General features: G+C 67.5%; 51 protein-coding genes, 1 tRNA gene and 2 pseudogenes (2 of these 54 only partly in view). 22 read left to right on the top strand and 32 right to left on the bottom strand.

Annotated elements, in window-relative coordinates:
• Positions 1–912, bottom strand: the 5' portion of a protein-coding gene (locus tag AB0J91_RS05130; protein WP_363864299.1) for an NAD-dependent epimerase/dehydratase family protein. 129 nt of this gene lie to the left of the window's left edge; the window shows 912 of its 1,041 coding nt (coding positions 1–912); its start codon is at positions 910–912; the stop codon falls past the left edge of the window.
• A gap of 136 nt (positions 913–1,048) precedes the next feature.
• Between AB0J91_RS05130 and AB0J91_RS05135 the strand changes: the two genes are divergently transcribed.
• The 3 genes from AB0J91_RS05135 to AB0J91_RS05145 all read left to right on the top strand — a co-directional run bounded on the left by AB0J91_RS05135 (position 1,049) and on the right by AB0J91_RS05145 (position 4,844).
• Positions 1,049–2,551: a molybdopterin-dependent oxidoreductase gene (locus tag AB0J91_RS05135; protein WP_363864301.1), complete on the top strand. Its 1,503-nt coding sequence runs from the start codon at positions 1,049–1,051 to the stop codon at positions 2,549–2,551.
• A 77-nt stretch (positions 2,552–2,628) separates the two neighbouring features.
• Positions 2,629–3,501: a MoxR family ATPase gene (locus AB0J91_RS05140; RefSeq protein WP_363793873.1), complete on the top strand. Its 873-nt coding sequence runs from the start codon at positions 2,629–2,631 to the stop codon at positions 3,499–3,501.
• Positions 3,498–4,844: a VWA domain-containing protein gene (locus AB0J91_RS05145; protein WP_363864303.1), complete on the top strand. Its 1,347-nt coding sequence runs from the start codon at positions 3,498–3,500 to the stop codon at positions 4,842–4,844. Before AB0J91_RS05140 ends, AB0J91_RS05145 begins: the two co-directional genes overlap by 4 nt.
• 22 nt (positions 4,845–4,866) lie before the next feature.
• Here the strand turns inward: AB0J91_RS05145 and AB0J91_RS05150 are convergent, their stop codons facing one another.
• Positions 4,867–5,631 carry an alpha/beta hydrolase gene (locus AB0J91_RS05150; protein WP_363864305.1) on the bottom strand — a complete coding sequence of 255 codons (765 nt, stop codon included), beginning with the start codon at positions 5,629–5,631 and terminating at the stop codon, positions 4,867–4,869.
• 251 nt (positions 5,632–5,882) lie between these two features.
• Between AB0J91_RS05150 and lnt the strand changes: the two genes are divergently transcribed.
• A complete protein-coding gene (gene lnt, locus AB0J91_RS05155) occupies positions 5,883–7,439 on the top strand; it encodes an apolipoprotein N-acyltransferase (RefSeq protein WP_363864307.1) in 1,557 nt (518 codons plus the stop codon).
• 50 nt (positions 7,440–7,489) lie between these two features.
• Positions 7,490–8,263 carry a polyprenol monophosphomannose synthase gene (locus AB0J91_RS05160; protein ID WP_363795553.1) on the top strand — a complete coding sequence of 258 codons (774 nt, stop codon included), beginning with the start codon at positions 7,490–7,492 and terminating at the stop codon, positions 8,261–8,263.
• Between the two features lie 300 nt (positions 8,264–8,563).
• Here the strand turns inward: AB0J91_RS05160 and AB0J91_RS05165 are convergent, their stop codons facing one another.
• From AB0J91_RS05165 to AB0J91_RS05175, 3 genes are all read right to left on the bottom strand, one after another.
• Positions 8,564–8,902 (bottom strand): RNA polymerase-binding protein RbpA, encoded by a 339-nt coding sequence (locus AB0J91_RS05165; RefSeq protein WP_132619748.1) that lies wholly within the window; start codon positions 8,900–8,902, stop codon positions 8,564–8,566.
• Positions 8,903–9,381: 479 nt separating this feature from the next.
• The gene (locus tag AB0J91_RS05170; RefSeq protein ID WP_363864309.1) at positions 9,382–10,788 is read right to left on the bottom strand and encodes an MFS transporter; all 1,407 of its coding nucleotides are present in this window, start codon (positions 10,786–10,788) and stop codon (positions 9,382–9,384) included.
• 106 nt (positions 10,789–10,894) lie between these two features.
• Positions 10,895–11,779: a glycerophosphodiester phosphodiesterase family protein gene (locus AB0J91_RS05175; RefSeq protein WP_363864311.1), complete on the bottom strand. Its 885-nt coding sequence runs from the start codon at positions 11,777–11,779 to the stop codon at positions 10,895–10,897.
• Positions 11,780–11,877: 98 nt separating this feature from the next.
• On the opposite strand from AB0J91_RS05175, the gene AB0J91_RS05180 reads away from it, so the two are divergent.
• Positions 11,878–12,240: a hypothetical protein gene (locus AB0J91_RS05180; protein ID WP_363795654.1), complete on the top strand. Its 363-nt coding sequence runs from the start codon at positions 11,878–11,880 to the stop codon at positions 12,238–12,240.
• Between the two features lie 131 nt (positions 12,241–12,371).
• The gene (locus tag AB0J91_RS05185; protein ID WP_363864312.1) at positions 12,372–13,004 is read left to right on the top strand and encodes a hypothetical protein; all 633 of its coding nucleotides are present in this window, start codon (positions 12,372–12,374) and stop codon (positions 13,002–13,004) included.
• Here AB0J91_RS05185 and AB0J91_RS05190 read toward each other — a convergent pair.
• Together AB0J91_RS05190 and AB0J91_RS05195 are read right to left on the bottom strand one after the other, a co-directional pair.
• A complete protein-coding gene (locus AB0J91_RS05190) occupies positions 13,001–13,960 on the bottom strand; it encodes a tyrosine-type recombinase/integrase (RefSeq protein ID WP_363864314.1) in 960 nt (319 codons plus the stop codon). The two genes, AB0J91_RS05185 and AB0J91_RS05190, sit on opposite strands and share 4 nt — an antisense overlap.
• Before the next feature lie 58 nt (positions 13,961–14,018).
• Positions 14,019–15,371 carry a M20/M25/M40 family metallo-hydrolase gene (locus AB0J91_RS05195; protein WP_132684213.1) on the bottom strand — a complete coding sequence of 451 codons (1,353 nt, stop codon included), beginning with the start codon at positions 15,369–15,371 and terminating at the stop codon, positions 14,019–14,021.
• A 120-nt stretch (positions 15,372–15,491) separates the two neighbouring features.
• On the opposite strand from AB0J91_RS05195, the gene AB0J91_RS05200 reads away from it, so the two are divergent.
• Positions 15,492–15,577 (top strand) — tRNA-Leu (locus AB0J91_RS05200).
• Here the strand turns inward: AB0J91_RS05200 and AB0J91_RS05205 are convergent.
• The 6 genes from AB0J91_RS05205 to AB0J91_RS05230 all read right to left on the bottom strand — a co-directional run bounded on the left by AB0J91_RS05205 (position 15,559) and on the right by AB0J91_RS05230 (position 21,195).
• Positions 15,559–17,325 (bottom strand): recombinase family protein, encoded by a 1,767-nt coding sequence (locus tag AB0J91_RS05205; protein ID WP_363864316.1) that lies wholly within the window; start codon positions 17,323–17,325, stop codon positions 15,559–15,561. The genes AB0J91_RS05200 and AB0J91_RS05205 overlap by 19 nt on opposite strands.
• Before the next feature lie 151 nt (positions 17,326–17,476).
• Positions 17,477–19,627: a cell division protein FtsK gene (locus tag AB0J91_RS05210; protein WP_363864318.1), complete on the bottom strand. Its 2,151-nt coding sequence runs from the start codon at positions 19,625–19,627 to the stop codon at positions 17,477–17,479.
• Positions 19,624–20,253, bottom strand: a complete 630-nt coding sequence (locus tag AB0J91_RS05215) for a hypothetical protein (protein ID WP_363864530.1) — start codon at positions 20,251–20,253, stop codon at positions 19,624–19,626. The genes AB0J91_RS05210 and AB0J91_RS05215 overlap by 4 nt, the downstream gene beginning before the upstream one ends.
• Before the next feature lie 59 nt (positions 20,254–20,312).
• A complete protein-coding gene (locus AB0J91_RS05220) occupies positions 20,313–20,645 on the bottom strand; it encodes a hypothetical protein (RefSeq protein WP_363864320.1) in 333 nt (110 codons plus the stop codon).
• A complete protein-coding gene (locus AB0J91_RS05225) occupies positions 20,645–20,992 on the bottom strand; it encodes a WhiB family transcriptional regulator (RefSeq protein WP_363864322.1) in 348 nt (115 codons plus the stop codon). The genes AB0J91_RS05220 and AB0J91_RS05225 overlap by 1 nt, the downstream gene beginning before the upstream one ends.
• Positions 20,992–21,195, bottom strand: coding sequence for a helix-turn-helix domain-containing protein (locus AB0J91_RS05230; protein ID WP_363864324.1), 204 nt, complete (start codon positions 21,193–21,195; stop codon positions 20,992–20,994). The genes AB0J91_RS05225 and AB0J91_RS05230 overlap by 1 nt, the downstream gene beginning before the upstream one ends.
• Before the next feature lie 181 nt (positions 21,196–21,376).
• On the opposite strand from AB0J91_RS05230, the gene AB0J91_RS05235 reads away from it, so the two are divergent.
• From AB0J91_RS05235 to AB0J91_RS05255, 5 genes are all read left to right on the top strand, one after another.
• Entirely contained in the window at positions 21,377–21,760 is a 384-nt protein-coding gene (locus tag AB0J91_RS05235) for a helix-turn-helix transcriptional regulator (protein ID WP_363864326.1), read from the top strand.
• Between the two features lie 204 nt (positions 21,761–21,964).
• Positions 21,965–23,494: a transcriptional regulator gene (locus AB0J91_RS05240; RefSeq protein ID WP_363864532.1), complete on the top strand. Its 1,530-nt coding sequence runs from the start codon at positions 21,965–21,967 to the stop codon at positions 23,492–23,494.
• Positions 23,494–23,850 carry a signal peptidase I gene (locus AB0J91_RS05245; RefSeq protein ID WP_363864328.1) on the top strand — a complete coding sequence of 119 codons (357 nt, stop codon included), beginning with the start codon at positions 23,494–23,496 and terminating at the stop codon, positions 23,848–23,850. The genes AB0J91_RS05240 and AB0J91_RS05245 overlap by 1 nt, the downstream gene beginning before the upstream one ends.
• A gap of 812 nt (positions 23,851–24,662) precedes the next feature.
• Positions 24,663–24,959, top strand: coding sequence for a hypothetical protein (locus AB0J91_RS05250; RefSeq protein ID WP_363864330.1), 297 nt, complete (start codon positions 24,663–24,665; stop codon positions 24,957–24,959).
• Positions 24,960–25,491: 532 nt separating this feature from the next.
• Positions 25,492–26,112, top strand: coding sequence for a TMEM175 family protein (locus tag AB0J91_RS05255; protein WP_363864332.1), 621 nt, complete (start codon positions 25,492–25,494; stop codon positions 26,110–26,112).
• A gap of 34 nt (positions 26,113–26,146) precedes the next feature.
• On the opposite strand, the gene AB0J91_RS05260 is transcribed toward AB0J91_RS05255, so the two are convergent.
• The gene (locus AB0J91_RS05260; RefSeq protein WP_363864334.1) at positions 26,147–27,781 is read right to left on the bottom strand and encodes a transcriptional regulator; all 1,635 of its coding nucleotides are present in this window, start codon (positions 27,779–27,781) and stop codon (positions 26,147–26,149) included.
• A 233-nt stretch (positions 27,782–28,014) separates the two neighbouring features.
• Between AB0J91_RS05260 and AB0J91_RS05265 the strand changes: the two genes are divergently transcribed.
• Positions 28,015–28,506, top strand: coding sequence for a hypothetical protein (locus tag AB0J91_RS05265; protein ID WP_363864336.1), 492 nt, complete (start codon positions 28,015–28,017; stop codon positions 28,504–28,506).
• Between the two features lie 953 nt (positions 28,507–29,459).
• Here AB0J91_RS05265 and AB0J91_RS05270 read toward each other — a convergent pair.
• From AB0J91_RS05270 to AB0J91_RS05280, 3 genes and pseudogenes are all read right to left on the bottom strand, one after another.
• A pseudogene (locus AB0J91_RS05270) lies at positions 29,460–29,666 on the bottom strand (helix-turn-helix domain-containing protein); the annotation flags it as partial.
• Positions 29,667–29,744: 78 nt separating this feature from the next.
• Complete coding sequence (locus AB0J91_RS05275; RefSeq protein WP_363864338.1) at positions 29,745–29,981, bottom strand: hypothetical protein; 237 nt, start codon at positions 29,979–29,981, stop codon at positions 29,745–29,747.
• A 490-nt stretch (positions 29,982–30,471) separates the two neighbouring features.
• Positions 30,472–31,374, bottom strand: a complete 903-nt coding sequence (locus AB0J91_RS05280) for a LysR family transcriptional regulator (RefSeq protein ID WP_363864340.1) — start codon at positions 31,372–31,374, stop codon at positions 30,472–30,474.
• Positions 31,375–31,502: 128 nt separating this feature from the next.
• Here AB0J91_RS05280 and AB0J91_RS05285 point away from each other — a divergent pair, with 128 nt between their 5' ends.
• Entirely contained in the window at positions 31,503–32,846 is a 1,344-nt protein-coding gene (locus AB0J91_RS05285; RefSeq protein WP_363864342.1) for an MFS transporter, read from the top strand.
• Here AB0J91_RS05285 and AB0J91_RS05290 read toward each other — a convergent pair.
• From AB0J91_RS05290 to AB0J91_RS05320, 7 genes and pseudogenes are all read right to left on the bottom strand, one after another.
• A pseudogene (locus AB0J91_RS05290) lies at positions 32,819–33,626 on the bottom strand (IS5 family transposase). The gene AB0J91_RS05285 and the pseudogene AB0J91_RS05290 overlap by 28 nt on opposite strands.
• 961 nt (positions 33,627–34,587) lie before the next feature.
• Positions 34,588–37,485 carry an FAD-binding and (Fe-S)-binding domain-containing protein gene (locus tag AB0J91_RS05295; RefSeq protein WP_363864344.1) on the bottom strand — a complete coding sequence of 966 codons (2,898 nt, stop codon included), beginning with the start codon at positions 37,483–37,485 and terminating at the stop codon, positions 34,588–34,590.
• Positions 37,486–38,898, bottom strand: coding sequence for an amino acid permease (locus AB0J91_RS05300; RefSeq protein ID WP_363864534.1), 1,413 nt, complete (start codon positions 38,896–38,898; stop codon positions 37,486–37,488). It abuts the gene before it with no gap.
• Between the two features lie 139 nt (positions 38,899–39,037).
• Positions 39,038–40,207: a Glu/Leu/Phe/Val dehydrogenase dimerization domain-containing protein gene (locus AB0J91_RS05305; protein ID WP_363864346.1), complete on the bottom strand. Its 1,170-nt coding sequence runs from the start codon at positions 40,205–40,207 to the stop codon at positions 39,038–39,040.
• Positions 40,204–41,751, bottom strand: coding sequence for an aldehyde dehydrogenase family protein (locus AB0J91_RS05310; RefSeq protein ID WP_363864348.1), 1,548 nt, complete (start codon positions 41,749–41,751; stop codon positions 40,204–40,206). Before AB0J91_RS05310 ends, AB0J91_RS05305 begins: the two co-directional genes overlap by 4 nt.
• 33 nt (positions 41,752–41,784) lie before the next feature.
• Entirely contained in the window at positions 41,785–43,173 is a 1,389-nt protein-coding gene (locus tag AB0J91_RS05315) for a VOC family protein (RefSeq protein WP_363864350.1), read from the bottom strand.
• A gap of 29 nt (positions 43,174–43,202) precedes the next feature.
• On the bottom strand, positions 43,203–44,327 hold the full coding sequence (locus AB0J91_RS05320) for an FAD-binding oxidoreductase (RefSeq protein ID WP_363864352.1): 1,125 nt from the start codon (positions 44,325–44,327) through the stop codon (positions 43,203–43,205).
• A 219-nt stretch (positions 44,328–44,546) separates the two neighbouring features.
• On the opposite strand from AB0J91_RS05320, the gene AB0J91_RS05325 reads away from it, so the two are divergent.
• A complete protein-coding gene (locus AB0J91_RS05325; protein WP_363864354.1) occupies positions 44,547–45,482 on the top strand; it encodes a LysR substrate-binding domain-containing protein in 936 nt (311 codons plus the stop codon).
• Between the two features lie 6 nt (positions 45,483–45,488).
• On the opposite strand, the gene AB0J91_RS05330 is transcribed toward AB0J91_RS05325, so the two are convergent.
• The 8 genes from AB0J91_RS05330 to AB0J91_RS05365 are packed head-to-tail and all read right to left on the bottom strand — an operon-like array spanning position 45,489 to position 52,512.
• Complete coding sequence (locus tag AB0J91_RS05330; protein ID WP_363864356.1) at positions 45,489–45,752, bottom strand: hypothetical protein; 264 nt, start codon at positions 45,750–45,752, stop codon at positions 45,489–45,491.
• Positions 45,753–45,804: 52 nt separating this feature from the next.
• Positions 45,805–46,515 carry a TetR/AcrR family transcriptional regulator gene (locus AB0J91_RS05335; RefSeq protein WP_363864358.1) on the bottom strand — a complete coding sequence of 237 codons (711 nt, stop codon included), beginning with the start codon at positions 46,513–46,515 and terminating at the stop codon, positions 45,805–45,807.
• Between the two features lie 21 nt (positions 46,516–46,536).
• Positions 46,537–47,718, bottom strand: a complete 1,182-nt coding sequence (locus AB0J91_RS05340; RefSeq protein ID WP_363864360.1) for an aminotransferase class I/II-fold pyridoxal phosphate-dependent enzyme — start codon at positions 47,716–47,718, stop codon at positions 46,537–46,539.
• A gap of 26 nt (positions 47,719–47,744) precedes the next feature.
• Positions 47,745–48,542 (bottom strand): SDR family oxidoreductase, encoded by a 798-nt coding sequence (locus AB0J91_RS05345; protein ID WP_363864362.1) that lies wholly within the window; start codon positions 48,540–48,542, stop codon positions 47,745–47,747.
• 57 nt (positions 48,543–48,599) lie between these two features.
• Entirely contained in the window at positions 48,600–49,601 is a 1,002-nt protein-coding gene (locus AB0J91_RS05350) for an allophanate hydrolase (RefSeq protein WP_363864364.1), read from the bottom strand.
• Entirely contained in the window at positions 49,598–50,329 is a 732-nt protein-coding gene (locus tag AB0J91_RS05355) for a carboxyltransferase domain-containing protein (RefSeq protein WP_363864366.1), read from the bottom strand. Before AB0J91_RS05355 ends, AB0J91_RS05350 begins: the two co-directional genes overlap by 4 nt.
• Positions 50,330–50,345: 16 nt before the next feature.
• A complete protein-coding gene (locus AB0J91_RS05360; protein WP_363864368.1) occupies positions 50,346–51,152 on the bottom strand; it encodes a 5-oxoprolinase subunit PxpA in 807 nt (268 codons plus the stop codon).
• Between the two features lie 25 nt (positions 51,153–51,177).
• Positions 51,178–52,512 carry an MFS transporter gene (locus AB0J91_RS05365; RefSeq protein WP_363864370.1) on the bottom strand — a complete coding sequence of 445 codons (1,335 nt, stop codon included), beginning with the start codon at positions 52,510–52,512 and terminating at the stop codon, positions 51,178–51,180.
• A gap of 384 nt (positions 52,513–52,896) precedes the next feature.
• Here AB0J91_RS05365 and AB0J91_RS05370 point away from each other — a divergent pair, with 384 nt between their 5' ends.
• The 6 genes in view from AB0J91_RS05370 to gndA are tightly spaced (at most 47 nt apart) and all read left to right on the top strand, a layout consistent with a single transcriptional unit that may run on beyond the window.
• Positions 52,897–53,532 (top strand): RraA family protein, encoded by a 636-nt coding sequence (locus AB0J91_RS05370; protein ID WP_363864372.1) that lies wholly within the window; start codon positions 52,897–52,899, stop codon positions 53,530–53,532.
• 47 nt (positions 53,533–53,579) lie between these two features.
• Positions 53,580–54,593, top strand: a complete 1,014-nt coding sequence (locus AB0J91_RS05375; RefSeq protein ID WP_363864374.1) for a D-2-hydroxyacid dehydrogenase — start codon at positions 53,580–53,582, stop codon at positions 54,591–54,593.
• Between the two features lie 14 nt (positions 54,594–54,607).
• Positions 54,608–55,378 (top strand): SDR family oxidoreductase, encoded by a 771-nt coding sequence (locus AB0J91_RS05380; protein ID WP_363864376.1) that lies wholly within the window; start codon positions 54,608–54,610, stop codon positions 55,376–55,378.
• Between the two features lie 15 nt (positions 55,379–55,393).
• Positions 55,394–56,443 carry an L-idonate 5-dehydrogenase gene (locus AB0J91_RS05385; protein ID WP_363864378.1) on the top strand — a complete coding sequence of 350 codons (1,050 nt, stop codon included), beginning with the start codon at positions 55,394–55,396 and terminating at the stop codon, positions 56,441–56,443.
• A 35-nt stretch (positions 56,444–56,478) separates the two neighbouring features.
• Positions 56,479–56,985, top strand: coding sequence for a gluconokinase (locus AB0J91_RS05390; RefSeq protein ID WP_363864536.1), 507 nt, complete (start codon positions 56,479–56,481; stop codon positions 56,983–56,985).
• Positions 56,964–57,263, top strand: the 5' end (the start) of a protein-coding gene (gndA, locus tag AB0J91_RS05395; protein ID WP_363864380.1) for an NADP-dependent phosphogluconate dehydrogenase. It continues 1,140 nt past the right edge of the window; 300 of the gene's 1,440 nt are visible here — the first part of the coding sequence; it begins with the start codon at positions 56,964–56,966; its stop codon lies off the right edge, out of view. Before AB0J91_RS05390 ends, gndA begins: the two co-directional genes overlap by 22 nt.

The following is a 57,263-nucleotide window of genomic DNA, read 5'->3' on the forward strand; positions in this document are numbered from 1 at the left end:
GGCCCCGCCCACCACCTCCGGAGCCGGACCGCCGCAGGCCAGCGACAACGACTCGGCGAGCTCTCCGATGGTGTGCGGCTGCCCGGAGCAGATGTTGACCGCGTCCAGCTCCCCCGGCGGGCCGGAGCTCTCCAGCGCGGCGAGGTTGGCGGCGGCGACGTCGCGGACGTGCACGAAGTCCCGACGCTGCCGACCGTCCTCCAGCACCGTCGGCGCCAGTCCGCGGTGCAGCGCGGAGCGGAACAACGAGGCGACCCCTGCGTACGGGGTGCCGTTGGGCATCAAGGGGCCGTAGACGTTGTGGTAGCGCAGCGCCCGCACCTCGCCGCCGGTCTGGCGGGCCCAGGCCGCCGCCAGGTGCTCCTGCGCGAGCTTGGTCGCCGCGTAGGTGCTGCGCGGGTCGAGCACGGCGTCCTCGGGCACCTCCTCGGGTTCCAGGGGTTCGGCGCAGTGCGGGCACGGCGGTTCGAACCGCCCGGCCTCGACGTCCTCGGCACGTCGCTGACCGGGACGGACCAGACCGTGTTCGGCGCAGCGGTAACGGCCTTCCCCGTAGACCACCATCGAGGAGGCCAGCACCAGCCGCCGCACCCCGGTCTCGTGCATCGCGGCCAGGAGCACCGCGGTGCCGAGGTCGTTGTGCGCGGCGTAGTCGGGCATGTCGGAGGGGTCGACGCCGTGACCGACCATCGCGGCCTGGTGGCAGACCGCGTCCACCCCGCGCAGCAGTTCGCGCACCAGCTCGCCGTCGCGCACGTCTCCGCGCACCAGCGGGTGCCCGGTCTCGGGAGGGACGCCGTGGGCCTGGGGCAGCAGCGCGTCGAGCGCGACGATCTCGTGGCCGCGGGCGCTGAGGGTGTCGGCGATGGCCGAGCCGATGAACCCGGCGGCGCCGGTCAGCAGAATTCGCACGCCCAGACGCTAGGACGGCAGCGGCCGCGACGCCTCCGATCGAGCCGCGATGTCATCTTTCCACAAGAACTTTCGGCTCTCTTACGCACGAGCCCGAACTCTGGCGACGACCGGTGAACCGGGCTCGAATGGAGGCATGACTTCGCTCTCCCGTGGCCGTGCGGCCACGATCGGACTGCTCGCGGCCGGCTCCGCGCTGGCCGCCGGGCACCTGGTCGCCGGTCTCGGCGATCCGCGCACCTCTCCCCCGGTGGTCGTCGGTGGCGCCTTCATCGACCTGGTGCCCCCGGGCGTGAAGGAGTTCGCGGTGGCGGTGTTCGGCACCGCCGACAAGCTCGCGCTGATCATCGGCATGGCGCTGGTCATCGCCGCGCTCGCGGTGGTCGCGGGACTGTCCTCGCGACGCGCGGTGCTGCCCGGCGCACTGGTGATCGGCGCGTTCGGGCTGGTCGGCGTGGTGGCGGCGCTGGCTCGCCCCGAGGGCGGGGTGCTGCCCTCGCTGGTCGCGGTGGCCGTCGGAGTGGGCGTGTTCGCCTTGCTGCACCGCGCCGGGCGGGCGCCGGTGGCCACCGAGATCGACCGGCGACGGTTCCTGGCGACCTCCGGTCTGGTCGTGGTCGGCGCCGGGCTGGCCGGCATCGGAGGGAGTTCGCTGTCGAAGGGTTCCGGGGTGACGGCCTCGCGAGAGGCCGTGGCGGGCCGGTTGCCGAAGGTGGCGCCGCCCCCGATCCCGGCGGGTGCGGACTTCGTCGCCGAGGGCACGCCGACGTTCCTGACCACCAACCGCGACTTCTACCGGATCGACACCGCCCTGGTCGTGCCGCAGCTGCGCGCCGAGAACTGGCGGCTGCGGCTGCACGGCATGGTCGAACGCGAGCTGGACCTGTCGTTCACCGACCTGATCAACCGGCGGCTGGAATCGCGCACCATCACCCTCGCGTGCGTGTCCAACGAGGTCGGCGGCAACCTGATCTCCACGGCCAACTTCGTCGGCGTCCCGGTGCGAGACCTGCTGCTGGAGGCCGGGGTCCGGCCGGGTGCGCAGCAGCTGCTGACCACCAGCACCGACGGCTACAGCGCGGGCACCCCCGTCGACGTCCTGCTGGAGCCCGACCGGGGCGCGCTGCTGGCCTTCGAGATGAACGGCGAGCCGCTGCCGGCCAAGCACGGGTTCCCGGTGCGCATGGTCGTGCCCGGTCTCTACGGCTACGTCTCGGCCACCAAGTGGCTGGTCGACGCCGAGGTCACCACATTCGACCGGCGTGCCTACTGGCAGCAGCGCGGCTGGGCCCAGCTGGGGCCGATCAAGACCCAGTCGCGCATCGACCGCCCGCGGCGGGCAACGCAGGTCCCGGCCGGTCGGGTGACGGTCGCGGGGATCGCGTGGGCGCAGCACACCGGCATCGACGCCGTGCAGGTCCGAGTCGACGGCGGCCCCTGGCAGTTCGCCGAGCTGGCCACCGAGGTCGGCCGCGACACCTGGCGCATGTGGCGGGCCGCGCTCGACCTCTCGCCGGGAGAGCACGTCGTGCAGTGCCGCGCCATCGACCGCACCGGCACCCCGCAGACCGAAGCGCGTCAGGGCGTCGTCCCGGACGGCGCGACGGGCTTGCACGAAACCACTTTCCGCTGCGCGTGACCGGCATCACTTCCGTTGGACACGGGCGCGCGCGCTGAGCAACCGTTCGGTATGGAACTCGGCGAGGGGAGCGTGCGGTGACCGACGGGCGAACGGGCATCTTCGAGTCGGTCGACGACGTCGTCGAGAAGCTGGCCGAGACCGGCTACCTGGCCTCCACCGCCGTGGCCACGACGGTGTTCCTCGCCGACAAGCTCGGCAAGCCGCTGCTCGTCGAAGGTCCGGCAGGCGTCGGCAAGACCGAGCTGGCCAAGGCCGTCGCCGCCGTCGCCGAAGCGCGGCTGGTGCGGCTGCAGTGCTACGAGGGCATCGACGAGGCGCGGGCGCTCTACGAGTGGAACCACGCCAAGCAGCTGCTGCGCATCACCGCGGGCCGCGACGAGACCTGGGACGAGGCTCGCACCGACATCTTCAGCGAGGAGTTCCTGCTGTCCAGGCCGCTGCTGACGGCGATCAGCGGGGACGAGCCGACGGTGCTGCTCATCGACGAGACCGACAAGGCCGACGTCGAGGTCGAAGGGCTGCTGCTGGAGGTGCTCAGCGACTTCCAGGTCACCGTTCCCGAGCTCGGCACGATCAGCGGGTCGCAGCGGCCGTTCGTGGTGCTGACCTCCAACGCCACCCGCGAGCTGTCCGAAGCGCTGCGCCGCCGCTGCCTGTTCCTGCACATCGACTTCCCCGACGCCGAGCTGGAGCAGCGCATCGTGCGGCTCAAGGTGCCGGGTCTCGACGAGGCGCTGGCCGGATCGCTCGTGGAGGTGGTGGGGGCGCTGCGCGGGATGCAGTTGCGCAAGTCGCCGTCGGTGGCCGAGACGATCGACTGGGCCCGCACCCTGCTCGCGCTCGGCGCGGACACCCTCGACGAGGACGTGGTGCGCGACAGCCTCGGGGTGATCCTCAAGCATCAGGACGACGTCCGCCGCGCCACCGAGAAGCTGGTCGTGCCATGACGTTGCAGGCCCGCCTGGTCGGCTTCGCCGGGGCGTTGCGCGAGCAGGGCGTGCGCATCGGTCCGGGTGAAACCGTCGACGCCGCAGCGGCTTTGGAAGTCCTCGGGATGGCGGATCGGGAACGACTGCGGGAGGGACTGGCCGCGGCCCTGCTGCGCGCCGACGGGCAGCGCAAGGTCTTCGACGCCGCGTTCGACCTCTACTTCCCCGCCGGGGTGGGAGCGCCCGAAAGCGCCCGCAACGGCGACGAGTCCGATCTCGAACAGCGGTTGGTGCACGCCCTGGCAGGCGACGACTCGGGCGCGCTGGGGCAGCTGGCCGGGGAGGCCGTGGACGCGCTCGGGCAGTTCGGCGGCGGCGACGGCCCGCAGGGCTGGTCGGCACACCAGACGCTGGAACGACTGCAGCCGCAGACGCTGCTGGCCCGAGTGCTCGCGGCGATGCGCGGTGAGGCCGAGGAGGACTTCACCGATCGGCTCGACCGCGACGAGATCCGCCGCCGCATCGACACCTTCCGCGAGCGCGTCCGCACCGAGGCGCGCCGCCGCTCCGCGGAAATGCGCGGTGCCGACCACGTCGCCAAGCACGCCATCGCACCGAGCGCCGACCAGGTCGACTTCCTCAACGCCGGACGCGACCAGCTCGCCGACCTCCGCCGTGCCGTGCAGCCGCTGGCGCGCAAGCTCGCCACCCGCATGGCCGCCCGGCGCCGCCGCGCCGCCAGGGGAACCATCGACCTGCGCCGCACGCTGCGCCGATCGCTGTCCACCGGCGGCGTCCCGCTGCGCCCGGCCTACGCCCACCACCGTCCGGCCCGACCCGAGATCGTGCTGCTGTGCGACGTCTCGGGCTCGGTCGCCGGGTTCGCCAACTTCACGATGCTGCTGGTCCAGGCCCTGCACGACCAGTTCAGCAAGGTCCGGGTCTTCGCCTTCGTCAACCGCACCGACGAGGTCACCCGCATGATCGAACCGGGCGCGGCCGATCCCGTCGAGCTGGGACGCAGCATCCTCTCCGAAGCCGCGGTCACCGGCTGGCACGACAGCAGCGACTACGGCAACGCGCTGGCCGAGTTCACCGACAAGTACCTGGACGCGGTGGGGCCGCGCACGTCGGTCCTGGTCCTCGGCGACGCCAGGACGAACGGCTGGAACCCCAACCTCGAAGCCCTGCACACCATCAAGCAGCGAGCACGCCACGTGTTCTGGCTCAACCCCGAACCGGAGCTGCGCTGGGCGACGGGCGATTCAGCGGCTCGCGACTACGCCCGGATCGCCGAGATGCACGAGTGCCGCAACACCAGGCGCCTGACCCACCTGGTCTCCACCCTCCTCCCCGTCTGACCCCCGAGGGCGCGCGACATCACTACAGGGCGCTGGTGGACAGGAAGCGTTCGAGGGTGGTGGCCAGGGCGATCGGGGTCTCGTCGATCGCGTAGTGGCCGGCGTTGGGGAAGACCTCGAGATCGCAGCTGGGGTACCACTGGCCGAAGGTGGCCTTCATGGTCTCTTCGCCGAGGGCTGGGTCGTGCTCTCCGGCGATCACCTTGACCGGCACCGGGTTCCCCTCGATCTCGGTGTGGAAGTCGGTCTGGGCCCAGGCCCGGAGGTAGTCGGCGACGGCGGCCGGGTCGGAGTGCTGCCGGGAGTGCTCGACCATCGCGTCCAGCCACACCGCGGTGAGCCGGTTCCCTGTGGTCAGGTCGATGATGGCGCGGCGGTTGGCGAGGTCGGCGGCGGCACCGGAGAACAGCGCCCAGCCCTGTTCGTCGAAGGGCACTCCCGCTGCCGGGACCGGGGAGATCCCGACCAGAGCCCGGACCCGGTGCGGCGCGTCGGCCAGGACCCGTTGCGCCACCGCTCCGCCCATCGAGTGGCCGACCAGCGAGAACGTGTCCAGCCCGAGCCGGTCGGCCAGGGCGAGGACGTCGGCGGCGGCCTCGGCGAGGGTGTGCTCGCCCGCCTCGTCGATCCGCGCGCCGTAACCGCGGTAGTCGGGGAAGACGTAGCGGAACCGGCTCGCGTCCAGGTGCGGGTGCAGCACCCGCCAGGCAGCTGCCGAGCCGAACCAGCCGTGCAGCGCGATGACCGGGTGCGCTCCGCCGCCGATCTCCTCGTGTCCGGTGCTCATCGGTCCTCTTCCCGTTCGATCGGTCGGTCGTGACGCGACCATCGCTGAGGTGCGCATTCCGCGGGCGCATCGATGATCACCGGGCCGATCGAGAGTAAGCGGCGTCACACGCGGTGGTCAATCGCCTGCTCAGGGCCTGTGTGCGGAGCGCATCCAGCTCGGCGCGTACATTTGGGCGAAGGCGTGCCTGGGCACGCGGCAACGTTGGCGGTCCCGGGCGGGGCCGAGAAAGCACCGAGAAGGTTGGTCGGGTGGTAGTCCCCACGGCTCCTGCGCAGGACGTCGCGCAGCCGGATCGCCGCACTCCCGGACGACGGACCGCCTGGGCGCTGCGCCTGGTCGCGGTGATCGCCGCCGGATTCGCCCTCTACGCCGGTTCACCGCCGCGCGAGGCGTGGTGGGTCGCTCCTCTCGCGGTGGCCGTGCTCGTCGCCGTCGTGCGCCACCGCGGGGCCCGCTCCGGTTTCGGCTACGGCGTGGTGTTCGGGTTCGCGTTCCTGCTGCCGCTGCTGGGCTGGTTGCAGGACTTCCTCGGCGCCGACTTCGGTCCCTGGCCCTGGCTGGGCGTGGCGGCGGTGGAGGCGCTGTTCATCGGACTCGCAGGAGCCGGGATGGCGCTGGTCAGCCGCCTGCCCGCGGCTCCGGTGTGGATGGCGGCCGTGTTCGTCACGGCCGAGTCGGTGCGTTCCGCGTTCCCCTTCGGCGGGTTCCCGTGGGGTCGGCTGGCCTTCACCCAGGACACCGGACCGCTGCTGTCGCTGGCGGCGATCGGCGGCGCGACCCTCATCTCCTTCGCCGTGGCCCTCGTCGGCGGCGGGCTGGCCGAGCTCGTGCGCGCCCCGCGCCGCTGGGCGGTGCCGGTGGCCGCGATCGCCGTGCCGCTGCTGGGCGGGCTGGCGTGCTGGCCGCTGGTGGGCACCGACGCCAACGCCGGGACCGCGCGGGTCGCCATCGTGCAGGGAAACGCCCCCAACCTCGGTCTGGGCCTGCTCTACGAGGACGACGTCCTGCACGACAACCACGTGCGCGCTGCGCAGACGCTCGTCGACGACGTGCGCGCCGGGCGAGTCGCACGACCCGATTTCGTGCTGTTGCCCGAGCAGGTCGGCAGCTGGGGCCCCTCGCGCACCGACCCGGAGCTGTCGGCGATCGCCTCCCAGCTGGGCGCGCCGCTGGTCGTCGGCGGGCTCGGCCAGGACAGCGACGGGAAGTTGCACAACCAGGTCGTGCGCTGGGATCCCGGAACCGGCTTCGGCGACCGCTACGTCAAGAAGCACCTGGTCCCCTTCGCCGAAACGATCCCGATGCGGGAGGTCGCGCGGCTGGTCAGCCCGTTCGTGGACCGCTTCCAGTCGGACATGACGCCGGGCGAGGAACCGGGCGTGATCGACGTCGCGGGTCTGAAGCTGGGCGTGGGCATCTGCTACGACGTCGCCTACAACGACGTCTTCGGGCCGGCCGCTGCCGAGGGCGCCACGCTGCTGGCGGTGCCCACCAACAACGCCTGGTACGGGCATTCGGAGATGAGCTACCAGCAGCTGGCGATGTCCCGGCTGCGCGCGGTGGAGACCGGCCGGGCGGTGCTGGTCGGGGCCACCAGCGGGGTGAGCGCGGTGGTGGCGCCGGACGGTTCGGTGATCGCGCAGACCGAGCTGTTCACCGAGGAGAACTTGACCGCCGAGGTTCCGCTGCGAGCGAACCGGACACCGGCCACCGAGCTCGGCTCGGTTCCGATGTGGACACTGGCGGTGCTGGGGGTGGGCGCGATCGCGGCCGCCGGGTGGCGGTCGAGGAAGTCCGGCGCCTGATCGACGAACGAGTGCACGGCCGGTCCAGGTGACCGGCTAGGAGGATGTGGATGGCGAGGCAAGCCCCGGCCGAGAAGGTGCTGGTGGTGATCCCCACCTACGACGAGCGGGAGAACCTGGAACCGATCGTGCGGCGGCTGTTCGACGCGCTGCCCGCGGCGAACGTGCTGGTGGTCGACGACGGCAGCCCGGACGGCACCGGCGAGGTGGCCGACCGGCTGGCGGCTTCCGACGACCGGTTGCACGTCATGCACCGCACCGAGAAGGCCGGCTTGGGGGCCGCCTACGTGGCCGGGTTCGAGTGGGCGCTGGCCCGCGACTACACGGCGATCATGGAGATGGACGCCGACGGCTCGCACGCCCCGGAGGACCTGCCGCGCCTGGTCGGCATGCTCGGAGACAGCGGGACCGGTGCGGACGTGGTGCTGGGGTCGCGGTACGTGACCGGCGGCCGCACGGTGAACTGGCCCTGGTACCGGGAGTTCCTGTCCCGCGGCGCCAACGTGTACTCGAAGCTGGCGCTGGGCGTGCCGATCAACGACATCACCTCCGGCTACCGCGTGTACCGGCGGGAGGTCCTGGAGACGGTCCAGCTGCACAACATCGCTTCGCAGGGCTACTGCTTCCAGGTCGACCTGGCCTGGCGCTCGGTGGAGGCGGGGTTCACGGTGGTCGAGGTCCCGATCACCTTCGTGGAACGAGAGCTCGGCGCCTCCAAGATGGACGCGGAGGTCGTCCGAGAGGCCCTGCTCCGCGTCACCAAGTGGGGCCTGCGCCGCAGAGGCGGCCAAGCAGCAGGAGCAATCCGCTCCCTGCTCCCCTGACCCCAGGCGCAGCCACCGCACCCACTCCCCAACGTCAGGCAACCGGCGAAGCCGGTTTCTCAGTGCCCCACCTGATCAACCGGCACCGCCGCGGGTTCTGACACGTCTTCTGGGGAGGACAGCCGCAGCGCCGCGGATCGACATACTCAAGTCGCGGATCCCGGAGCCAGAAGGCGTGTCAGGTTCCGCCACCCGCACCGCTGAGCAACAAGACCACTGAGTAGTTGATCAGGAGAAAACCAGAAAAACACGTAAGCGCCCGAGCTGAGCTCGGGCGCTTGCCATGCCTGTATGCGAGTTCTACCGGCCGCGACGGGCGCGCAGAAGCTCCAGTCGCTCGTTGAGCAGCTCTTCCAGCTCCGGGATCGTGCGTCGTTCGAGCAGCATGTCCCAGTGGGTGCGCGGCGGCTTGACCTTCTTCTGCTCCGGCTCGTTGCCGTCGATGATCTTGGACTCGGTGCCGTGCAAGCGGCATTCCCAAGTCGGCGGGACCTCGGCGTCGTCGGAGAAGGGCACCTCGAACTCGTGGCTCTTGGGGCAGGCGTAGCGCACCGTCCGGCGCGGTGCGAGGTCGTGGTTACGGTCGGTCTCGTAGCTGACAGCTCCGAGCCGGCTGCCACGCAGAACGCGGTCGGCCATGACGGTTCCTTTCCCTTCGGCCCGGGCTGAGAGCCCGAGCGGTTGTGCTCACCGTGTGCAACGACGGAGTACCCGTCATCTGTTCCCGGCGTCGTGTTGCTGGTCGCCGTCGGTGACATTGTTCACCCGTCAACAACGGCTGTCCTCCTAGAGACGCGGTCGAGCGGCGTTCGTGACGCGTTCTCCCGACAGCAATCTACAAGTGGGTTCGAACGGGTGATAGTGCCAGATGTCCGGTCACCATCGCCAAGCAGGACCCTGGATTGTTAGTCATTGTGGGATGCAGATCACGACCCGTATGGCCGATCCCTTCATCCACTACGTGACCGTTCGTAGTGCCATGATCCTCCCCGTGATCACAACGCAGCGTACTGGCATATTCCGTTTTTGCGGATTCCCCAGCACTCCTAGATCACCAGCATGGAGCAATGCCCGCTCGATCGCGAGACGAACACGCCTGATCACTCTGCGCACACGCGCTAGAGCAGTTCCGGTGCCCGGTTGCCCACCGCCTCGATGGCCCTGCGGACCGGCACCAGCGCGACCAGCACCAGGCCGACCGCGAAGAACACCACGAGCGAGATGATGGCCAGCCGGAACGAACCGGTCGCCTGACCGACGCCGGCGAACACCAGCGGCCCCAGCCACGACGTCGAGCGCTCCCCCACCTCATAGAGGGAGAAGTACTCGGCTTCGCGGCCCGGTGGGATCATCTGGCTGAACAACGAACGGGACAGCGCATTGGTGCCCCCGAGGACCATGCCGATTCCCACGGCCAGTCCGTAGAACTGCATCTCCTGCCCGGCCTGCACGAAGTAGGCGGCCACCAGCACGAGCAGCCAGGTCGCCAAGCTGACCAGGATGGTCTTCTTCGCGCCGATGCGGCGGGCCAGCACGCCGTGCAGCACGCCGCCGACGAAGGCGATGAACTGCACGATCAGCAGCGTCACGATCAGCGAGTCCTGCGGCAGCTTGAGCTCCAGGCTGCCGTACTGCGCCGAGACCTGCGACACCGTCGAGATGCCGTCGGTGTAGATCCAGTAGGAGCCCAGGAACGCCAGCGTGAGCGGGAAGTGCTTGGCCTCGCGCAGGGTGCCGATCAGCTGCTTGAAGCCCGCGGTGACCGCCGCGGCCCCCTTGTCACCGCCCTCGGCGGCCTTGTGCCGGCGCAGCGCGGTCAGCGGCAGCAGCGTGAACACCGCCCACCAGATGCCCGAGGAGAAGAAGATCAGGCGCACCGCCGCGGATTCGGACAGGCCGACGGCGTCGTGCCCGAGGTAGATGACCAGGTGCAGCGCCAGCGCCGTGCCGCCGCCGAGGTAGCCGATCGCCCAGCCGCGGGTGGAGACGTTGTCGCGCTCGTCGGCGTCGGCGATCTCCGGCAGGAACGAGTAGTAGACGACGATCGAGGCGCCGAAGCAGATGTTGCCGATGATGAACAGCACCACGCCCAGCTGCCAGTTCTGCCCGGCGACCAGGGCCAGCAGCCCCGTGGTGATCGCGCCGCCGAAGGCGAACAGCGCCAGCATCAGTCGCTTGTTCCGGGTGCGGTCGGCGATCGCGCCGGTGATCGGCAGCACCACCACCTGCACCACCGTGGCCACGGAAAGCAGGTAGCCCCACAGCGAACCGGCGGGGAAGGTCAGCCCCACGATCGAGATGTCGCAGTTGACCAGCGAGTTGTCGCCCGCGCAGGCGTTGAGCCCGTTGCGCGCGACGTCGGCCTTGGCCGCGGCGGTGGCCACCGAGGTCAGGTAGAGCGAGAGGAAGACCGTCGTCACCGACGTCGGGAAGACCGAGTTGGCCCAGTCGTACCAGCACCACCCGCGTTGTTCCCGGCGGCGCTGCGCGGCCCCGGGTGCCGCTTCGCTGTCCATCACGCTCATTCCGTTCGGTCCTCCGCGGAGTGGATCACTCGATTGGAGGCACCATACTGGCTACCGGTTCCCGCGTGAGACGCACTTCGCACAGGTTCGGAGAAACGTCGTCCGCTCAACTCCGGGCGCCGTCGCCGACCCGCTCCCGCAGGAGCCGGTTCAGCAGGTCCGGGCGGTCGGTGACCAGCCCGTCCACGCCCAGGTCCAGCAACCGCAGCATCTCCGACGGCTCGTCGACCGTCCACACGTGCACCTCGACACCCCACCGATGAGCCAGCCCGACGAACCGCTCATCGACGACCTCGAGCCCCTTGTGCCGCGCGGGAACCTGCACAGCGGCACCCCGGATCAACCCCCGCTCACCCCCCTGACCGGATTTCCACTGAAGTCCGGGACCGGATTTCAGTGGAAGTCGGAGTCCGGATTTCCACTGAAATCCGGTCAGGGAGGTGCGCATCGACCGTGGTGGTGCCCACGGGAGCCGGGACCACGCCCACAGCGCCGCCACGCCGCGCTGGCCGGTGGAGGTCAGCAGCCTCGGGCCGCCCACCTTGCGCAGCAGGGTCAGACGCCGGTCGACGAAGGAAGCCAGGCACACCCGGTCCCAGGCGTTGTGCCTGCGCACGGTCCGCAGCACCGGCCCGGTGGCGCTGTCGGCCTTGACGTCGATGTTCAACAGCAGGTCGGGGAACTCCTCCAGCGCCGCGTCGAGGCTCGCGACCGGTTCCCGTCCGGCGATCCTGGCGCGCGACACCTCCGAGAACGGCAGGCTCGCGATGTCGCCGTCGCGATCGGTGGTGCGGTCCAGCGACGCGTCGTGGTGGATGACCGCGACACCGTCGCTGGTGGCGTGCACATCGGTCTCGATGTAGCGGTAGCCCTCGTTCGCGGCGGCGCGGAAAGCGCTCAGCGAGTTCTCCATCTCGGCCAGATCGCCGAGGTGCCAGCCGCGGTGGGCGAACGCGCGCGGCCACGGCCCGTCCAGGAAGGGATGCGTCACGGTCGCCACTCTGCCGCACGCAGGTGACCAGCCGGTGTCGGGCCGGTGGCGTCGCAGTCGGCGTGGCGACGCCGACAAGATCACCGGGGTTGACTAACGTGATCACCGTGGACAACTCCGTCGAGCCCACCCGACGAGCTCGCCAGGTGCGTCACTGCGCCTGGTGCGGCAGGCGCGTACCCGACTCCGGACGGCAGGGCAGGCCGCGCCTGTACTGCGCGCAAGCCTGCCGGCAGCGCGCCTACGAGCGCAGGACGGCGGTGCAGCGCGGCGGGCTCCCCGAGGACTCGGTGGTGCTGTCGGCCGCCGAGCTCGCTGATCTGCAGGATCGCCTGTTCCAGCTGCGCTGCGCGGCCGAGGACGTGGTGACCGCCGTCGACGACGACGCCGACCAGTCGGACCTGCGCAAACTCGCGGCCCAGGTCGTGGACGTCGCCGCTGAGCTAGAGCGCCTGCGCTGAACTCCCGAACGCCACCACGCGCACCCGGCACGCCCCACGAGGGGTCCGTTCCATCCCTGGGACGAACGGAGCATTGTGCCGGCATGCGCAGGTGGCAAGATGAACAAATCCCCGGTGGCGAGGAAACGACGGTGCCCGCACGTCCTGCGGTCCGCGGCTTGCGTCGCGTCGACCTGCTCAGTCGCGATCCGATGGCTGCTGCCCTGTTCTACCGAGTCGTGCTCGACTGGTCGCCGGTGCCCGTGGAGACCGGACTGGACTGCTGGGTGGGCAACCGCCGCTGCGCCTTCATCCGCAAACCTCGCGCCGACGAGACCCCCGGCTTCCGCCTGGTGTTCGCCGGCGCCCCGACGGACTGCTCGCTGACCGGCCCGGACAACGCGCTCGCCCAGGTCACCAAGGGACGCGCCCAGCACGGCCCGCAGGCACCCGAGCCGCGCCCGGGAGAACCGTGCTGGGCCGAGCTGTCCACGACCGACCCGGCCCGCGCCGACGCGTTCTGGGCCGAGACCCTCGGCTGGACCGTCGAAGAGGGCACCTACGTCTCGGGAGGGCGGGCGATCGCCGGGCGCAGCGAGGCCACCGGTGACGCGGGCTGGCTGTGCTACTTCGCGGTCACCGACCTCGACGAGGTCGCCGAGCACGCGGCCGAACGCGGCGGCGAGGTCGAACGCCTCGACCACCCCGCGCTGGGCAAGGCGATGCTGCTGACCGACGACTCCGGCGCCCGCATCGGCCTCGCCGAAACCTCCACCTGGGGCTAACCGAGCTCGCCGAGAACCCGCAGGGTGCGGTTGGCCTTCACCGAGAGCCGCTGCTCGCGGGCGGTGACGTCGATGTAGGTCTGGCTGGAGTTCATCGACGAGTGGCCGAGCAGCTTGGCGATCTCGGCGGCGCTGGCACCGTCCTCGGCGAGCCGGGTGGCGAAGGTGTGCCGCAGGGCGTGCACCATCGCCCCGGGCTGCACCCGGTCGGACACCCCGGCGGCCTGCAACGACCGCCGCACCAGGTATTGCAGGCCACCGCGCTGGAGCTTCTCGCCCCGGTGGTCGACGAACAGCGGTTCGGCGCCGGGGAGCCGGTTGCCGAAGCGCTGCTTGCGGGTGCGCAGGTAGGTCTGGACGAGCCCGTCGAGGCTGTCCTCGATGGGGATCGAGCGGCTCTTGCCGCCCTTGCCCTGCACGTGCAGCCGCCGGTCACCGGCCCGGCCCGCCAGCGACGCCACGGTCAGCTCCAGCAGTTCCGCCGAGCGCACACCCGTGCACAGCAGGGTCGCCAGGATCGCCAGATCGCGTTCAGGCCACGGGTTCCGGGCCTTGCGGACCCCGGCGGCGACCTGGCGCAGCAGGCGCTCCGGGGTCTCCTCCCCCTGCAGCGGTTTCGGCGCGGCGGGCGCGCTGCGCGGCTTGGGCACCACCTGCATCGGGTTGCCCGACACCGCACCTTCGACGACGCCGAAGCCGAAGAAGCCGTTCCACGTCGACCAGGCCCGCGTCACCGTGGCCGCCGAGCGCCGCGCGGCGAACCGCGCGAACGCCGAGCGCAGCATCGACGGGTCCAGGTCGTCGGCCGCGATCCTCTCGGCGGGTGTGCCGGTGAGCTCGACGAGCTCACCGGCCACCGACTCCAGGTCGCGTCGGTAGGCGCGCAGCGAGTTGGCCGCGAGCTTGCGAGCCTGCAAGTGCTCCAGGTAGCTCTCCACCAAGCGCGCCAAGTCCACGCCACACCTCCCGACACGATGATCAACTGCGGGAGATGTAACCAGACGGCACCGACAGTCAGCTGTTGCGGATGAACCGGTCCAGCACCCGCACGCCGAACTTCAGCGCGTCGACCGGGACCCGCTCGTCCACGCCGTGGAACAGCGCGGAGAAGTCCAGGTCGGCGGGCAGCTGCAGCGGGGCGAAGCCGTAGCAGTTCATGCCCAGCCGGGCGAAGGACTTCGCGTCGGTGCCGCCGGACATCATGTAGGGCAGCGCCTTCGCGCCGGGGTCTTCGGCTAGCAGCGAGGCCTGCATCTGCTCGACCAGCCGGCCCTCGAACTTCGTCTCGACCGGCGGCAGCCCGACCCACTCGCGCTCGACGTCCGGCCCCAGCAGGTCGGCCAGCTCCCGATCGAACGCCTCTTCCCGGCCGGGAAGGATCCGGCAGTCCACGGCCGCCTCGGCGACCGAGGGGATGACGTTGTGCTTGTACCCGGCGGTGAGCATCGTCGGGTTGGCGGTGTCGCGCAGCGTCGCCCCGATGATGCGGGAGATGTTGCCGAGCTTGGCCACCGAACCTTCCAGGTCCTCCTCCGGGAAGTCCCAGCCGGTGATCTCGCTGACCCCGTCCAGGAACTCCTGCACGCTGTCGGTCATGACCAGCGGGAACCGGTGGTTGCCGAGCTTCGCCACGGCCTCGGACAGCTGCGTGACCGCGTTGTCCCGGTGCACCATCGACCCGTGGCCCGCACGCGCCCGCACGCGCAGCTTCAGCCAGCGGATGCCCTTCTCGGCGGTCTGCACCAGGTAGGCCCGCACACCGTCCTTGAGCGTCAGCGAGTAGCCGCCGACCTCGCTGATCGCCTCGGTGCAGCCCTCGAACAGCTCCGGCCGGTGATCCACCAGCCACTGCGCCCCCTGGAAACCGCCCGCTTCCTCGTCGGAGACGAACGCGAAGACGATGTCGCGCGGCGGCACGATGCCGTCCCGCTTGTAGCGGCGGGCGATGGCCAGGCTCATCGCCAGCATGTCCTTCATGTCCACGGCCCCGCGCCCCCACACGTAGCCGTCCTGCACCGCCCCGGAGAAGGGGTGCACCGACCACTCGGCCGGATCCGCGGGCACCGCGTCGAGGTGCCCGTGCACCAGCAGACCGCCCCGGGAGGGGTCGGCACCGGGCAGCCGCGCCACCACGTTCGCCCGCCCCACCTGGTCGCCGGCCTCGACGTAGGTGACCTCGTAGCCGACCTCGCCCAGCTTCTCGGCCACGTACTCGGCCGCGGCCCGCTCAGGCACGAGAGTGTCGGCGTCCCCCGTGTTCGTGCTGTCGATGCGGATCAGGTCACTGGCCAGCTGAACGACCTCGTCCTGCGCCAGCGCCAACCCCGCGTCCTGATCAGTACCGGAGATCCCGTTGTGCTCGCTCACCAGGCATTTCTATCACCCGCTGCGCCAACAGGGGGGTCCCTGCGAGGCGCAGATGACCATGAGCTAATCTATTAACACAACACAGCGGGAACGCCCCGGAAACGGCGGCAGACCCGAGATGTCCGAGTGGCGGAATGGCAGACGCGCTAGCTTGAGGTGCTAGTGCCCTACTAATGGGCGTGGGGGTTCAAGTCCCCCCTCGGACACGCACACTATTCACCCGGTTCGCCGGGTGAATTTTTATTTCGGCAGCTCTCTCACCCGGCTCGTACCGAACCTGCAGGTCAACGGACTCGTAGAGGCTGGCCAGCCGCTCGGGTTTGGGGCTCGACAGTGCCGCGCCGACGTCGCCGAGAGAATCGATCCTCGCGTAGACCTCGGTCTCGGAGATCGCTCCGCTCGTCGTCGGTGTGTTCTCCAGTTCGGCACGAGCGGCCGCGCGTTCCGCCTGGGCTGTGTTGATCACATCGGTCAACGCCGCGGGGTCCACCCCGGCACCGATCGCGTCCTGGAACCGGCGCAGCCGGGCCTCGGCGTCAGCCAGTCGCGTCTTGGCCGCCTCAAGGGACGCAGAGGAGGCCCCGTCCGATTCTTGGGACTCAACCAGTGCCGCCACGGTCTGATCGATCTGATCCGGAGCGAACAGGCCACCGAGCCACCCGTTGACGGACTCTCTGAGTAGGTCCTCGCGCAGGTACACCGCCGGCGGGTGCTCGGCCAAGACCGGCGATCCAGGGGCGAGGGTCCGGGCCGGGCACCGGTAGTACATGCCGTGCGCCCGCGGGCTGCCTTCCATCTTCCGACCGCACACCGCGCATCGGACCCGACCTCGGAACAAGTACGTCCGCTTCGTCGGGCGCCCGCTGCGTTCGAGCTTGCGGGCGGTCCGCAACTTGCCTGCGCCTTTCGAACGGCGCAGCAGCTGGGCTTGGGTGAAGTCCTCGACGCTGATGATCTGCGGGTGCGCGGGCTTGCGGGAGCGCACGACGGACTCGCTGCCTGCTCGGCGGAAGCGGATCACGTACCCGGCGGCCACGTCGTCGGAGTCGATGAGCTGTTCCTGCCTGGTCCAGCGCCCGAAGAAGGCGTAGCCGGTGTAGCGAGGGTTCTCGAGGATCGCCCTGACTGTGCTGCCCTGCCACCCATCGGCCAGCCGGTGCCGGTTCTGCTCCGGCCGCCGAGCCGAGGGACACGGGATGCCGTCGCGGTTCAGCCCGTTGGCGATCGCGCGGTCTCCCCTGCCGCTGAGGTACTCAGCAAAGATCCGTCGCACGACGTCGACGACCTCGTCATCGATGGCGAGCACCTTCAGCCTGTACCCGTCCGCAGCCCGGGAGGGGTTCGGGTGCGGGCCGGCGTCCACGACCTTGTAGCCGTACGGCGCCCGACCGCCCTGGTGGCGACCTTCGTTGAGCACCTGAGCATCCATCGCCGCCCGCACGCGGGCCTGCACGTGCTGGCGCTCCGACTCGCTCATGCCGCCGAGCACGTTCATCAACATCTTGTGCGACGGGTTGCGCTCGTCGAACTTCCCCCCGAGCTCCGGTACCCACAGCTCGACTCCGTGGGCGGCGAACTTCGGGGCGATCAGTGAGAACTGGTTGCCGAACCAGCACCGAGTCCCTTCGCCCACCACGACCGCGTTCCACCCGCGGTTTGGATCCTTCAACGCCGCCAGCAGCCGCTGCGCCTCGCGGCGCCGCTCCCACGGCACCGACCGCGACTGCCCCACGTCGAAGTACTCGGCCGCGATCGTGCCGCCCAGCGGTTCGACGAACTTGTTCGCGTTGCCCAGTTGCCATCCCAGGGATGTCTCGGGGTCTTGGTTGTCCTCGGTCGAGCAGCGTCCGTAGAACGCCACGGGCCCGATCCCTTCCTCGACAGGCTCGACCGCGTCGACACCGAGCAGCTCATCTAGCGTCGACCAGGGGTCTCCGCTGATTTCAACAGTCATGTGATCCCTTCATTCGGAGGCCCATCCGGAGCCTCAACCTCGGTCAGCTCGATCAGTATTGCTAGCAGTATGCGGCTCGTTTCCGGCGTTAGTACAGGCAACTCGTCTGGAACCCGCACCGTGACGGCCTCCTCGTCTCGATCGTCGGCCGTCATTGCTGATCAGCCTCCGACTCGCGAGCCGAGCTGATTTCATCAGAGATGCGGTCCACAGCGGCTCTGATGTCGGCGGTGAAGTAGCCGCGCACTCGTCGGAGCTCACCGGTTTCGTCTGGGATCCGGTGTCTGGTCGGTCGGCACTCGAGCTGGCCCATCTGCTTGGCGAAGGTGCCGGGTTCGACTTCCAGCGCTTCGGTCAGTTCGGCGCTCGGCACGAACTCGCGCTGGTCGAGCTCGTCTCCGAGGTGGTCGACGACGGAGGCGAGCGGCTCAGGTAGCTCGACGAGCGTGCGGTCGGATCCGCCTGGTCCGCTGCCCAGCGCCTTGACGACGGCCGCCCGGTCGATCGCGCGCGGCCTGTCATCGCCGGCCGCGTGGCCGCTCAGGGTGCCCGCAGCCTCTCGCAGTGCCCGGCCGCGATCGCAGATCGATCGCCACTCCGCGTTGTCCATGTAGAAGGTCCGAACCGTCACGGCGACCGTGTCGCCGCCGGACTCGGCTTCACCGTCGGGTCGGAGGATGCCGACTCCCTTGTGGCTGGGTAGCAGTGTCGAGGCGTCGAAGCCTCGGGTGTTCATCTGCTCGCCGAGGACGATGTTGGAGTCCCGCCAGTCCATGACCCGCAGCGCGAAGCGGGAGCCCAGCACAGCACGCAGCCGAGAGGGGATGGTGTTGGAGTCCGGTCGCTGCGTGGCCAGGATGACCACGATGCCGACTGCCGGTCCCTTTCGAGCGAGGTAGGTCAGCAGGTCGGCGATGTAGGCGCCGAGCGTGGTCTTCTTGCCTCCGATCTCCTCCTTGGTCGGGTTCTCCAGGTAGACCTGGACCTCGTCGATGATCACCGCGGTGATGGGCATGCCCAGTTCGCGGTCCCGCGAGATGGCCGGGGTGATCTTCGACTCCGGGCAGATCTCGTCGTCCAGCGCGGACATCCGCGAGAACCGCGCCTGCACCTCAGCAACCAGCTCGACCAGGTGATCGCGGACGGCTTCAGCTTGTTCTTGCTCGTCACCGCAGACGTAGCGGTGAGCGACGGCTTCGGCTGCCTGCCAGTCCTTTCCACCTTTGCCGTCGAAGATGTACAGCTGCGTGAACGGATCGAGGATCAGGCCAGCGGCAGGCAGCCTGCTGGCGCAGGTCTTGCCCTGCCGAGGGATCGATCCGACGATCAGCGACGTCCACACCAGCTGCAGATCGATCCGCCGACTGCGCGCATCCCTCCCGAACGGGATCGCCCGCCAGGCATCCCAGTACTCCATGTCCAGCAGCGGGAACCGCAGCGCAGGCCCGGAGTACGGGTCCTCGTCAGCCACCCACAGGAACACCCGACCGGCATGACCACCTCTCCCCCGGACTCGCTCGACGATCAGCTGCAGCTCGTCCACCGCCAGAGCCGACGCCAGTGCTTCGCGGTGCTTGATGACGTCGGCAGCTTTGCGCGTTGCAGGGAGGTCGACGGTGACGGCCCACCCGGAGCCGTCGTGCGCGGCGCGCTCGACGAGGCGAAGCGACTCGTCCTTCCCGATGAGCTTCGCGTCCCGGAACGCGTCGACCAAGATCTGCGGATCCATGGTCCAGGTCAGCGTCCGCGGTCCGGCGAGCACCGGCTTGCGTCCGGGTGCTCCATCTTTTCGTCGTCCGTACACGGCCAACGCGACCGCGCAGACTCCGGCCGCAGCCCACATCGCGTGTCCCCCGTACACGGCGTACCCGACCGCGAGCACCGCTCCGGCGGCCAACGCGACCGCACCGGTCACCTTCCAGCGGAACAGGGTGAGTTCACGAATCTCCACGAACTTGTCCGCGAGCTTCTCGGACTGCTCCGCGGCCTCGCGGTAGTCGTGAACGCGGACCCACTGCCGCCAGCCGCGGACCGCAGCCACCAGCCCACGGACGACTGACCGGACGAACCACCAAGGCGAGCGAATCAGGAACGACAGCCCGTCCATGAGCGTGTGCTTGGCGGCTTGGCGTGACTTCAGCGCTGCAGGCACGCGCGGTGAACGCAGCCACCAGTTCATGAACCGCTGCTTGCGGGTGAGCTGCGGCTCCGGATCCGGAACGTCATCGATCAATTCGGCGTCGAAGACGTGGCGCTCCACCTCTCGAGGCGCCGCCGGAGCAGGCGCCGTCTTGTCGTTCATCGCTGCTCCACCTCCTCGATCAGCGCAGCGGCGAGCCGGGACGACAGACCTCGCGAGCAGCCTGTGACCTCGCGGATCCAGGCAGGCGTGACCGTGATGTCCGGACGCCATGCCTCTCGAGCACGGCCGAGGTACTCGTCGAAGGAGATGCGCCGCTTGGGGTCCGGTGAACGAGGGACAACCGGTTCCGCCACCGGCTCGCCATCGGCATTCACGGATGCTGCGCGGACAGCCGCGGTGAGCTTGTCCCGGAGATCCGTGACCGCTTCGGCAGCGACGAAGACGACCAGTGGCGGCACGGAATGCAGGACCACCATGTCGGCGGCTCTGGCCGCGTAGGCGCCCCACGTGTTCATGACATACGTGGCCGCGAGCGTGAACCACTTCGCGCCACGAACCCAGCCACCGGTGCGGATCCCGTACCGGGCGGTGACCTGCTCGGCCCGCAGAATCGCCAGCAGCACCAGCGACACCATAGGATCGAGCAGCCACGCGGCCAACCACGGCAGCGACCAAGCCTCAGCACCGTTGGCAGCGAAGCTCTGGACGTTGGTCATGGTGAACGCCAGACCGAGCAAGATCCCACTCCAGCACAACCGGTCGACCTGCCTACGCACCTGTTCCACCGCTTCGGCGTCAGGGCGGGTGAGCGGCGAGCGCCGCTCACCCGAGTTCTGCGGCGCGCTCATCGACGCCGCCCCTTCTTCTGCTGCGGCATGTCGACAGCGGTCACGGTCAGCGCTCTGGTCAGCGTGTACGACGCGAACAGAGCCGGGACGCCGAGCACCGCGAGCAGCAGTCCTTCGTTGCCGGGATGCTTGATCACAATCCACTGCACGCCGACGATCACCGCAGCGGTGACCACCACGCGCCCGGTCAGCGACATGAACCGGACGCTCGTCCGAGTGGCTTCGCTGGCCCGTCGGGTGGCCTTCGCACTCGCCCGCCACACCATGACCAGCGCGAACAAACCGCCGAGCACAGCCATGACTTCCACGGGGGTCAGTTGGAGCATCATCACGCAACACCCCTCTCAGCACGCTCGCCGCGGCGAAGCCAGTGCGGGTGCAGCTCCCGACGGTCGTCTTCAGACAGCCCACCCCAGACACCGACGGTGTCGGCACCGCCGGAGCGGAGCTCCAGTTCGAGGCATTCGTCCGCGACTGGGCAGCCCTGGCACATCACAGCGGCGAGCTCACGGTCGGTCAGCTGCTGGTCCAGCCAGGCGGGCTCGTCGGCAGGGAACTCAGCCATGCAGAGGCCGTGGCCGCGCACGCAGCCAGTAAGCAGCGCTGTCGGTGCCCAGCGCAGGCGGTCGAGCCGCCACGCGATTCCGATCAGCCAGAGGTCGTTGTAGGAGGTCATCACTTTCGACCTCCGTCCTGCGCCCCCGCGGCACCGGACAGGAGACGGGTCAGCTCGCTCGCGGGGATGGCGAGGCGCCCGTTCCTAGGCTCGGCCCGCAGCTCGCCGACGCGGATGGCACGGGAAACCGCGGACGACGGGAGGTTGAGGATCCAGGCGGCCCGGCGGACCGAGTAGAAGTCGCGGCGGCCGTTTTTCGGCATGGAAGTACCCATCAGAGAAAGCCCTTCAAAAGATTTGGAAGCTGATTTCAACAGATAATTGCTGATTTCAGCTCTCGATAAGCATGGGGAATCCGGGCCGCGCCCTTTCAGGCGCGGTCATGTCACGAAATGCGTCGCGGAACGGCTAGCCTCTGCGCGAAGGCGGAGCGCGGAGGAATAGGTGTCGGAAGACTGGGCGGCGGTCGCCAAGGCCATCAACGAGCGCGTGAACGAGCTCGGCTGGCGACAGCGAGAGCTCGCGGAGCGCTCGAACGTCTCGCAGGCGATCGTCCGCGAGATCCAGCATCACGTGGTGGAGCGCAGACGCAGCGCCCGCACGCTGGAGTCGCTGTCCATCGCGCTCGGCTGGCACCCCCAGCACCTGCTTTTCCTGCTGCAGGGCCGAAAGCCGCCCGAGACCGACGAACCGATCTCGGACAGCGCCGACACGGTCTGGTCCCGTTTGGACTCGCTCGAGCAGCGCATGGACGAGATCACCGAGCGGCTCGACGACCTCAAGGGCGACCTCGCGACGGTCATCGAGCACGTCCGCAAGAACCGTTAGCGCCGGGTGGTTCCGCTTGCTGATTGCTTCGTTTTCCATGCCTCCAATTCCAGGCCGATTTCGCCGGGAAACCGATGCACGAAAACCCCTCAGCCAGTGCTCAACCGATGCTCAACCAGTGCACAAACCCACCGCGAAGGGCCGAACGCGATGAATGTGGTGTCCAGCTGGACGGGGCGGACTGCCTGCGCGCTGCAAGCGGCGATGCGAATGAGCAACGACGAGTTCGCCGCCCATCTGGGAATCGGTTTGCGTACGGTTGCCGGCTGGCACGAGAAGCCGAACCGCCGGCCGCAGTCGGAGATGCAGCGCACCCTGGACACGGCCCTGGCGCAGGAAGACGACGCGATCAAGGCCCGGTTCGCGGAGCTGGTGAAGGACACCACCGATGCCCCGGCGGAGCCGGCGGTCGACGAGGCCGCAGCGGCCGATGCCGAGAAGCGGCTGAGCGCTGATCCCGATATCGGCGCAGCTCTCGAATGGCTGGACGCGCACGCAGGTTGGACGCCTGGGACCGCACGCAAGGAGGTTGCGACGCGGCTGGCGCGCCTCGACGTGAGCGAACTGGAGGCCAGGGCAAGCCGCCGAGGACGGGTTGATCAGCGCAGCGTCGCCGAGGTGCTCGGCAAGTATTACGGCGCGAAGGCTGGCGTGCATGGCCGGTACGCGGCCCGCTACGACGATGCCCAGACCGAGACGAGCGTTCTAACCTGCCCTGACTGGCTCGATCTGGCATGCCCACTGTTCGCGGCGCACGACCGGCTCAAGGTCACGAGCTCGGCGCACGACGTGTTCGCCGAGCTCGACTCCGACGCGGCCGGCCGCGCGGCGCAGCGACTCGCGGAAACCCTGGCCATGGGGACGCGGCTGGTCGACAAGCCGCTCTACCGCCTGCTCGACATCTCCCCCTCGCCGGATGCGATCAACGGCCTGGTGGGCACGTCGCGGTTCGTCGAGTACGCGGTCACCATGGACCTCCTCGAGGGCGAGCTGGTCGACGCGATCTCATCTGACGCCACGACGGCACACCAGTCGCTGCCGCTGCGCGGCAAGTACCTACCCGACATCTCTTCCGTAACCGACGTCGCCAACCGGCTCTGCGCCGGTGGCCCGCTCGCCCTGTTCGCGATCGCCCGGCCTGCCAGTCCGTTCCGCGGCGAGGCCGACTACGTGCTGCTGGTGCAAGAGCGCTCGGGCAACGTGCTCAACGCAGCACGCCGACTGGCGGTCATCCCCAAGGGCTTCCACCAGCCGATGACCGATCTGCGCGTCGACGCTCAGATCGGTGCGACCCTGCGGCGGGAGGTCGAGGAAGAGCTCTTCGGCCGAGACGAGATCGACAACACGACCAATGAACAGCGCTCCGCAGACCCGATGCACCCGAGCCGGGTGTCGGAGCCAATGCGATGGCTCATGGAGGATCCGAGCCGACTCCGCATGGAGTGCACGGGGTTCGGACTGAACCTCCTGAGCGGCAACTTCGAGTTCGCCAGCCTGATCGTCATCGACGACGAGGAGTTCTGGGAACGCTACGGCGGCCGCGTCGAAGCCAACTGGGAAGCGGCTGGCCTGCACCAGTACTCGAGCCGCGACGGCGACCTGATTTCCGAGCTCATCGCTGATGTAGCGTGGAGCAACGAAGGGCTCTTCGCCCTGCTGCAAGGACTTCGACGGCTCGCCCAGATCGGCGGCGACCGGGTGAGTCTGCCATCGATCGAATGGGAGGTTCGGTAGTGAGCCGCAACTGGCACCACGGAAACGCTGCAGAAGACGGCAGCGAAACCCGCGGCTGGCTACTCGGCCACTTCATCGACCCCACCGAAGGCGGAGTCCGCTCCACCAAGGACCTCGAAGTCAAGTGGGGCACCCACCCCGCCGGCGACAAGCGCCCCGACTGGACCACCGACGACCAGCGCACCACCATGCTCCTCCTCGTCGAAGGCCACTTCCGCCTGCACCTCACCGAGGGCACCGTCGACCTCGCGAAGCAGGGCGACTACGCGGTCTGGGGCCCCGGCATCGACCACTCCTGGGAAGCCCTCACTGACGCCGTGGTCGTCACCGTGCGCTGGCCGTCTGCATCGAACTAGCGCGTGACATTGATGCGTACCGCACAGGGGCCCACAATCCCATGATCTGACGGGTCCAGGTTCCGCTTGCTGTCGTCTGACACCCGGCTGCCAGCATTGCTCGTGATCAGCATGGATTGCGTCCGCAAATGCCAGCCCGGACTTGCCGGTGCGGTTCGTCAGCTCGAAGGTCGCGAGCGCCCACCAGTCGCCGACCCAGGTCTGATGCCAAGCCAGCACGACACCGGGCATGGTCGTGGCGATATCAATGCCACCCACTCGGACTCGCACTCGCACTCGCACTCGCACTCGCACTCGCACTCGCACTCGCAGCGGAGTGTCGCCGTAGCCCACGCCCCGCTGCGGTGGCAGGACCTGCACTAGGCGGATCCAGATCGGTTGCGGAATGTCCGGCCGCCGCCGCGTACCCTGCACTCTCCCCCGCCTTCATTCCCCACCTAGCGCCCTGCCCGACGCGAAGTTTGGTCGGATCGGTCAGAAGCTGCAGCAACCGACCCGCGCCGAGCCTTCTGGATCTTCCCCATCCTCCAGGGCGAAACCCAGGGCATAGAACGTGTGTGCCAAAGGTCGCCAGTGGCGATTACAACCGAGCACTCCCGTCGTCCGGTCGGACAACTCATGCGCCTGCCCTGTGACTGACGGTCAGAAGTTTGCGTGCAGCTGGACGCACTCGCGGTGGTTACTCTCAGTCCGTGGCTTGGGAGTGGATCGGCCAGCTCGGACCAGCGCTAGCACCCGTAGCGACCACCATCTTTGGGTTGAGCCGAGGGCAGGGGCGGCTCCGTAGGAACTTGCGTCACGATGCGGAAGTCTTGAAGGAGTTGCCAGAGGGGTCGAAGGCGCATTCTGAGCTCGAGCGCCATCTGGAATGGCAGATCATGAGGCTCCGTGAATCAGAGGGGGAGGGACAGCGGAACTGGTTTGGCTTTGGCGTCGGCCTGACGCTCGCGGTTGGCCTCAGCTATCTAGCGGTCTTCCTCTTCTCTGAGGAGGGCTGGTGGCGGTGGCTCGGTGTACTTGCGCTCTTGGGCGCTCTATTTGGCTTGGTCGGCATCTTCGCCAGCTTGACCGTTGAGAAGCGGGGCGATAAGGCGCAGACGTCATCCTGACCCCCGCAAGGGAGGGCCTCTGTCCTCACCCCGTCGACCTGGCGAAGCCCTCATCAGGCCGTGTCAAGGGGCAACCGCCGATGGTCACGTGACGCCTGTGCGCGAGCTTGTCCCCTTGACGCGGACTGATAGCCGTTGTGGAGGTCGATGGAGTGAGGACAGAGCAGCCCGACCGAACCGCAGCCGACGTGCCTGTCCCCCTCACCCTGTTGGCCTGCCCGTCCGGCGAAGACATCTCTTTGTGCCTGAGCATGGAGGCTTCTTTTGGCGGAGCCGGGCCGCCCTGCCTTCCCGTTTGGCCGGGGCGCGAGGATCGGCCGCCAGGCCGCATTGCCCGGGGTCCCGCTGCCCCGGCCAGGGAAACAGCAGGCAGGCGGCCCCGCAGGGCCGCGTGTGATCAAGAAAAGGAACTCTGAAAACACGCTCAGCACATCTACGTCGTTGTGCCTGGTAGAACCGCCTCCGATCTCACGTCGGTGGATATCGGCGTGGGTCGCATGCTCGACGGCGGGAATTCAGTCAGTCTCAGAGTGTGGCGGTCGAGGACGACGACTCGGGACAAGACGGGCGGGTGCTCGCCCTGTCCGACGGCGTTTTCGCGATCGCAGCCACCCTGCTCGCCCTCGACATCCGCGTTCCGGAAGGGCTCAACACCCGCAGCCTGCACGACGCGCTGCGCGGACTCGGCCCCGACCTGGCCGGTTATGCGATCGCGTTCCTGGTCATCGGCGTGCTGTGGCTGGGACACCGCGCGTTGTTCACCGAGATCCGGCGCATCGGCCCCTCGGTCGCAGCGGTGAACATGGTGCTGCTGGGCTTCGTCGCACTGCTGCCGTTCCCCTCGTCGTTACTGGCCAACTACGGCGACGAATCGGTTGCGGTGATCAGCTACGCCGCCAACGTTGCCGCGATCGCAGCGCTGCAGCTGGTCATCGTCACCATCGCCCGTCACACCGGGAGCTTCCGCGCTGGGACGCAGCCACTGTCGGCCTACGCACCATCGGCCGTGACGATCGTCGGCTTCGTCGCGTCGATGCCCGTAGCGCTGGTGTCGCCCACGTGGGCGCCGGCCTGCTGGCTCCTGCTGATCCCCGCCCACGCGACCATCGACAGCATCGAGCACCGCAGAGCCCGAAATCCCCAAGAACCGTAGCCGGCGGCCTGCCTCCGAAAGGTCAGGTTGGATCTCAATCGCCAGGGTTGATCTGAATGAAGGGCAGTTTCACTCGTTCATCGCTGCTTTCACGTAGACGGCGGATGCCCTGCAAGTGCGCGAAGATGCCTTCGTTGCTCCAGGACTCGTCTGTGATCAGTTCGCCGACGAGTTGATGGTCAAGGCTGGAGTACACGCGGAGCCCTGACGCTTCCCAGTTCGCTTCGATTTCTCCGCCGTAGCGGGTCCAGAACTCGTCGTCCTCGATGACTAGGAGGCACGCGAACTCGTAGTTGCCGCTTACGAGGTTCAGGCCAAACCCGGTGCACTCCATGCGTACCCGGGACGGGTACGCCATGAGCCAGCGCATCGGCTCAGACATGCGTCCTGGATGCAGTGGGGCAGCTGCGCAAATGCTCTCCACGGTGTTATCGACGTCGGTCCGGCCGAAGAGCTCCTCTTCCATCTCCCGCAGGAGCGTCGAGGTCAGCTGGGCATCCGCGTGCAGGTCGGTCATTGGCTGATGGAATCCCTTCGGGATCACCGAGAGCCTCTGCGCAGCGTTGAGTACGTGGCTTGACCGCTGTTGAACTACGATCGCGAAGTCAGGCTCGCGGCGATACGAGTCTGGCGGGCGTGCGATAGCGCAGAGCGCGAGCACTCCGCCTGCGCACAGCCGCCCGGAGAGGTTGAGGGCGGAGTCGAGGTTCGGCAGGTAGTGGTCCCGCAGCGGGAGTTGGTCTGACGCGCCGGCAGCAAGAGCATCGATCAGCTCGTTCTCGAGAAGATCCATTGAGACCGCGTACTCGATGAACGGCACCGTCCCGACCTCGGCTGAAATTGCGCTTGGTCGGGCCTCCAGGTGCAGCAGCCGGTAGATGGGCATGTTCGCCATCCGAATTCCCTGCGCCGTGGCTTCGGCGAGCCGATCAATCGCTCGGTCTGACGTGACAACATCTTGAGCGACCGATGCGTCGGTGCGGAGTGCGACTTTGTCATTCCCTCTGCCGAGCTGACATCCGAGGTCGAGCCAGCGGTCGCAGGTCAGAACGCTCGTGCGGATCTCGGAGTCGCCGCAGGTAGCGCTGTAGAAATCGTGCCCGGTCTCCGCGGTCCCGTAATAGTCAGCTACTGCTCTGGCGATCTCGCTTCGGCCGACCTTGCGGCGCCGCGCGGGTCTGTCGAGCACTTCGTCGGCGGTCAAAGAGGCCAGGCGGGACGTCACCTTCCGTCGGGTCGTATCAGGGCTCCACCCGCTTCGGGCATCAAGCCACGCGAAAGACTGCGCCATGTCCACCCGCGCATCAGGGGTCTGTACTGCCGGTGTCGTTTCCCGCCGAGCACTAGTCACCGCTGATCCAACGGTGAGGAAAGGTTGCCGCGAGGTGTAAGCGTCCTCGTGCGCGGTGTCAGGCTCTGGAGGAGCCAACAGCACATCGATTCCCACACCGAAGATGGCTTCGAGCAACCTCATCGTCGCCGGTCGAGGTCGTCCGACTGGCCTTCCGCTCGCCGCCTGGCCGGCGACGAGGCGCTGCAGGTGGCGGACGCTCAACGTTCCTGGCTCGTCGTGCTCGCGCGCGAACGCCTCGGCCCACTCCGTGAACTCCTGCAGCGTCTGCCGCCGCTCCCAGATCTTCTGCTCGAGAACCGTGCGCGCCGTCTGCATTGCAACCCCTTCCCCACAGCCGCTCCCGCTATGTCACGGGTACGTCGCCTTCGCGTCGTTCCGCTGACCGAGAGCTGATGTCAGCATGATTTCAGTCTGACATGGACCGCTCACAAACGGTCACGAAATCCCTCCGGCGGCGTTGCGCAACCGCTCCCCGACCGCCGGATGCCGGCCGCGGCCAGGCACACCTCCAGGTCTGGTCGCGGCCAACCCTCGAACGGAGATCACGAGTGAACGCATCAGCAGAGCAGGCCATCTGGTTCCAGTACCGCCCCGGCGTAGTGGTCGATTCCCTTCGCGTTGCCCACTGCGCCGCACCGACCAGCACCAACAGCGTGGTTCAGTCCTGGTGCCGGCTGAAGTTCGATCCTGCAAACCTCGAGGTCGCCGCGGGGCCCGGGGAGCCCGTGACCTCCGAGAAGGCGCCTGCTTGCGCCCCTTGCGCGGCGTGCCTTCTGCGACTCACCGCCGCGACAGATACCGGTACCGTCCCCACCGCGCACGACTCAGAAGCAACCGACGACAGCAAGCTCGCGGTCGTGCTCCGAAAAGCCCAGTGGTTGCTCGACGACGCCGCGCACTACCTCCCACAGGGCACCTACGACCAGCGGGAACGTGACACGCTCGCCGCCACGCTCGACCAGCTCGCTGGGTTGATCCGCGAGCAAGTTCCGGCACACATAGACGCCGCCGAACAGCCACGAACTCAATCTCAACTGTGATGACCAAGACGAGCCCCTGTCAGTGCGGATACAGAACCGCCTGGGCAGGCGATCTCGCCCCGGACTTGCCGACACAACGCCTGCCCCGCATCGACGCCCCGGACCGCGGCGACAACTGGGCATCAACTCGGCCTCCGCTCAGCGTCCTACGCGCGGTGTTGGAAGGCCTCAAGCGGCTCTAACCACTCCAACAGCACAACCGACGGAGCTGAAGAAGAACATGCAGGCAACAACCTGCAAAGGCTGCGGCGAGCCACTACCGCCACCTTCCCCACGCGGCCGCCCCGCCCGCTACCACGGACCGGCCTGTCGGCAGAAAGCACACCGAGCCCGACTACGGGCACGGGCCATCGACCAGGACTGGGCAGCGCTCGATGAGGTCGACGCGGCAATCGCCGACGTACGCCGACGAATGGCAACCGGCCGGGATCCGCGGCCCGCGCTGGCACGCTTGCTAACCGCTGCACTCGGAATCGCCAACATCCACGGTGTGCTTCTATCGACCGAACCACCCGGGCCAGCAAGCGCTGATCGCTTCTAGCCGCCGTGCGATCCGATTGAAATGGCTGTTCAACCCCGGTGCCAACTATATCGACGACGCCGCTACCTATTTGGACAGCTCGGATCGAACACCGACAAGCTGTGGCGGGACTCATCAAAGATGACCGCAGAACGCCCGGCAGCGGAGGGTTTCGGCGAGTTGCTGGCTCTCCAGCGTGCTGGGTTCATGCTGGTGCCGATAGCCCCAGTGTTCAAGGATGCGCAATGGTCGCGGCGGCCGCGGTGCGGCCGAGCATTTCATCGCCGCGGTCCGCTGTGTCTACAACGCGGCCGCTCGCGTACCGCCAGCGCAGTTCACAAGCGCGATCACGGTACGCAAAGATCAAAGAAGACCTCCGCAGCGATCTCCACCGGACTCCGCTCGAACTGATCTTTGAAAACCCAGCTCAGGACCACCGGAACACAACAGCTCTGTCACCGGTCTCAACGGCCGGCCCCGAGCCTTTCGCCGGCCGCTGATACCGAGGCGGTCCGTCGGAAACCAACGCTCGCCGCACCGTGTTCCGCCCGACCCCAAGCCGGCGCGCGATCGCCCGAATCGGCATCCCCTCACACCGATGCAGCCGCCGGATCTCTGCCCAGTCCTCCGCGCTGATCACTCCCTATGTGTCAGGGAGTGGGTCCATTTTCGCCCGCCCACACCGGGTCAGGATTCACCCGTCGGCAACAGCGAGTTCCTAGGTGACGCCCTGATGCGCTGGCAGCAGGCCCGGCACGATGTCGCTGACCGAGCACACCGGGCATGCTGGTGCGCAGGCGCTCGTCGGTGCGCAGCCGCGATCCATGCTGATACCGACCTGTTCGAAGCGATGCCTGGCGGTGCTCGGGCCACCTTCGACGGCCACCAGCAGCACTGACTCCTGCGCGGCCGCACGTCGCAGGTGCCGCGCACCACCGAGGGCGGCCCATTCCACACGACAGCAACGGTAAGACGCAGGAGCTACGCGTCGCGATCGTGTCCTGGTTCGAGTCGAATTCCGTTGCTGACGGCGTCAACGCCGTCTCGGCCTACCTCCGATTCCGAGCCGAAAGGCCATCAGCACCGCCGCCCTCACCACACTCCACCAACCCCGCGCAACATGTCCGCCCAGCAGCCGGGGCGGCCCTGGCCTCCCTGACAACCCGGTCCGCGTCCTCCGCACTCGCGTCGGCAACCTGAGCCAGCACCGCACCCGTTGCCGGGTTGATGTCATCGAAGGTCGCTGCGGCTGCCGACCAGCCGCTGTCGATGAACAAACCCCTGGTGTAGGTATCGGCCGTCGACGTCATGATCTCCTCCTGCAACGTGAGGTGGGCTGTCACGACGCTCGCACCCCTCGACGCGTGCCATTTGCGCACATCCGCAACTGCTTTGATCGTTGGCGCACAGTTGCAGTGGCATACGCCGTGAGCGGAACCGGTCGATCACCGGGCGTGGCGTTCACGGCAGAAGTCGACGAACGCCTGCGCCCTGCGGTGCAATGTCATCGACCTGGGCCAGGCCACCAGGATGCGCTCCTCCCGTACTTCCTCGGCGATCTCCTTGATCACCAGAGGACGTCCCTCGTAGGTCCGGTCGTTCTCCGGGCGCTGGACCAGAACGGCGTACCCCATGCCACGGCCTACGAGGGCACGGGTCATCTCGAAGCTCGTGGGCCGGTAGCGTACGTTCGGCACTACGCCCGCCTGCTCGAAGATGCGGTAGGTGTTGGTCCAGCTCGGTGGGGCGTCGAACTGCACGCACGGTTCGTCGGCCAGGTCAGCGAGTGATACCTCGACAGCATCGGCGAAGCGGTGGTCCGCGGGAAGCAGCACGTGCGGCCGCACCGCGCTGATCACGGTCCGCTCCATCTCAGGATCGACCGCCATGTCGTAGAGGATCGCCAAGTCCAGCTCGCCCTGGCGGAGCCGCTTTTGCAGAACGTCCTGGGTGCCTTCGACGAAATCGATGGTCACCCCTGGGTGGATTTCGCAGAACTCCTGCATCAGTGGCGGCAGCGCGGTCGGCGCGAGCGTCACGTAGCAACCGACCGACAACGTGCCCGCGAGCGTGTCGCCGCCTGCCGCGATGCTCTCCAAGTCCTCCGCACGCCGCAAGAGATCGCGCGCGTACTGCAGGACCTGCGTGCCCGTCGGAGTCAGCGTGACGCCATGGGCCTTGCGACGCACCGCCAACTGCACCCCGAGAGCCCGCTCCAGGTCACCCAAGGCCTGGGAGAGGCCAGGCTGCGAGACCCGCAACACCTCGGACGCACCGCTCAGCGTGCCGACTTCGGCGACCACGACGAAGTACTCCAGCTGGCGGAGCGAGAACCGCACTCCACTCATCAGCTCAGCTTATATTCATCACAGGGTTTTCGTCCTTTTCGCGTGCATATGACAGCTGACACGCTGACTTGCCAACGAGCACGGCTAGCAGCACTCCGCGCTCAGTCTTCTCACTTCAGGAGCCCTGCATGGCAGCAACGACGCGCCTGCGCCGCGGCGCACAGGAACCGGTTGTCAGCCCGATGAAGGTCGCTTCGGCGAGCTTCATCGGAACCGCGATCGAGTGGTACGACTACTTTATCTACGGGATCGCCGCGGGCATCGTCTTCGGTCCCTTGTTCTTCCCTGCTTTCTCCCCCACCGCGGGCACGCTCGCCGCGTTCGCCACCTTCTCGGTCGGCTTCCTCGCCCGACCGCTGGGCGGTGTGGTGATGGGGCACTTCGGCGACAAGATCGGCCGCAAGTCGATGCTGGTGACTTCGTTGGTGCTGATGGGCTTGGCCACGGCCGGCGTGGGCCTCCTGCCGACCTACGAGACGATCGGGGTGTGGGCGCCGGTCCTGCTCGTAGCGCTGCGATTCCTGCAGGGCATCGGCGTCGGCGGCGAATGGGGTGGCGCTGTGCTCATGGCCGTCGAACACGCCCCGCCGGAGAAGCGCTGCTTCTACGGAAGCTTCCCGCAGATGGGCGTGCCCGGTGGCCTGCTGCTGGCCAACATCGTCTTCCTCACCGCCTCGACGGCCTTCCCCGGCGACGCGTTCATCCAGTGGGGATGGCGGATTCCGTTCCTGCTCAGCGCCCTGCTGGTGGTGGTCGGTCTGATCATCCGCTTCAGCGTCTCGGAGAGCCCAGAATTCACCGAGGCCAAGGACAAGGGGCAAGACGTCAAGCTCCCGATCGTCACCGTGCTCCGCGAACACCCCCGCCAGGTCCTGCTCGCGGCAGGCGGCTTTCTCGGCAGCAACGCCATCGGATACATCTTCATGGCTTACCTGCTCTCCTACGGCACCAAGACGCTCGGGCTCTCCCGCGCCACCATGCTGACCACCACACTGATCGGGGCAGCCGCATGGCTGGTGGTCATCCCGTGGGCCGCGCGCCTGGCAGACCGGCACGGCCGCGAGCGCGTCCTGGTGCTGGGGTCATGCGGATTGGCAGCGTGGATGTTCGTCTTCTTCCCGCTGGTCGACACGGCCAACACAAGCTTGATCATCGTCGCCGTGCTGGGAGCTGCCCTCTTCCTCGGCGTCACCTACGGTCCGCTGGCATCCCTGTTCTCCGACCTGTTCGCCACCCGAGTCCGCTACAGCGGCGCCTCCCTGGGATATCAGATCGGCTCCATCCTCGGCGGTGGCATCGCCCCCACTCTGGCGACCGCGCTCTACGCAACGACGAACAGCTCGACACCGGTGTCTGCCTACCTCGTCGTGGTCTCGTTGCTGAGCCTCGGGTGCCTCGTCCTGATCACTCGGGACAGGCGCAAGGTGACCGCTTACAGCTCGTTTCAGAATGATGTTGGTAGTTGGCGGTAGCAGATGAGGGCGCATCCGAGTTGGAGGAGTCCGAGATGGATGTCGGCTCGTCGTTCGTAGCGGGTGCGGAGTCGTTTGAACTGGTGCAGCCAGGCGAAAGTGCGTTCTACGATCCATCGGACGGTGCCGAGTCCGGAGCCGTGGTCGGTGTTCTTGCGGGCGATGCGCGGGACGATTCCTCGCTCTCGCAGGGCTTTGCGGTGGTGGTCGTAGTCGTAGCCGCGGTCGCCGTAGAGCCAGCGGGGCCGTTGCCAGGGTCGGCCGCGTTTGCCGCGGATCGTGGGCAGGGCGTCGATCAGGGGGATCAGTTGGCTACTGTCATGGCGGTTGCCGCCGGTGAGCGTGACCGACAGCGGGATGCCGGCGCCTTCGGTGATTACATGGTGTTTCGTACCGGGGCGAGCCCGATCGACGGGCGAGGGGCCCGTCGCCGCCCCCTTTTCAGCGCCCGTACGTGCGAACCGTCCACCACGGCGGTATCCAGGTCGAGCCGGTCCAGAGTCCGCAGCTGGTCGAGTAATAGCTCGTGCACCGCCTCGAAGACCCGGCCTCGGTCCAGTCCCGCAACCTCCGCCAGCATGTCACCCCGGAACACCCGGCGACCTCGCGTGGCAACTCCCGCCACGTGATCCCGGTCTTGAGCACGAACACGATTCCGGCCAGCGCTGCCCGATCGTCGGTCGGCAACCTCCATGGATGCCGACGGCGACGTGGCGGACGTGGTGGCAGCAACGGTTTCACTCGCTCCCACAAGCCCTCTGGCACCAACTCCTCGATCACCCCAGCAGCATGCCAAAAGATGATCAACCACCGACATCAGACACACCGATCATTCTGAAACGAGCTGTTAACCGGACGTTGGTCGACCCAGCGCGGCCAGCGGTGATCACAGGCTCCCGAACGCGCTTACCGCCACCTGCTGATGCCTGGTTCACGCGCCGCAGCGATGTCCCCGGCGACAAGTCGGCCGCATCAAGCTCTTGCAAAAGCAAATATTCAGAACCGGCCCTAGGCCGACTCTGATCACTGTCGACAGCAACACAGCGCGAGTACGTACGGAGGTTGTCCGCTGAGCTCTGTGGGCTACCCTGGCCATGCCCTCCTTGCGAGGAGGGCGGCCCTTTCACAGGGTTTGCGGTAGGCTGGCGGACCGTACGAACACCCTTAAGGTGGGTCCGCCGACCCCTTTACGTTCGGGCTTCCAAGCAGCTCGCGCCGCGCACGGGGCGCCACGCGTGCAGTCTACGATCTCAACGCGCGAATGCGTGCAGGCTTGACGCCGCCCAGTGCCTGGCGTCCGCCTTTCGAATACCCCGACTTGTCGGCTGAACAAGCCCACACCGGGAACCCCTGAGGCCACTCCAGCCGAGAAAACCCGCTCAAAGCCAAATCTCCAAAATCCAGCTTTTGCCCCTTACGCATTCTCTGCCGAGGACGAGTGTATCTCCTCACATGAGAAAGGAGTTCCCGCGCGAAAGCAAACCACCACAGCACGCAACTGGTGATGTCCGCAATGTCTCGTTGGGATCGACCTCCAACGTTATCCAAATGCGCGATCTTCAAGGTGGGAGCATCTACATCAATTCGCACGTGCTGTGCCACCGATGCTGCGAATTCTTCGTCGTCACCCACCACAAGGAGGCGACGTTTCGCGGAGGTCGGACTGCAGGCATGTACGGAGTTGACAGAGCGTTCACCACCTCAGGCCCCGGTACTACCGCAATCCATGGTACTCGATCGTTCATCCCGAGGCTTCTTGAGCTTCGCGGACCAGTTCGGCCAGATGTTGTGTATCCCGCCACGCTCCTTGCTTGATCTGGGTGTGGCAGCTGAACCCGTCGGCGAGCACGCGCGCCGTCTCGCCGGCTTCGCGAACGGCGGGGAGAAGTACACGTTCGCCTGCGGCGGCGGAGATCTCGTAGTGCTCCTTTTCGAAACCGAAGTTACCGGCGAGGCCGCAGCAGCCGGAATTGAGTTTGGTATCGTCCACGCCCATCCGGTTCAAAAGCAGCGAATCGGCTTGGTCTCCCATTACCGCGTGTTGGTGGCAGTGTGTCTGACGCAGCGTCGTCACCGGAAGTTCCGGAGGGGTCCAGTCCGGTGCGAGGTCGCGGATCGTTTCGGCGAAGGTCTTCGTGATAGTGGCGAGTCGCTTCGCGCTGGGGTGGTCGGCGAGCAGGCTCGGAAGATCGGTACGCAGTGTTGCGGTGCAACTCGGTTCGATGCCGACCACTGCGACAACTTCGTCGAGCTGGGGTGCGACCGCGTTCAAGGTGCGGCGCTGAACCCAGCGTGCCACGTCCAACTGACCGGTCGTGATCCAAGTGAGTCCACAGCACTGGGTCCCAGGTGGCACGACCACCCGGAAGCCAATGTCTTCGAGGACCTCGGTGGCCGCACGCAGCGGGCCAGGGTTGAGCGCGTTGCCGAACGAATCGACCCACAGCAGAACGGTTCCGCGCCCGCTCGCACCTGGCGTTGGCGCAGCGTGTTTGCGGAACCAGGCAGAGAAGGACTCCGGGGCAAAGCGGGGGATAGAGCGTTGCGGGGCGATACCGCCTAGGTGCTTGAGCAGTCCTGTGGCCGGCGAGCTGGTCACGGCGTTGACCAGGCGCGGCGCCGTGCTTGCCAGTCTCGCCCACAGCGGCAGCCACCCCATCGAGTAATGCGAGAGCGGGCGCAGCCGCCGGCGATAGTGGTGGTGGAGGAACTCGGATTTGTACGTGGCTATGTCCACTTGAGTCGGACAGTCATGGCTGCATCCCTTGCAGGACAGGCACAAGTCCAGTGCGTCGCGTACCTCTGTCGACCTCCAACCGTCTTCGATGACTCCACCGTTGAGCATTTCGTTGAGCACCCGAGCACGGCCTCGCGTGGAATCCTTTTCGTCGTGGGTCACCTGGAAGCTCGGGCACATGACACCCGCCGAGTGCCGCGCGCGGCATTTGCCGACGCCGACGCATCGGCGGAGAGCGGCGGCCATGTCACCACCGTCGTGTTCGTAGGAGAACAACGGTGTGATGTCCAGCTTCTGACGCGGCTGGACGCGGAGATCGGCGTCGATGGGGCGAGGCCGGACCACCACTCCGGGGTTCAACCGGTTCTCCGGATCGAAGACGGCTTTGAACTCGCCGAACGCGTCGATGATCCCGGAGCTGTACATCAACGACAGGAACTCCGCGCGGGCGCGACCGTCGCCGTGTTCCCCGGAGAACGAGCCCCCGTGGCGGACGACGAGTTCGCAGGCCTGCTGCAGGAACTGCCGGAACGCCTGCGCTCCGCCCTCGGTAGCGAGCGGGAAGTCGATGCGCACGTGCAGGCATCCATCGCCGAAGTGCCCGTAGACGACACCGCGTCGACGGTGGCGACGCATCAGGTCTTCGAATTCCTGGAGATAGGCGGCCAGATTTTCGGGTGGAACGGCGGCGTCTTCCCACCCGGGCCACGCCTCACCGCCATCCGGTAGGCGCGTGGCGAGCCCGGCACCGTCTTCCCTGATGCGCCACAACTGTCGCTGCACAGAAGGTTCCACGATGGCAGCCGAGTTCTCGCTGAGGCTGGTCGCCAAAGCTCGTGCAGCGGTTTCGGCGGCCCCGGTGGTCTCGCCGCCGATTTCGATGTAGAGCCAACTCTTCCCCGGTGGCAGTTGCTCGATGGCCTCCAGATGTTGCGCGTTCTTCTGTCGTGCGGCGTCCACGAGGACGCTGTCCATGCCTTCGACGGCCAGTGGACGTGCTTGCAAGATCTCGGGCACGGCTTGAGCCGCGGCAACGGCACTGGGGAATCCCACCACGGCCAAGCAACGCTGCGGTGGAGTCCGGACGAGGCGAACTGTTGCCGACACGACGATCGCGCACGTGCCTTCGGTACCCACCAGTGCCTTGGCGAGATCGAAGCGGTTCTCCGGGAGCAGGTGGTGCAGCGGGTAACCAGAAACCTGTCTGGGGAACCGGGCGAGCTCCAGACGGATTTCAGCACGATACCGGTCCACCAGAGTGCGAAGCTGCGCGAAGACCCGGCCGCGTTCGCCACCGTCGGCGATGATGCGGTCGATCTCGTCGGAGGTGTGTTGGCCGACGGTCATCCGCGTACCGTCGGCCAGCACCACCTCCAGTTCCACGACGTTGTCGCTGGTGCGGCCCCAGGCAACGGAGTGCGAGCCGCACGCATCATTGCCGATCATGCCGCCGAGCGTGCAACGGCTGTGCGTGGAGGGGTCGGGGCCGAAGGTCAGACCGTGCGGGGCGGCCGCCGCCCGTAGGTCGTCGAGGACGACACCGGGCTCGACCCGTGCCCAGCCACCCTCGGTATCTATCTCGAGGATGCGGTTGAGGTGCTTGGACAGGTCGAGGACGAGGCCTTCGGCTATGGCGTTTCCGGCGACGCTGGTGCCCCCGCCTCGGGGCACCAGCGGCACTCCATGGCGGTAGCACACCCGTACAGTGCGAACGACCTCGTCGACCGTACGCGGCGCTACGACCCCGACCGGAACCACGCGGTAATTGGACGCATCGCCGGAGTACTGAGCACGGCGTCCTGGACTGAAATCAACGATCTCACCCGCTGCTGGGCCGAGCTCTCCCCGCAGGTCGTGCTCGCATTGTTGGATGATGTGACTTTGGCTACCGCTGGTCAGCATTCACTCGCCCCTGATGGCCTGTACTGCGTCGGCGCTCTGATCCGTCGTGTTCATTCGCTCGACCGCGCGGCTTTTCCGCATCCGGACGACGGGATAGATCCCTGCGCAGACCGCGAAAGCGAGCACGCTCAGCGCGACCTGGCTTCGGGTTTCCTCGTCGAGGGCCATCCCGGCGAGGATGGCCACGATCCCGGCTCCGGTCACGATCGGTAGAACGGGGTGGCCCCACATTTTGACCGGCAGGCCCCCGGGGTGCTCGCGTGCGAGGACGGGACGGAGCTTCAACTGGGACAGGCAGATCAGCAGGTAGATGATGAGCACGACCGCGCCGGAGGAGTTCAACAGGAAGGAAAAGATGTTGTCCGGCGACAGGTACGCCGCCCCGACGCACACGTACCCGCCGAGGGTCGATGCCAGGATAGCCCACAGCGGGACGCCGCGGTCGGTGCGCTTGAGCATGCGTTGGGGGGCTTCGTTGCGGTGGGCGAGGACGAAGAGCATGCGGGACGCGGTGAACAGGCCAGAGTTGAGACACGACAGCACAGCGAACAGGACGACAATGTTCATGATGTCGCCCCCGTAGGGGATTCCCATGATGTCCAATGCGGACACATAAGGAGACTCACTCGCTTTTGCCGTGGTCCACGGCACGATCGCGGCGACGAGGAACATCGACCCCACGTAGAACACCGAAATCCGCAGCAGGACGGTGTTCGTCGCCTTCGTGATCGACCGCTGGGGCGCCTTCGACTCCGCGGCCGCGACGGTCACGATTTCCGCGCCGACCATCGACAACACCACTGCGGCCACGGCGATGAAGACAACGCCTCCTCCGTGAGGTAGCAGCCCGCCGTCAGCGTGCAGGTGCGACAGGTCCATTCCCTTTCCCGGCCACAGACCCAGGACGTAGGCCAAGCCGAGTCCGATGAAGACGGTGATCGCGAGTACCTTGATCCCGGCGAACCAGTACTCGAATTCGCCGTAGGAGCGAGTTGACCGCAGGTTCGTCGCGGTCATGAGCAGGATGAGAGCGAGCGCGAGAACCCATTTGGGCCAGTGCACCCACCGCTGGAGCAGTTCTGCACCGGCCACTGCTTCGAAACCGACGATGACGACCCAGAAGTACCAGTACAGCCAGGCCATGGCGAACCCGGCCCAGTCACCCAGCGCGCTTCGCGCGTATTCGGTGAAGGAGCCGACGGAGGGGCGTGCCGCGGCCATCTCCCCCAGCATGCGCATCACAAAGAGGATGAGCACGCCGGTGACCGCGTAGGTGAGGAACGATCCCGGCCCGACCTGGGCCAGGACGGCTCCGGAACCCATGAAGAGTCCGGCGCCGATGATCCCGCCCATCGCGATCATGGTGACGTGCCGGTCGCGAAGGTGATCTGATGACGATGGTGTTCTCGACATTGTTGAACCTGCTTCCACTGTGGCGGACGCCGTTGTCCGCTGCACGCGTCCTCGGGAACGCGTTGCCTCCCGAGGCGCGTGCGGAGCGGTGAAGTGGACTGACAACCGGGTTGTGTCGTCAATCGTCGCCGAGTGATGCTCAGTGACGTACGGAGATCCTGGCGGGCCGGGTCCGCCCGCTGAGCTCCATGGCCGTGCGCACTCGCTCTTCAGCGAGGCGCCGTGCCGCTACGTGGGTGGTGACCGCGTCACGCATGCTCTCCACGAGCACGTGGAGCGTGTTGGCCCGCAATCGCTCCGACACCGCAGCGCGGATCTGGTTCGGTTCCGTGGGAAACGCCGTGTGGCGCGCGTCCATCGCGTAGGCGGCTGCCACTACTCCACCGGCGTTGGCGATGAAGTCGGGCACGACTGTCACGCCGCGCTCGGCGAGCACGGTCTGCGCTTCGGACGTCAGTGGCAGGTTTGCGCCCTCCGCCACGACGGAGGCCGACAGTTTGCGGGCGGTGGCCGCGTCGACGACGTCCTGGCGCGCGGCCGGGATCAAGACGTCCGCGGGCAGGGTCAGTTCTCCTCCAGTGCTGAGATGCTTCACCCCGCCGACGTGGTTAACCAGGCCATCGCCCCACTCGGACTTCGCCCGCAGCAGCTCGGGCACATCCAGCCCATCAGGGCTGTAGATCGCACCCTCCGACGTGGACACTGCGACAATCTCAGCGCCGAGCGCGTGCAGCCGCTCGGCCGTCGCCGCACCCACGGCGCCGAAACCCTGCACCACGACACGGGTGCCGGCCATGTCCAGTCCACGCCAGCGGGCGGCCTCGGCCGTGGCTTCGGCGACCCCGTACCCGGTCACGCCCCACTGGTCGTAAGGCACACCACCGAGTTCCCGGGGGCTGCCGACCGCGGTGCGGCGGTCTCCCAGTTCGTGCTGAATGATGGCCGCGTCGTGCTCGGTGAGCCCCATGTCGAGCCCGAACACGTACTCCTCGGGCACCTCGGCCGACAGTGAACGGACGAAGCTGCGCAACGCCGCTTCCTTGTCCACCGACGTGGGGTCGAAGCGGATGCCGGCCTTGGCGCCGCCGTAGAAGAGGTCGACACCGGCCCACTTCCATGTCATCACCCGCGCCAGGCGGGCCACTTCGGTGATGGTCAGGGTCGGGCTCATGCGGGTTCCGCCCTTGCCCATGCCCCGTGCGGTGTTGTCGATCACGAGGACTCCGCGCATGCCGGTGCGGGTGTCGGCGACGGTGACGATCTTTTCAGGTCCCCACTCGTCGGCGTGGGAGAAGTCGTCCAGGCTCATCCGAAGTTCACCCCCTGCGCGAGTGGCAGTTCGGTCGAGTAGTTGATGGTGTTCGTGGCGCGGCGCATGTAGCCCCGCCAGGCGTCCGAGCCAGACTCGCGTCCGCCACCGGTGGTCTTCTCGCCGCCGAACGCGCCGCCGATCTCGGCGCCGGAGGTGCCGATGTTGACATTGGCGATGCCGCAGTCCGATCCGGCCGAGGCGGTGAACCGTTCGGCCTCGCGCTGGTCAGCGGTGAAGATGCTCGACGACAGGCCCTGCGGCACGTCGTTGTGCAGGGCGATGGCTTCCTCGAACGTGCGGTAGGTCAGCACGTAGAGGATCGGCGCGAACGTCTCCTGCCGGATCACCTCGGTCTCCGCAGGCATCCGCACGATGGCCGGCTCGACGTAGTAGCTGTTCGCGGAAGCGTCGGCCAGGCGCCGCTCACCGCCCACCACCACCTCCCCGCCATCGGCTACGGCCCGCTCCAGCGCGTCGCGCATGGCGGAGTGGGCGCCTTCGTTGATCAGCGGACCGACCAGGGTGTCGGTGGAGAACGGATCACCGATGTTGAGGCTCGTGTAGACCTTGCTGAGTCGGGCGACGAGCTCGTCGGCGACATCCTCGTGCACGATCAGACGGCGCATCGTCGTGCACCGCTGCCCGGCGGTGCCCGCGGCCGAGAACGTGATGCCGCGGGTAGCCAGGTCCAGGTCCGCCGAAGGGGCGACGATGGCCGCGTTGTTGCCTCCAAGTTCCAGGATTGTGCGGCCGAAGCGTGCGGCGATGCGGGGCGCGATCTCGCGTCCCAGGCGTTCGGAACCGGTCGCGCTCACCAGGGGCACGTCGGGGCTGTCCACCAGCGGAGCCGCGTCGGCGGATCCTGCCAACACCAGCTGATGGATGCTGGCAGGGGCGCCGACGTCCGCGATGGCGCGGTCGAGCAGGGCTGAGGATGCCAACGCCGTCAAGGAGGTGAGCTGCGACGGCTTCCACACCACCGCGTCGCCGCAAACCAGGGCCACGGCGGTGTTCCAGGCCCACGGAGCGCACGGGAAGTTGAACGCGGTGATCACGCCGACCACTCCGAGCGGGTGCCAGGTTTCGAGCAGCTTGTGCCCGGGGCGTTCGGAGGCCAGCGTCCTGCCTTCGAGCTGGCGCGACATCCCTACGGCGAGGTCGCAGATGTCGACCATCTCCTGGACCTCGCCGAGCGCCTCCGAGCCGATCTTGCCGACCTCGATGGTCACCAGGTCCGCCAAGTCGCGCTTGTGCTCAGTGAGCAGCTCTCCGAACCGCTTGATCAGCGCGCCCCGCAACGGCGCCGGTGTGTCGCGCCAGGCGGGAAAGGCGTTCTTGGCCTTGCTGATCGCCTCGCGCACCTCGGATTCGGACACGCCGGCGATGGTGAACAGGTCGTCACCGGTGATCGGCGAACGGGCGGAGAACGCATGCGTCCCGGTGCCCTCGTACCCGGTCGCGCCGCACACCCGCAGCGCCGCACGGGCGCGCTCGACGAGTTCGGCGGTTGTGGTCAGGGTGTTCGCAGAAGTAGCAGACATGAAAGGGGGCGTCCTCTTCGATCGTTTCTCGTATCAACATGTGGCGGTGACCTGCGTGCCGAGTTCCCGGCTCACGGTCTGCAGCGACCGTTCTCGCTGCTGCGCGTAGAGGTCATAGGGGTCGTGGAGGTTGCGTTCCAGCACGCCGGACATCCATTGGCTGTCCAGGTCGGTAGCGTGCTGGGTGAGGTCCTTGGATCCGTAGCCGGTGAGGTTCGACTGGAAGATCCCGGCGGCCGAACGAGGCAGGAAGTCCTCGTAGACGATGGGTTCGGCGCGTACCCAGCCCTGATCGAGCAACTCCGGCACGGTGGTCGGTGGTGTGCCACGGCGGCCGGCATCGACCGCGAAGGTGAAGTAGGCCAGATCTCTCCCTGCCAGTTCCTGTTCGGAACGGGGAAAGCACTCGCCCCATACCTCGGCCGCCACATCGGCACGGCTGCATCCCTTTTCCTTGCGGAGGGCGTCCACCTCGGTGACGAGCTTGTCGTAGGTGGCGCGCCCCTCCGGGGTGAGTGCGATTCCCCGAGCCTCGACCTCGCCGAACCGGACCCGCAGCGCGCCTTCGGACACCGATCCATCCGCCTCGCGGAAACGCCGCGGTTCGGCCAAGGCCCGAAACGACGTCTGACGCAGCAGCACATCCGGCCCATCCCAGCGGGGCGGTCCCTGGATGTCGTCAATCATCGTGATCCCGCGTCGCTGCATCCGCTCGTACAACTCGTCGATGTCGAGCACTCGCGGGGTGAGGTGGTTGATGTGGGTAGTAGTCACGCCGCCGATGTCTGCGGCGACGCCGGAGATCCGCTCCAGCTCCGCGTACCACCCGCGGTCCACGGGCTCGTGGGAGAGTTCGAAGCTGCGCACCGCGAGTTCGAGGAAGCGCTCGGCGTCGGTCTTTCCCAGCTGCCGCTCGCTCTCCGCCCGTTCGGCCAGTCTGATCAACTCCGCCGGGAACAGGCTGCGCCGAGAGAGGAAGGTTTCCAAGCGATGTTGGAGGTCGGCGTCGAAGAAGCGCCGGTCCGAAGGCGTCAGCAGCGACGTGAAGACGCGGAAGGGGTTGAGCGCGAGTTCTTCCTCCTCGATGGGCCGGAAGGCCGTGGAAACCACGGGGACCGCGCTGACGGCCGCTTCCCGGAGATCGTAGAAACCAACCGGGTGCATCCCCAGCCCGGCGAAGATCTGCCCCACCTGACGCAGTTCCTCAGGGGTACCCACGCGGATCGCGCCGTGACGTTCGGCCGTGACCCGACCGATGCTGCCGAGGCGCTGGGCCTGGGCCGCGTCCTTGGCCAGCAGGTCACGGTTGACCTCGTGCGAGACCTCCACCAACGTCGTGTAGGAAGGCACTTCGGTGCCATACATCGTGGACAGTCGTTGCGCGAACGCCGCGCGCAACTCCCATTGCTTCAGCACAGCCATGCTCTCTCCTTGCTTTCGTACCAACGCGGTTAGACCACGTTGAGCTCACGCCGAATCGGACTGCCGTCGAACCGCTCCGCCGACATCGGCGTCAGGTCCACGAAAGGCGTTACCCCGAGGTAGAGATCGCGGATCACCTCTCCTGCGGCGGGTGCCTGCAGGAAGCCGTGGCCGGAAAAGCCCGTCGCGTACAGCAACCGGCCCACCGACTCGCTCTGCCCGATCAGCGCGTTGCAGTCCGGGGTCATCTCGTACAGTCCCGCCCAGCCGCGTTCGACGGGAAGATCGACCAGTTCGGGGGCACACACACGGGCAGCGTCGTTGAAGGCGGGGAGCCATTCATCGGAGTAATCGGTATGGAACCCGTACTCCTGCGCCCGGTCCGACATCCCCAGCAGGAGCCCGTCGTCATGGTTGTGGAAGTACATCGACGTGCTGAAGTCGATGGTGAACGGGATGCGCGGCGGCTTCTGAGCCAGTGGCCGGGTCAGCACAAGTTGGCGGCGTAGCGGCTCGACCGGCAGATCGACACCGACCAGCGCGCCCAGGGACTGAGACCACGCCCCGGCCGCCACGATGACCGTCGAGGTCCGCACCGCGCCTCTGTTGGTCTGGACTTCCCGGATGTTGCGCGCACCGTCGGTTTTGATGTCGACGACGAGGGTGTGCTCGAACACCCGCGCCCCGCGAACCTGGGCAGCATGCAGGAAACCTTGCGCGGCCGCGGGCGGACGAGCATGCCCATCGTCCGGAGAGAACACGGCGCCAAGAACACCCTCGCCCCGCACGTAGGGACACAAGCGCTGTGCCTCGGCGGTCGAGATCATCCGACTGGCCACTCCCAGGTCGTTCTGAGCCGCCACGCTGCGCTCGAACCGGGCGAGATCCTCCTGCTCCCGCAACAAGAATAGGTAGCCCACGCGCTCCAACGAGATGTCCACGCCAAGATCGGACCGGAACCGGGCGTAGGTCTCCAGGCTGCGCGCCCCCAGCGCGATGTTGAGCGGGTCGGAGAACTGCGCGCGCAACCCGCCAATGGGCTTCCCGGACGACCCCGAGGCCACCCGGCCGCGCTCGACCACGACGACATCGGTGACCCCGGCTTCGGCGAGGTGGTACGCGATGCTGGCACCGACGATCCCACCCCCGATCACGACGACTTCCGCGTGACGGGGAAGCTCGGCCCGACTACCGACTACAGCTCGCATGAGTCACCCTTCGACATCGGTCGCACGGGGAACGACGGCAAGTCGCCCTAGCAGCAGTGCGCTCTGTGTGATCCAGGCCATCTGGCCGGTGGTTCCTCGACGCTACGTTCCGAGGAACCTCAGCACTATCGAAGGTCTTTCGAACTATTCATTTAGCATGTCTATATGGATGTCACGATGGGACAGCTCCGCGCCCTGCGCGAACTCGCCCGGCGCGGCACGATGGCCGCGGCCGCCGACTCGTTGGGCTACACCACAGGCGCCATCTCGCAGCAGCTCGCGAACCTGGAGAAGGCGTCCGGCAAGCGGTTGACGACCAAGGTGGGACGGCGGCTACAGCTCACCCGCAGCGGAATTGTCCTGGCCGAGCACGCCGAGCACGTGCTGCAGGCGGAAGCCGACCTCAGAGGCGCGCTGGAGGCCGACGAGCAAGACGTCACCGGGCCGATCCGCGTCGGCACGTTCGCCACTACGGCCTCGGCACTGCTCGCGCCCACCCTCGCCGAGGTCTCGAAGCGCTATCCGAACGTGACGGTCACGAGCAGGGAATTCGGCGTCGACGAAACGGCAACCGCCGTCAGCGACGGCGAAGTCGACATCGCCCTCGGCATCGACTATTCGCACGCACCCATGCGCAGAGACCCCCGCACCGAGCTCGTCCGGCTCCACACGGAACGCTTCGGCCTCGCCGTCACCGCAGACTTGTACAGACCGAACGCGGTGCCCCTCGAGACGGCACGAGACTGGTCCTGGATCCTGCCACCAGCGGAAACCCAGTACGCCCGGGCCCTCTACGCGGCCTGCCGGCTCTCCGGGTTCGAACCACAGGTGGCGCACGAAGTAACCGACACCCGGACATCCCTCGCTCTCGCCGCCCAAGGTCTCGGGGTTGCGCCCATGACCGATCTCATGGCGGAACTGCTGCGTCCGGACGGGCTGCGCAAGCTCGAGCTGAGCGAACGCATCGAACGCCACATCGTCCTCGTCCGCCGCACGCAAACCATACAACCAGCCGCCGTCGCGGCCGTCACGGACCTATTCGCCCAGGTCGTACACGACGCACGCGCGCAGACAGAATCGGACGCTGGAGCAACGCCATAGACGACCTTATCCTGGCGCCTGTATCTGACCGATGACCACATCAACGGCCACGAACCAACGCCGGTCCTTCATCCGCATGACGAACTTCGGCTCATCCGACAGGCCGTCCAGCCGGTGGCTGACGAATCGACGCCGCCACTTGGTCATCGTCGGCGGCAACACCAGCAACTCCCGCGACAAGTCCATATTGGACTTCCCGGCTAGCGCAAGCAAAAACGATCCGCGCTCGCAATGCCAATGCTTGCGGGCTCTTCGGACGATCAATTCCATGAGCTGGACCGCAAGTTGCGCGCCCACAACACGTCATCATGGTCGCGCACGTTCATCGCTGCGCGACGGTTGACCAGCCTTGGAGGCTTCCGCAACACGCTGCAACCAGGCGGCGGCTGACCTGCTCTTCGGAGAGTCCGACGGTGTTCATGAGGTCGAAGATCTCACGTGGGTCGAACAGGATGTTCCAGAGAAATGTACCCTCGTCGCCCGGGTCCGGGATGCCGAGTTCAGCCGCTGCCTCGGTAATCGGGCGTTCGAGAGCCTCCGCCTGGACCGTCAGGTAGCGTGCTCCGGAGCGGAGCCTGGCGAGATAGCCCTCGTCGGAGCGGGTGTGCACCATCGCGCGGCCGTGTTTGACGACCAGGCGGACCCATTCGGCGCTGACGTCGGCGAGCAGCGCCACGCCTTGGCTTTCGGCCTTCTGGCTGAACTTGAGCAGGCGAAGTCCGACGTCGTACCGGTACTCGGCGAGGATCTCGTCGACTGAGCTGAAGTGGCGGTAAGCCGTGGCCGTGGCGACCTCAGCGCGCTCGGCGACGTCAGCCATCTTGACGGTGGTTCCGCGCCGGCTGACGAGGAACGCTGCCGACTTGATCAGCTTCCGCCGGTTCCGTTCCGTGTCACTGCGCACGATCGCCCCTGCTCTCGCTCTCCCGCATCGGGTTCTACTGGCTAGTCCCCTCCAGCAGCAAGGCGGTGCGCCCGCATGGGCGCACCGCTTCAACTGCCACGATCTTACGAGCCGCCGCCCGGTCAACACTGGATGGTCAGCGTGTCGCGCTCACTGACCGGATTTGCTCAGCTCGGCCAACCCCTCGCCAAGGCGGGCGACGCCGGTGCGGATGGCTTCTTCGCTCGCGGCGTACGACAGGCGCAGGTGGTGCTCGCCGTGAGCACCGAACTCCCCTCCCGGACGCACCGCCACGCCGAACTCGCGCAGCTTCGCAACCAGTTCCGCCGAGGGAATGTCGAGGTCGTAGCGCGGGAACTGGTAGAACGCTCCCTCCGGGCTGCTCAGGGTCAATCCCGGAATCGCGGCCAGCTCGCTGCGCATGATCTCGCCGCGGCGCCCGTAGGCGGTGCGCATCCTGGCGATGTCGTCCGCGCCGGTGTGCACGGCGACCAACGCGGCATCCTGGATGAAGGTGTTCACCGAGCCGTTGAAGGTGTTGTGGATGCGGGCGGCGGCCTGGATCAACGGCGAGGGCCCCCAGAGGTAGCCCACACGCCATCCGGTCATCGCGTAGCTCTTGGAGAACGTCTGGCAGTAAATCGTGCGCTCGCGCAGGCCATCGATCGAGATCGCCGAGGTGAAGGACTCGCCGGTGTAGTCCAGGTCGGAGTAGGCCTCGTCGGAGATGACGATCGTCGAGGTGCCCTCCAGCAGGTCGGCGAGCGCGTCGAGTTCGGCACGGCTGTGCACGATCCCGGTCGGGTTGCTCGGGTTGCAGAACACGAACAGCTTCGCGTCGGTGAGGGCGTGGGCGAGCCGGTCGAGGTCCCAGTGCAAGTCTTCTGCGAGCGGGACCGGGACGACCACTCCCCCGGCCATGCTGACCAGGTCGGCGTAGAGGGAGTAGGTCGGGTCCGGGATGACGACCTTGTCTCCGGGGTTGACGATGCCGAGAATGGACGCGGCGAGACCGGCGGTGCCGCCGTGGGTGATCAGGACGTCGGCGGCTGAGATGGGTGCTCCGGCGATGTCGTGGAGCTTCGCAGCGAGCGCTTCGCGCAGTGCCGCTTCACCGAGCAATGGCGAGTAGTGAGTCCGGCCGGCGCGCAGCGACTCGGTGGCCGCTTCGAGCACCTGCTCCGGTGTGTCGAAGTTCGGCTCGCCCATCGCGAGCGACACGAGGTCACCGGACGACTGCGGCTGCTGCTTGCGACGCGAGGCCGCGGCGATGCGGGCAACGGCATCGGCAGGAGCGAATTCGGACAGCTGCGCGGCAGCGGTGAGCGACATGCGGGTTCTCCTGGAGTCGGATTGGTTCAGGCTTGCGTCGCGGCGTCGGCGGGGGCACCCACCCCGCGGCTGATCTCGATGTCCGTCGAGGTGTCGCGCTGCCGGGTGGGAGCGACCACCATCTCCTGGAGGACGACGCGCTGAGGCAGCGTGACGGCGAGGCGGATGGCTTCCGCGACGTCCTCGGGCTGCACCATGCTGGCGCGTTCCTCTTCAGCCGGTGGTCGGGCGCGGTTGTCGAGAATGGGGGTGTCCGCCTCGCCCGGCAGCACGGTGATCGCTCGCAGGCCCTGGTTGCGGAAGGTGTTGTGCAGGAAGGTCATGAAGTTGCGGACACCGGCCTTGGCCGCCCCGTAGGCGGCGCCACCGAGCAGGTTTGGGTTGACGGCGGCCAGCGAGGACACCGTGACGATCGTTCCGGTGCTACGGCCGAGCATGCCGGGCAGCACGGCTTGGGTGAGCTGGAAGACGGCGGTGAGGTTCACCTCGAGGACCTGCCGCCACTCCTCGTGCGGCAGCCACTGCGGGTTGAGCACCGATGAGGAGCTTCCCGCGTTGTTGACCAGGACGTCGACGGGCCCGAGCTCGGTGCGCACGCGATCGAGGACACGGGTCACGTCGTCGGCGTCGGTGATGTCGGCGCGCATCGCGTGCGCAATGCCCCCGTCGGCTCGGATCGAGTCCTCGACGCTGTCGAGCGCCTCTTGTCGCCGTCCGATCAGCACGACGGTGGCGCCGTCCCGGGCGAGCAGCTGAGCGGTCTTGAGACCCATGCCGCTACCGGCCCCGGTGATGAGTGCGATCTTGCCGGCCAACGTCGTCACGTTCCTACCTCCGCAAGGCAATGATACGAGAATACTATCTCAAATGCGAATACTTTCTCAACTACTGCTGCGCGAGTGCCCCGGGAATCCGAGCGCGCCAAACGCCTCGGCAACCGCATTCTCGAGGGCCCGCAACTCGCGTTCGCGCTGCGCGGCCCGCTCGACAGCGCTGCTCCGCTCGATCCAGCGGAAACGCAGCTCTCGCCCGGGCCCGGCCTGACCGAGCAACGGCAGGCACGACCGTGCGGCAACACCGACGATCGGATACCCGGCGGTGAGGGTCCGGTACCTGCCGAGCACGATGAGTTCGTCCGCGTGCGGGATCTCCAGCGCCCCGATGGGCACCCCGTGGGACACGATCTCGGTGTCATCGCCCGGGTGACGGACCGGGCCGTCGAGCCGCAGGCCGACGTGGTTCGACCGCCCGGTGACGACGTAGGTCGACTCCGCGATCAACTCGCGGATCCCGGGGATCGCACACGTCCCACTGGTCTCCACGACGTCGATCTCCCAAGGACCTTCCGCGAACCGCGCGACGGGTACAGGGAGCCGGAACAACGCCCCACCCAGGGATGCGCGCCGGAAGCCGCGGAACTCCGTTTCGACCAGGAGGCCAGCGCCCGGGGTGAGGACCTGGCTGAATCCCATCCGCGCGTCTGGGGCCGCGCTGCTGAGGAAGGTCTCCGCAGCGATCGCGCCGTTGATGGCCAGGTAGGTCCGGAGGCCGAGTTGCACATCGCTGACTCGAATCTCCAGGCCCGCGGGGACGACGATCGGCGACCAGCTGTCGACGAGCGAGCCGCCCACCGTGACCCGGGCTGGAGCTCCGGTCACGGCGATCAGGATCTCGCGTTCGGGGATGAGCGTCAGGTCTCCCCCGAGGTTCTCCAGGAGCGTGGCGTGGCGGGGGTTGCCGGCGAGCAGGTTCGCCACTGCGGCGGAGTGCTGGTCGGCTGCACCGCCAGTGGGCACACCGAGCCGCTCGCTGTCGCGGCGACCGAGGTCCTGGAAGGTGGTGAGCCATCCGGTTCCGGTGATTTCGACAGACACCTTCGTCACGGCCGCACCCCCACGGGCAGCAGGAAACTGCCATCCAGCCCCTCCGCTTCTTCCCTCGTGGCAGGCACGAAGCGAACGAGATCGCCAGGGCAGAACGAGATCGGTTCCGGGCGGGAGATGTCGACGATCGTGTGCGGCGTGCGGCCCACCACGCGCCAGCCGGTCGGGCCGGGGAATGGCTGGATGATGGCGTTGCTTCCGGCGATCATGATCGAGCCGGGCACGACGTCGGTGCGCGGTTCGGCGTGCCGGCGCACGGGCTGCGGTAGGCGGAGTCCGTCCATCATCGGGGCCATCGCCGCGCCCAGCAGCGAGATCGTGAAGGTCGTTACCGCGATCGCATCGACCACGTCCACGGGGGCCATGCCGACTTCGTCGGCGACAGAGGCCAGATCGGGCCCGTTATCTTCGTCGAAGACAACGGGGACCGCGAACTCACGAACAGCGACTGGTTCCACCGCGGTGGTGGCCGGTGGGAGTTCCGCGAGAAGCCGAGACGCGTAGGCGACGTGCTCGAGCGCGGTTTCCAGCGGGTCGAACTCGATGAGCAGCGACTCGAGGCCGGACACGGCGTCGAGCACGCCGTGTGGTCGACGGGCCAGAAATCGGTCGCGGAATGCGACGATCTCGCTCCGGCGAACTGCCTGGTCGGGATGGGGGATGCGCACCATCACCGCCGAGTCTCCGAACGGTTCGACGGTGATGGTGGCCGGGTGTTCAGTGGTCATGAGATCGCTCGGGCGCTCAGCTGGCGAGCGCCGCCTCCGCCTTCTCTGCCAGGACGTCCTGCAGGCCGGTGGGGCGAATACCCGCTCGCTCGAGGGCTGCGCGCAGCGCGGTGCCGTTCTCGAGCACGGTGGGGTGATCGCCGTGCAGGAGCAGCACGTCGGCATCGTGGCCCAGCGGCACCACGTTGCCGTCGACCGAGGGCACGGTTCCCTCTTGCACGACCTGCACGGCGCGCTGGCCGATGAGCTCGGGATCGTGGATCAGACCACCTTCGTGCGAACGCGGGACAGGCATCCCGTCATCGCCGTAGCCGCGGTCGGCGAGGAACACGTACCCCACCTGGAGATCGCGCTTGCGGGCTTCCTCGGCGAGCAGACCGCGTTGGCAGATGACGATGTAGCTCGGGTCGTAGGCGGCAACGGCGTCGGTGATCGCGCGGGCGTGCTTGGCGTCGGTCTGCGCGATCGAGCCCATACGACCGTGGGGTGCCACGTGGCTGATGGTGCCGCCGTGCACTCGCGCGAAGGCGTCGAGCGCACCGATCTGGTAGAGCACGTCGGTGCGGATCTCCTCTTCCGAGGCCTCGATGAGCCGACGGCCGAACCCGACGAGATCCGGGTAGCCCGGGTGCGCGCCGAGTTCGATGCCGCGGGCGACGCATTCGGCCACGGTCCGGTCCATCACGCGCGGGTCGCCGGCGTGGAATCCGCAGGCAATGTTCGACGAGGTCACGAGTCCGAGCAGGGCACCGTCGTCACCGATCGTGTAGTTGCCGAAGCTTTCGCCGAGGTCGGCGACGACGGCCACCGAGTTGATTGCCATGTTGTCTCCCGGATTTCGTTTCAGTTCAGCTGGAAGCCAGCGGTTGACCCTTGGTCTCGCGCACGAAGCCGAGGGCGGCCAAGGTGATCACGGCCGTGGCGATCGAGGCGAAGGCCGGGATCAGTTTGGACCCGGTCGCTTCGATGAGCGTGGTCATCACGAGTGGGGCGCTGCCGCCGAAGATGATCGTCGAGACGCTGAACCCGATGCTGTAGGCGGAGTATCGCACGGTGGTTGGGAACATCTCGGCCAATACGGTGTGCACGACCGCGGCGTGCCCGGAGAAGGCGATCGCCAGCACGATCGTGCCCAGACAGGCGAGGCCGAATTCGCCGGTGGTGATGAGCAGGAACATCGGGTAGGAGACCACTGCCGTCGCGACCGCGGAGATTGCGAGCACCGGTTTGCGGCCGATGCGGTCCGACAGCTTGGCCATCAGCGGGATGCAGACCACGATCGCGATCAAGCTGAACGCGGTGACTGTGAGCGCCTGCAACATCGAGAAGTTGTACTCGCCGAGTGAAGTCTTGAGGTAGGTCGGCATGTACACGAACAGCAGGTAATAGCCCGGCCCGTTGACCGCGGGAAGGAAGATCGTGAGCGCGATCGCCTTCAGGTGCCGCTTGGAGGTGAACGCTTCCTTGAGCGGGTTGCGCACGACGGTGTTCCGCTCGCGCAGCGCCACGAAGTGCGGCGTCTCCTCCAACCGGCGGCGGATGTAGAAGCCGATGTAGCCCAAGGGCACGGCGAGCAGGAACGGGATCCGCCAGGCCCACGACGTCATGGTGTCGTCGCCGAGCGTGGTGATCAGGACGGCGGAGAAGGCACTGCCGAACATCAGCGCGACGAACGAGCCGACGGCGATGAAGCTCATCGCGAAGTTGCGCCGGCGGTCCTCGGCGTACTCGCCGACGAACGACATGGCACCGGCGACCTCGCCACCGGCCGAGAAGCCCTGCAGCACCCGCAGCAGGAGCAGCAGCACGGGCGCGGCGATGCCGATGACCTCGGCCGAGGGGATGAGGCCGATCGCGGCGGTCGCGGCAGAGATCAGCACCAGCAGTGTGGCCAGCAGGGACTTGCGGCCGATCTTGTCCCCAAGGTAACCGCAGATGATGCTACCGAAGGGGCGGGCCACGAAGCTGACCAGGAAACCGACGTTGGTGAGGAAGAGCTCTCCTGCATCGGCGCTGCCCATGATGTTGACCGCGAGGTAGGTCACGAGCAGGCCGTAGATGCCGTAGTCGTACCACTCGACGAAGGAACCGATCGCACCCGCGACGGTAGCTCTGCGGACGACTCTGCGGTCCGCGGCGACGGCGTCGACCGAGGTCGCGTCAAGCCGATCTGACGTTGTCATGAGTTCACTTTCGGTATCGCGGACTCCGGGAACGGTGCCCTGGTAATCGTGCGCTGAAGGTGGTCGCGATCGGCAGGTGTCCCCATGTCACGGGGTGTTCCGCCGCCCTTCGGGATCCTCGTGGGTTGACGAGGTGGAATGCGATTCAACTCGCAGTTGAGAATATGTTCACACTTTGGGACGGTCAACCCCGAGAGGTTTCCTCGTCGTTAATCTTGCGCGCCGAGCAGCATCTTCCCTGCGTAAATGGCCGTCCCGTCGGCGCCACACGAGCCGCTGCAGAACCTCAGCCTTGTCTTGCATCGCAGTTGGGGGCACACTGACCTTCACTAAAACGCGAATAGTTTCGCATTTCTTGCGGAACCTCATTCCGAGGGGACACCGATGACCCAGGACAACGTGCGCGCGAACTCCGGCTGGGAACGCGTCGACGAGGGCGTGCTCGAACAGTTCCGCAAGCACTCCGTCGCCAACCTCGGCGACGCCCTCGACCGGCTCAACATCGCCGACGGCGGCATCGCACCGATCTGGGCCGGCGCCAAGGCCGTCGGTACCGCGCTGCCGGTGCTCACCGTGGCCGGCGACAACAAGGCCGTCATCGACGCGCTCGAGCACATCCGCCCCGGCGACATCCTCGTGATCAACGCCTTCGGCCACGACGGTCGCGCGATCATCGGAGACAACCTCGCCCAACGCTTCGCCGTGTTCGGGGCCGTCGGCGCCATCGTCGACGGCTACGTGCGCGACGGCGCGATCATCGAGAAACTCGGTGTTCCCGTCTTCGCACGCGGCTTGACCCCTGCGGGACCGTTCAAGAACGGGCCCGGCACGATCGGCGAACCCGTCGCCATCGGAGGCGTGGTGGTCAACCCTGGCGACATCGTCGCCGCCGACGACGACGGCGTCATCGTCATCCCTCCGCACCGCGCCGAAGAGGCCCTGGCCGGTGTCGAGGCCATCGTCGCCCGCGAGGCCAGTCTGGACGCCGAGGTCGAAGCGCTGCGGAGTCAGATCGCCTGATGCGAAACCACGACAGACCGCGGCTCCGAGTCGCCGTCACCGCGCCAGTGTCCGCAGCGAACTGCGCCCGGATCGTGGAGCTCGAACCACGCATCGAACTCGTCGTCGACCACTCGCTGCTCCCCCCGATGCGCTGGCCCGCCGATTTCTCCGGCGACCCCACTTGGCGTCGAACGCCCGAACAGCAACGCGCCTTTGACACCGCCATCAACTCCGCCGACGCGCTCTACGGCATCCCCGACCTCGACCCGGTAGCCATGGCGCGAGCAGTCCGCTCCAACCCACGGCTGGGCTGGGTGCACACGATGGCCGCCGGCGGCGGCAGCCAGGTCAAAGCGGCCGGGCTCAGTTCCGCGGAGCTCAACCGCGTCATGTTCACCACCTCAGCCGGCGTGCACGGCCAGCCGCTCGCCGAGTTCGCTGTCTTCGGCGTGCTCGCGGGAGCCAAACACCTACCCCGTCTGCACCGCCAGCAGCGCAACCACGAGTGGAGTGGTCGCTGGATGATGCAGCAGGTCAGCGAGCAGACCGTTCTCGTGCTCGGCCTCGGTGGCATCGGACAGGTCGTCGCGCACAAGCTCGACGCCCTGGGCGCCACGGTCATCGGCACCAGTCGCAGAGACCTCAACGTCGCCGGAGTCGCCGAGGTCGTGCACCCCGATCATCTGCTCGACCTGGCCGCGAAGGTGGACGCCGTGGTCAACACCCTTCCCGGCACCTCGGCCACCGAGCACCTGCTCGACAAGGAGTTCTTCGACGCCCTGCGGCCGGGTGCCACCGTCGTCAACGTCGGCCGCGGCTCCGTCATCGACGAGGCCGCCCTGACCGAGGCCCTCGAGTCCGGGCAGATCGGCTTCGCCGCACTCGACGTCTTCGAAACCGAGCCACTCCCTTCCGACAGCCCGCTCTGGGAGCGAGACGACGTGCTGGTGAGCCCGCATACCGCTGCGCTCAACGCCGCCGAGGAGCGGCTCATCGCTGAGCTGTTCGCCGCCAACGCCACCCGGTTCCTCGATGGGAAAAACATGCTCAACCGCGTGGACACCCTCGAGTTCTACTGATCAGGAAGACCACAATGACCTCAGCTTTCGACCTCACCGGCCGGGTCGCCCTCATCACCGGTTCCAGCCGCGGGATCGGGCTCAGCATCGCCGAAGGACTCGCCGAGGCTGGAGCCACGATCGTGCTCAACGGCCTCGATCCGACCCGACTCGAAGCCACCCGCACAGCACTCGCCCACCGATTCGGTGAGGACCGGGTCGCGGCGCGGACCTTCGACATCGTCGACGAAAACGCGGTGGCCAACGCCATCGACTCGATCGAATCGGATCTGGGCCCGATCGACGTCCTGGTGAACAACGCCGGAATCCAGCACCGCGAACCCCTCACCGAGGTCAGTCTCACCGACTGGCAACGCGTGGTCGACACCAACCTCACCGGCGCCTTCGTGGCGGGCCGCACCGTCGCCCAACGGATGCTGCCACGCGGCGCGGGCAAGATCATCAACATCTGCTCGGTGCAAACCGACCTCGCCCGCCCGACCATCGGCCCCTACACGGCGGCCAAGGGCGCGCTGCGCAACCTCACCCGGGCCATGACAGCCGAATGGGCCGGCGCGGGAATCCAGATCAACGGAATCGCGCCGGGATACATCCACACGGAGATGACGCAGAAACTCGTCGACGACGAGGCGTTCAACACCTGGATCTTGGGCCGCACCCCCGCCGGCCGCTGGGGCACGGTGGCCGACCTGCTCGGGCCCGCCGTGTGGCTGTCCTCCCACGCATCCGACTACGTCAACGGACAAGTCATCTTCGTCGACGGCGGCATGACCGTCGTCGTGTGAGAACGAGGAGAGCACGTGACAACCAGCACCACCACCACTGCCGTTGTGGCCCACCGAGCCGGTGACCTACGGGTCGACGAGATCGAGGTCCGGTCACCGGAGCCCAGCGAGGCCGTCGTCGCGGTGGCCTACGGCGGCATCTGCGGATCCGACCTGCACTACTGGCAACACGGCGCCGTGGGCGAGTCGATCCTGCGCGCACCCATGATCCTCGGCCACGAGGTCGCCGGCACCGTCCTACGAGCCGCCGCCGACGGGACGGGACCGGCCGAAGGCACCCCGGTCACCGTCCACCCGGCCACCCACCAGCACACCAGTGTCCGGTTCCCGAAAGACCGCCCGAACCTCTCCCCCGGTGTCCGCTACCTCGGCTCCGCGGCACGCTTTCCCCACACCGAGGGTGCTTTCGCCGGCCAGGTCGTGCTGCCCGCCTCGATGCTCCGCGAACTGCCGGCTGGCCTCGACCTCCGCACCGCGGCACTGGCCGAACCCGCCGGAGTGGCTTGGCACGCTGTGTCCCAGGCAGGCGATCTCGGCGGCAGGCGCGTCCTGGTGATCGGCAGCGGCCCGATCGGGGCTCTGGTCATCGCCGTGGCCAAGCGAGCCGGCGCTGCGGAGATCGTGGCAGTCGACCTGCACGACAAACCACTCGACATCGCTGCCGCCGTCGGCGCAACGCGCACTCTGAAAGCGACCGACGCCGAAGCGATCGCCGCCGTCGACGCCGACGTGGTGATCGAGTCCTCCGGCAACCACCGAGGCCTGTCCTCCGCGATCCAGGGCGCCACCCGCGGCGGCACGGTGGTCATGGTCGGTCTCCTGCCCACCGGCGACCAACCCGTCCCGGTCTCGCTCGCCATCACCCGCGAACTCCACCTGGTCGGATCGTTCCGGTTCAACGACGAGATCGACGCGGTGATCGGCGCACTCGCCGACGGTTCGCTGGCCATCGATCCCATCGTCACCCACAGCTTCCCCGTCGGTGAAGCGCTGGAGGCGTTCACCACCGCCGCCGATGCCGGGGTGTCGGCCAAAGTCCTCCTCGCCTTCCCAGGCCAGGCATGACACGACGCAACTCCACACCACCGCTGTTGATCGTGATGGGCGTGTGCGGATGCGGCAAAAGCACCGTCGGATCCCGGCTCGCCCAGCAACTCGGCGTCGGGTTCATCGACGGCGACGATCTGCACCCACCCTCCAACGTGGCGAAGATGGCCAGCGGCACACCGCTCACCGACCTCGATCGGTGGCCGTGGCTGCGCGAGGTCGGCCGCACGCTACGCGAGCACACCTCCACCGGACTCGTCGTCGCCTGCTCCGCGCTCCGGCGCAGCTACCGCGACGCCATCCGAATGCACGCACCCGGCGCAATGTTCCTTCACCTCCACGGCGACCGCGACGTCATCGAATCCCGCATGGACGCCAGGCGCTCACACTTCATGCCGTCCTCACTGCTGACGAGCCAACTCGACACGCTCGAAAGCCTCGACAAGCACGAACCGGGTATCACCATCGACATCAACGCCCCTCTGAACGTGGTCGTCCACCACGCACTCCATGCGCTGTCCGAACGAGAAAGGTCCACATGTACACCCGCACAGCAATAGCCAACATCGGAGTCATCGGACTGGCGGTGATGGGCTCGAACCTGGCGCGCAACCTGGCCTCCCGCGACGGCAACACCGTCGCCATCCACAACCGCACCTACGCCCGCACCCAACAACTCATCACTGAGCATCCCGAGGCCGGTTTCATCGCCAGCGAGACGATCGACGAGTTCGTCGCATCGCTGGCCACGCCCCGTACCGCGATCATCATGGTGCAGGCCGGCGCCGGTACGGACGCGGTAATCGACCAGCTCCTCGACCGCTTCGAGCCCGGAGAC

Source organism: Saccharopolyspora sp. NPDC049357, assembly GCF_040677225.1.
In the GTDB taxonomy this organism is placed as follows: Bacteria; Actinomycetota; Actinomycetes; order Mycobacteriales; family Pseudonocardiaceae; genus Saccharopolyspora.

Coding starts and splice junctions, on each gene's coding strand:
- AB0J91_RS05315 (WP_363864350.1), bottom strand. CDS start 43,173: ATGGCTGTGCTGAAGCAATGGGAGTTGCGCGCGGCGTTCGCGCAACGA.
- AB0J91_RS05230 (WP_363864324.1), bottom strand. CDS start 21,195: ATGCCGAAAAACGGCCGCCGCGACTTCTACTCGGTCCGCCGGGCCGCC.
- AB0J91_RS05300 (WP_363864534.1), bottom strand. CDS start 38,898: ATGTCGAGAACACCATCGTCATCAGATCACCTTCGCGACCGGCACGTC.
- AB0J91_RS05370 (WP_363864372.1), top strand. CDS start 52,897: ATGACCCAGGACAACGTGCGCGCGAACTCCGGCTGGGAACGCGTCGAC.
- AB0J91_RS05380 (WP_363864376.1), top strand. CDS start 54,608: ATGACCTCAGCTTTCGACCTCACCGGCCGGGTCGCCCTCATCACCGGT.
- AB0J91_RS05365 (WP_363864370.1), bottom strand. CDS start 52,512: ATGACAACGTCAGATCGGCTTGACGCGACCTCGGTCGACGCCGTCGCC.
- AB0J91_RS05280 (WP_363864340.1), bottom strand. CDS start 31,374: ATGAGTGGAGTGCGGTTCTCGCTCCGCCAGCTGGAGTACTTCGTCGTG.
- AB0J91_RS05305 (WP_363864346.1), bottom strand. CDS start 40,207: ATGAGCCTGGACGACTTCTCCCACGCCGACGAGTGGGGACCTGAAAAG.
- AB0J91_RS05160 (WP_363795553.1), top strand. CDS start 7,490: ATGGCGAGGCAAGCCCCGGCCGAGAAGGTGCTGGTGGTGATCCCCACC.
- AB0J91_RS05240 (WP_363864532.1), top strand. CDS start 21,965: ATGCGAATGAGCAACGACGAGTTCGCCGCCCATCTGGGAATCGGTTTG.
- AB0J91_RS05325 (WP_363864354.1), top strand. CDS start 44,547: ATGGATGTCACGATGGGACAGCTCCGCGCCCTGCGCGAACTCGCCCGG.
- AB0J91_RS05210 (WP_363864318.1), bottom strand. CDS start 19,627: ATGAACGACAAGACGGCGCCTGCTCCGGCGGCGCCTCGAGAGGTGGAG.
- AB0J91_RS05205 (WP_363864316.1), bottom strand. CDS start 17,325: ATGACTGTTGAAATCAGCGGAGACCCCTGGTCGACGCTAGATGAGCTG.
- AB0J91_RS05390 (WP_363864536.1), top strand. CDS start 56,479: ATGGGCGTGTGCGGATGCGGCAAAAGCACCGTCGGATCCCGGCTCGCC.
- AB0J91_RS05330 (WP_363864356.1), bottom strand. CDS start 45,752: ATGGAATTGATCGTCCGAAGAGCCCGCAAGCATTGGCATTGCGAGCGC.
- AB0J91_RS05135 (WP_363864301.1), top strand. CDS start 1,049: ATGACTTCGCTCTCCCGTGGCCGTGCGGCCACGATCGGACTGCTCGCG.
- AB0J91_RS05165 (WP_132619748.1), bottom strand. CDS start 8,902: ATGGCCGACCGCGTTCTGCGTGGCAGCCGGCTCGGAGCTGTCAGCTAC.
- AB0J91_RS05150 (WP_363864305.1), bottom strand. CDS start 5,631: ATGAGCACCGGACACGAGGAGATCGGCGGCGGAGCGCACCCGGTCATC.
- AB0J91_RS05340 (WP_363864360.1), bottom strand. CDS start 47,718: ATGTCGCTCACCGCTGCCGCGCAGCTGTCCGAATTCGCTCCTGCCGAT.
- AB0J91_RS05145 (WP_363864303.1), top strand. CDS start 3,498: ATGACGTTGCAGGCCCGCCTGGTCGGCTTCGCCGGGGCGTTGCGCGAG.
- AB0J91_RS05170 (WP_363864309.1), bottom strand. CDS start 10,788: ATGAGCGTGATGGACAGCGAAGCGGCACCCGGGGCCGCGCAGCGCCGC.
- AB0J91_RS05260 (WP_363864334.1), bottom strand. CDS start 27,781: ATGCAGACGGCGCGCACGGTTCTCGAGCAGAAGATCTGGGAGCGGCGG.
- AB0J91_RS05285 (WP_363864342.1), top strand. CDS start 31,503: ATGGCAGCAACGACGCGCCTGCGCCGCGGCGCACAGGAACCGGTTGTC.
- AB0J91_RS05360 (WP_363864368.1), bottom strand. CDS start 51,152: ATGGCAATCAACTCGGTGGCCGTCGTCGCCGACCTCGGCGAAAGCTTC.
- AB0J91_RS05355 (WP_363864366.1), bottom strand. CDS start 50,329: ATGACCACTGAACACCCGGCCACCATCACCGTCGAACCGTTCGGAGAC.
- AB0J91_RS05310 (WP_363864348.1), bottom strand. CDS start 41,751: ATGTCTGCTACTTCTGCGAACACCCTGACCACAACCGCCGAACTCGTC.
- AB0J91_RS05220 (WP_363864320.1), bottom strand. CDS start 20,645: ATGATGCTCCAACTGACCCCCGTGGAAGTCATGGCTGTGCTCGGCGGT.
- AB0J91_RS05225 (WP_363864322.1), bottom strand. CDS start 20,992: ATGACCTCCTACAACGACCTCTGGCTGATCGGAATCGCGTGGCGGCTC.
- AB0J91_RS05295 (WP_363864344.1), bottom strand. CDS start 37,485: ATGCTGACCAGCGGTAGCCAAAGTCACATCATCCAACAATGCGAGCAC.